53 protein-coding genes (2 of these 53 running past the window's edge) are annotated in these 56,579 nt (G+C 68.2%); 31 read left to right on the top strand and 22 right to left on the bottom strand.

What is annotated here, in order from left to right; all coding sequences use genetic code 11:
- The 5 genes from kdpA to A9Z05_RS11070 all read right to left on the bottom strand — a co-directional run.
- Positions 1-132 carry the 5' end (the start) of a potassium-transporting ATPase subunit KdpA gene (gene kdpA / locus A9Z05_RS11090; RefSeq protein WP_069618133.1) on the bottom strand. Its footprint begins 1,674 nt before the window's first position, so the window shows 132 of its 1,806 coding nt (coding positions 1-132); the start codon lies at positions 130-132; the stop codon falls past the left edge of the window.
- Positions 129-221 (bottom strand): K(+)-transporting ATPase subunit F, encoded by a 93-nt coding sequence (kdpF, locus tag A9Z05_RS11085; protein ID WP_006752209.1) that lies wholly within the window; start codon positions 219-221, stop codon positions 129-131. The genes kdpA and kdpF overlap by 4 nt, the downstream gene beginning before the upstream one ends.
- A 347-nt stretch (positions 222-568) precedes the next feature.
- Positions 569-1,543 (bottom strand): quinone oxidoreductase, encoded by a 975-nt coding sequence (locus A9Z05_RS11080; RefSeq protein ID WP_069618132.1) that lies wholly within the window; start codon positions 1,541-1,543, stop codon positions 569-571.
- Positions 1,544-2,200: 657 nt separating this feature from the next.
- Positions 2,201-2,593 carry a methylglyoxal synthase gene (locus A9Z05_RS11075; RefSeq protein ID WP_069618131.1) on the bottom strand — a complete coding sequence of 131 codons (393 nt, stop codon included), beginning with the start codon at positions 2,591-2,593 and terminating at the stop codon, positions 2,201-2,203.
- A gap of 52 nt (positions 2,594-2,645) precedes the next feature.
- Complete coding sequence (locus tag A9Z05_RS11070) at positions 2,646-3,425, bottom strand: SDR family oxidoreductase (RefSeq protein WP_069618130.1); 780 nt, start codon at positions 3,423-3,425, stop codon at positions 2,646-2,648.
- A gap of 210 nt (positions 3,426-3,635) precedes the next feature.
- Here A9Z05_RS11070 and upp point away from each other — a divergent pair, with 210 nt between their 5' ends.
- From upp to rng, 9 genes are all read left to right on the top strand, one after another.
- Complete coding sequence (gene upp, locus A9Z05_RS11065) at positions 3,636-4,286, top strand: uracil phosphoribosyltransferase (protein WP_006481871.1); 651 nt, start codon at positions 3,636-3,638, stop codon at positions 4,284-4,286.
- Positions 4,287-4,492: 206 nt separating this feature from the next.
- On the top strand, positions 4,493-5,221 hold the full coding sequence (locus A9Z05_RS11060; protein ID WP_006478227.1) for a YebC/PmpR family DNA-binding transcriptional regulator: 729 nt from the start codon (positions 4,493-4,495) through the stop codon (positions 5,219-5,221).
- Positions 5,222-5,325: 104 nt separating this feature from the next.
- Entirely contained in the window at positions 5,326-6,606 is a 1,281-nt protein-coding gene (purD, locus tag A9Z05_RS11055; protein ID WP_069618129.1) for a phosphoribosylamine--glycine ligase, read from the top strand.
- Between the two features lie 118 nt (positions 6,607-6,724).
- Complete coding sequence (gene hemF / locus A9Z05_RS11050) at positions 6,725-7,648, top strand: oxygen-dependent coproporphyrinogen oxidase (protein WP_069618128.1); 924 nt, start codon at positions 6,725-6,727, stop codon at positions 7,646-7,648.
- An 8-nt stretch (positions 7,649-7,656) separates the two neighbouring features.
- Positions 7,657-8,388 (top strand): nicotinate-nucleotide adenylyltransferase, encoded by a 732-nt coding sequence (locus A9Z05_RS11045; RefSeq protein ID WP_069618127.1) that lies wholly within the window; start codon positions 7,657-7,659, stop codon positions 8,386-8,388.
- A 4-nt stretch (positions 8,389-8,392) separates the two neighbouring features.
- The gene (gene rsfS, locus A9Z05_RS11040; protein ID WP_006484266.1) at positions 8,393-8,836 is read left to right on the top strand and encodes a ribosome silencing factor; all 444 of its coding nucleotides are present in this window, start codon (positions 8,393-8,395) and stop codon (positions 8,834-8,836) included.
- Between the two features lie 18 nt (positions 8,837-8,854).
- Positions 8,855-9,325: a 23S rRNA (pseudouridine(1915)-N(3))-methyltransferase RlmH gene (gene rlmH, locus A9Z05_RS11035; RefSeq protein ID WP_006484265.1), complete on the top strand. Its 471-nt coding sequence runs from the start codon at positions 8,855-8,857 to the stop codon at positions 9,323-9,325.
- A 51-nt stretch (positions 9,326-9,376) separates the two neighbouring features.
- Positions 9,377-10,009, top strand: coding sequence for a nucleoside triphosphate pyrophosphatase (locus A9Z05_RS11030; RefSeq protein WP_069618126.1), 633 nt, complete (start codon positions 9,377-9,379; stop codon positions 10,007-10,009).
- 8 nt (positions 10,010-10,017) lie between these two features.
- The gene (gene rng / locus A9Z05_RS11025; protein WP_050016390.1) at positions 10,018-11,487 is read left to right on the top strand and encodes a ribonuclease G; all 1,470 of its coding nucleotides are present in this window, start codon (positions 10,018-10,020) and stop codon (positions 11,485-11,487) included.
- A 79-nt stretch (positions 11,488-11,566) separates the two neighbouring features.
- On the opposite strand, the gene A9Z05_RS11020 is transcribed toward rng, so the two are convergent.
- Positions 11,567-11,947, bottom strand: a complete 381-nt coding sequence (locus A9Z05_RS11020; protein ID WP_069618125.1) for a DUF1493 family protein — start codon at positions 11,945-11,947, stop codon at positions 11,567-11,569.
- Positions 11,940-12,380 carry an STM2901 family protein gene (locus A9Z05_RS11015; RefSeq protein WP_069618189.1) on the bottom strand — a complete coding sequence of 147 codons (441 nt, stop codon included), beginning with the start codon at positions 12,378-12,380 and terminating at the stop codon, positions 11,940-11,942. The genes A9Z05_RS11020 and A9Z05_RS11015 overlap by 8 nt, the downstream gene beginning before the upstream one ends.
- A gap of 270 nt (positions 12,381-12,650) precedes the next feature.
- Between A9Z05_RS11015 and A9Z05_RS11010 the strand changes: the two genes are divergently transcribed.
- From A9Z05_RS11010 to A9Z05_RS10990, 5 genes are all read left to right on the top strand, one after another.
- On the top strand, positions 12,651-12,986 hold the full coding sequence (locus A9Z05_RS11010) for a YggL family protein (protein ID WP_069618124.1): 336 nt from the start codon (positions 12,651-12,653) through the stop codon (positions 12,984-12,986).
- Between the two features lie 111 nt (positions 12,987-13,097).
- Positions 13,098-13,289, top strand: a complete 192-nt coding sequence (locus A9Z05_RS11005; protein ID WP_069618123.1) for a hypothetical protein — start codon at positions 13,098-13,100, stop codon at positions 13,287-13,289.
- Positions 13,290-13,381: 92 nt separating this feature from the next.
- The gene (locus A9Z05_RS11000) at positions 13,382-14,353 is read left to right on the top strand and encodes a PRC-barrel domain-containing protein (RefSeq protein ID WP_069618122.1); all 972 of its coding nucleotides are present in this window, start codon (positions 13,382-13,384) and stop codon (positions 14,351-14,353) included.
- Positions 14,350-15,609: an MFS transporter gene (locus A9Z05_RS10995; protein WP_069618121.1), complete on the top strand. Its 1,260-nt coding sequence runs from the start codon at positions 14,350-14,352 to the stop codon at positions 15,607-15,609. Before A9Z05_RS11000 ends, A9Z05_RS10995 begins: the two co-directional genes overlap by 4 nt.
- 41 nt (positions 15,610-15,650) lie before the next feature.
- Positions 15,651-16,217 (top strand): aromatic acid exporter family protein, encoded by a 567-nt coding sequence (locus A9Z05_RS10990; RefSeq protein WP_069618120.1) that lies wholly within the window; start codon positions 15,651-15,653, stop codon positions 16,215-16,217.
- Positions 16,218-16,287: 70 nt separating this feature from the next.
- Here the strand turns inward: A9Z05_RS10990 and A9Z05_RS10985 are convergent, their stop codons facing one another.
- Both A9Z05_RS10985 and msbA read right to left on the bottom strand, forming a co-directional pair.
- Positions 16,288-16,677 carry an RcnB family protein gene (locus A9Z05_RS10985; protein ID WP_069618119.1) on the bottom strand — a complete coding sequence of 130 codons (390 nt, stop codon included), beginning with the start codon at positions 16,675-16,677 and terminating at the stop codon, positions 16,288-16,290.
- 130 nt (positions 16,678-16,807) lie between these two features.
- The gene (msbA, locus tag A9Z05_RS10980; RefSeq protein WP_069618118.1) at positions 16,808-18,559 is read right to left on the bottom strand and encodes a lipid A export permease/ATP-binding protein MsbA; all 1,752 of its coding nucleotides are present in this window, start codon (positions 18,557-18,559) and stop codon (positions 16,808-16,810) included.
- Between the two features lie 224 nt (positions 18,560-18,783).
- Between msbA and A9Z05_RS10975 the strand changes: the two genes are divergently transcribed.
- The 3 genes from A9Z05_RS10975 to A9Z05_RS10965 all read left to right on the top strand — a co-directional run bounded on the left by A9Z05_RS10975 (position 18,784) and on the right by A9Z05_RS10965 (position 21,912).
- Entirely contained in the window at positions 18,784-19,536 is a 753-nt protein-coding gene (locus A9Z05_RS10975; protein WP_069618117.1) for a glycosyltransferase family 2 protein, read from the top strand.
- 120 nt (positions 19,537-19,656) lie between these two features.
- On the top strand, positions 19,657-20,499 hold the full coding sequence (locus A9Z05_RS10970; RefSeq protein ID WP_069618116.1) for a glycosyltransferase family 2 protein: 843 nt from the start codon (positions 19,657-19,659) through the stop codon (positions 20,497-20,499).
- A gap of 132 nt (positions 20,500-20,631) precedes the next feature.
- A complete protein-coding gene (locus A9Z05_RS10965) occupies positions 20,632-21,912 on the top strand; it encodes an O-antigen ligase (protein WP_069618115.1) in 1,281 nt (426 codons plus the stop codon).
- A 139-nt stretch (positions 21,913-22,051) separates the two neighbouring features.
- Here the strand turns inward: A9Z05_RS10965 and A9Z05_RS10960 are convergent, their stop codons facing one another.
- The 3 genes from A9Z05_RS10960 to dnaE form a co-directional block, all read right to left on the bottom strand.
- Entirely contained in the window at positions 22,052-23,230 is a 1,179-nt protein-coding gene (locus tag A9Z05_RS10960) for a glycosyltransferase family 9 protein (RefSeq protein WP_069618114.1), read from the bottom strand.
- Between the two features lie 150 nt (positions 23,231-23,380).
- The gene (locus A9Z05_RS10955; RefSeq protein WP_069618188.1) at positions 23,381-24,469 is read right to left on the bottom strand and encodes a glycosyltransferase family 9 protein; all 1,089 of its coding nucleotides are present in this window, start codon (positions 24,467-24,469) and stop codon (positions 23,381-23,383) included.
- 303 nt (positions 24,470-24,772) lie between these two features.
- Positions 24,773-28,306, bottom strand: a complete 3,534-nt coding sequence (gene dnaE / locus A9Z05_RS10950; protein WP_069618113.1) for a DNA polymerase III subunit alpha — start codon at positions 28,304-28,306, stop codon at positions 24,773-24,775.
- A 216-nt stretch (positions 28,307-28,522) separates the two neighbouring features.
- Here dnaE and A9Z05_RS10945 point away from each other — a divergent pair, with 216 nt between their 5' ends.
- Together A9Z05_RS10945 and gluQRS are read left to right on the top strand one after the other, a co-directional pair.
- Positions 28,523-29,377 (top strand): sulfurtransferase, encoded by an 855-nt coding sequence (locus tag A9Z05_RS10945; RefSeq protein WP_069618112.1) that lies wholly within the window; start codon positions 28,523-28,525, stop codon positions 29,375-29,377.
- A gap of 25 nt (positions 29,378-29,402) precedes the next feature.
- Positions 29,403-30,299, top strand: a complete 897-nt coding sequence (gluQRS, locus tag A9Z05_RS10940) for a tRNA glutamyl-Q(34) synthetase GluQRS (protein WP_069618111.1) — start codon at positions 29,403-29,405, stop codon at positions 30,297-30,299.
- A gap of 235 nt (positions 30,300-30,534) precedes the next feature.
- Here gluQRS and A9Z05_RS10935 read toward each other — a convergent pair whose 3' ends face one another.
- From A9Z05_RS10935 to purT, 4 genes are all read right to left on the bottom strand, one after another.
- The gene (locus A9Z05_RS10935; protein WP_069618110.1) at positions 30,535-32,094 is read right to left on the bottom strand and encodes a DEAD/DEAH box helicase; all 1,560 of its coding nucleotides are present in this window, start codon (positions 32,092-32,094) and stop codon (positions 30,535-30,537) included.
- Positions 32,095-32,477: 383 nt separating this feature from the next.
- Entirely contained in the window at positions 32,478-32,858 is a 381-nt protein-coding gene (locus A9Z05_RS10930) for an MliC family protein (RefSeq protein ID WP_069618109.1), read from the bottom strand.
- A 95-nt stretch (positions 32,859-32,953) separates the two neighbouring features.
- Positions 32,954-33,139, bottom strand: a complete 186-nt coding sequence (locus tag A9Z05_RS10925) for a DUF6726 family protein (protein WP_069618108.1) — start codon at positions 33,137-33,139, stop codon at positions 32,954-32,956.
- An 18-nt stretch (positions 33,140-33,157) separates the two neighbouring features.
- Positions 33,158-34,372 (bottom strand): formate-dependent phosphoribosylglycinamide formyltransferase, encoded by a 1,215-nt coding sequence (gene purT, locus A9Z05_RS10920; protein WP_069618107.1) that lies wholly within the window; start codon positions 34,370-34,372, stop codon positions 33,158-33,160.
- Between the two features lie 216 nt (positions 34,373-34,588).
- Here purT and A9Z05_RS10915 point away from each other — a divergent pair, with 216 nt between their 5' ends.
- Entirely contained in the window at positions 34,589-35,134 is a 546-nt protein-coding gene (locus A9Z05_RS10915; protein ID WP_069618106.1) for an META domain-containing protein, read from the top strand.
- Positions 35,135-35,311: 177 nt separating this feature from the next.
- Positions 35,312-39,835: a DNA translocase FtsK gene (locus tag A9Z05_RS10910; RefSeq protein WP_069618105.1), complete on the top strand. Its 4,524-nt coding sequence runs from the start codon at positions 35,312-35,314 to the stop codon at positions 39,833-39,835.
- Between the two features lie 118 nt (positions 39,836-39,953).
- Here the strand turns inward: A9Z05_RS10910 and A9Z05_RS10905 are convergent, their stop codons facing one another.
- On the bottom strand, positions 39,954-41,201 hold the full coding sequence (locus tag A9Z05_RS10905; protein ID WP_124503923.1) for a lactonase family protein: 1,248 nt from the start codon (positions 41,199-41,201) through the stop codon (positions 39,954-39,956).
- Between the two features lie 166 nt (positions 41,202-41,367).
- Here A9Z05_RS10905 and A9Z05_RS10900 point away from each other — a divergent pair, with 166 nt between their 5' ends.
- On the top strand, positions 41,368-43,197 hold the full coding sequence (locus tag A9Z05_RS10900; RefSeq protein WP_069618103.1) for a glycoside hydrolase family 15 protein: 1,830 nt from the start codon (positions 41,368-41,370) through the stop codon (positions 43,195-43,197).
- Between the two features lie 212 nt (positions 43,198-43,409).
- The gene (locus A9Z05_RS10895) at positions 43,410-44,900 is read left to right on the top strand and encodes a polyhydroxyalkanoate depolymerase (protein ID WP_069618102.1); all 1,491 of its coding nucleotides are present in this window, start codon (positions 43,410-43,412) and stop codon (positions 44,898-44,900) included.
- 109 nt (positions 44,901-45,009) lie between these two features.
- Here the strand turns inward: A9Z05_RS10895 and A9Z05_RS10890 are convergent, their stop codons facing one another.
- Positions 45,010-45,642, bottom strand: a complete 633-nt coding sequence (locus A9Z05_RS10890; protein WP_006478198.1) for a TetR family transcriptional regulator — start codon at positions 45,640-45,642, stop codon at positions 45,010-45,012.
- 263 nt (positions 45,643-45,905) lie between these two features.
- Here A9Z05_RS10890 and rsxB point away from each other — a divergent pair, with 263 nt between their 5' ends.
- Positions 45,906-46,817, top strand: coding sequence for an electron transport complex subunit RsxB (rsxB, locus tag A9Z05_RS10885; protein ID WP_069618101.1), 912 nt, complete (start codon positions 45,906-45,908; stop codon positions 46,815-46,817).
- Positions 46,814-47,458, top strand: coding sequence for an endonuclease III (gene nth, locus A9Z05_RS10880; RefSeq protein WP_006478196.1), 645 nt, complete (start codon positions 46,814-46,816; stop codon positions 47,456-47,458). The genes rsxB and nth overlap by 4 nt, the downstream gene beginning before the upstream one ends.
- A gap of 66 nt (positions 47,459-47,524) precedes the next feature.
- On the opposite strand, the gene A9Z05_RS10875 is transcribed toward nth, so the two are convergent.
- Positions 47,525-48,454 carry a DMT family transporter gene (locus A9Z05_RS10875; protein WP_069618100.1) on the bottom strand — a complete coding sequence of 310 codons (930 nt, stop codon included), beginning with the start codon at positions 48,452-48,454 and terminating at the stop codon, positions 47,525-47,527.
- Positions 48,455-48,654: 200 nt separating this feature from the next.
- On the opposite strand from A9Z05_RS10875, the gene A9Z05_RS10870 reads away from it, so the two are divergent.
- Positions 48,655-49,122 (top strand): DUF1841 family protein, encoded by a 468-nt coding sequence (locus A9Z05_RS10870; protein ID WP_371090871.1) that lies wholly within the window; start codon positions 48,655-48,657, stop codon positions 49,120-49,122.
- A 108-nt stretch (positions 49,123-49,230) separates the two neighbouring features.
- Here A9Z05_RS10870 and A9Z05_RS10865 read toward each other — a convergent pair whose 3' ends face one another.
- Entirely contained in the window at positions 49,231-49,590 is a 360-nt protein-coding gene (locus A9Z05_RS10865) for a cytochrome c (protein ID WP_006478193.1), read from the bottom strand.
- 40 nt (positions 49,591-49,630) lie between these two features.
- Entirely contained in the window at positions 49,631-49,990 is a 360-nt protein-coding gene (locus A9Z05_RS10860; protein ID WP_006478192.1) for a cytochrome c, read from the bottom strand.
- A gap of 244 nt (positions 49,991-50,234) precedes the next feature.
- Between A9Z05_RS10860 and A9Z05_RS10855 the strand changes: the two genes are divergently transcribed.
- The 5 genes from A9Z05_RS10855 to A9Z05_RS10835 all read left to right on the top strand — a co-directional run bounded on the left by A9Z05_RS10855 (position 50,235) and on the right by A9Z05_RS10835 (position 55,356).
- Positions 50,235-51,077 carry a MoxR family ATPase gene (locus A9Z05_RS10855; RefSeq protein ID WP_069618099.1) on the top strand — a complete coding sequence of 281 codons (843 nt, stop codon included), beginning with the start codon at positions 50,235-50,237 and terminating at the stop codon, positions 51,075-51,077.
- Positions 51,078-51,098: 21 nt separating this feature from the next.
- Positions 51,099-52,274: a VWA domain-containing protein gene (locus A9Z05_RS10850; protein WP_050018108.1), complete on the top strand. Its 1,176-nt coding sequence runs from the start codon at positions 51,099-51,101 to the stop codon at positions 52,272-52,274.
- 55 nt (positions 52,275-52,329) lie between these two features.
- Positions 52,330-53,541, top strand: a complete 1,212-nt coding sequence (locus A9Z05_RS10845) for a benzoate/H(+) symporter BenE family transporter (RefSeq protein ID WP_069618098.1) — start codon at positions 52,330-52,332, stop codon at positions 53,539-53,541.
- 168 nt (positions 53,542-53,709) lie between these two features.
- Complete coding sequence (gene tal, locus A9Z05_RS10840) at positions 53,710-54,663, top strand: transaldolase (protein ID WP_069618187.1); 954 nt, start codon at positions 53,710-53,712, stop codon at positions 54,661-54,663.
- 237 nt (positions 54,664-54,900) lie between these two features.
- Positions 54,901-55,356 carry a VOC family protein gene (locus A9Z05_RS10835; RefSeq protein ID WP_069618097.1) on the top strand — a complete coding sequence of 152 codons (456 nt, stop codon included), beginning with the start codon at positions 54,901-54,903 and terminating at the stop codon, positions 55,354-55,356.
- A 90-nt stretch (positions 55,357-55,446) separates the two neighbouring features.
- Here A9Z05_RS10835 and mctP read toward each other — a convergent pair whose 3' ends face one another.
- Positions 55,447-56,579 carry the 3' portion of a monocarboxylate uptake permease MctP gene (gene mctP / locus A9Z05_RS10830; RefSeq protein ID WP_069618096.1) on the bottom strand. Its footprint extends 418 nt past the window's final position, so only the last 1,133 of its 1,551 coding nucleotides appear in the window; its start codon lies off the right edge, out of view — the gene reads right to left on this strand; its stop codon occupies positions 55,447-55,449.

Below are 56,579 nucleotides of genomic sequence, written 5' to 3'. Positions count from 1 at the left end.
GAGCGGCCCGAACACGCGCACGACGCGCGAGCTGCCGTCCATTACCGCGCTCAGGTAGCGCGCGACCGGCACGGCCGCCGCGAGCAGCACGACGATGAACAGCAGCGTCTGCAACAGGTTGTTCGCGTTCATTCGATGTCCTCCGCGCGCAGCAGCGCAAAGACGAGATACGCGAACAGCAGGGCCGTCGAAGCGCCCGCCAGCCAAAGCATCCAGGTCATGCGCGCCCCCCGCGACCGTATTGCACGAGCTTGTCGCAACCGGCAAGCAAACCGAGGATCAGCGCGGTGAAGAGCACCAGTGCGCCGATGAAAACCCCATCCATTTTTTGTTCTCCGTCGTCGAAATCGGACGACTAGAACCTTATGGGAACGCGTGTAAAGGGCGGGTCAAAGCTATCGGGGCGGGTGTAAAAAACGCGTAAACGCGTGCGGCAGGGAACGACGGACCGAACGTGCGGCGGGACTTCGGGCGGGTCGGGAGAGCGGTCGGGAGACAAGACGGGCGGCACGCCGGCGCCCGTCCGCGACGGGACGTGCCGGCGTGGCGCCGGCACGAACGGGATGCGTCAGGGAACGAGGATCGTCGAGCCAGTGGTCTTGCGCGCCTCGAGGTCGGCATGCGCGCGGCCGACTTCCGCGAGCGGGTAGCGCTGGTTGATGCTCGTCTTCACCTTGCCCGACAGGATCACGTCGAACAGCTCGGTGGCCGCGACGTCGAGATCGGCGCGCTTCGCGATGTACGAGAACAGCGTCGGGCGCGTGAAGAACAGCGAGCCGCGCGACGAGAATTCCTTCGAGTCGATCGGCGGCAGCGGGCCCGACGCGTTGCCGAAGCTGACGAAGTAGCCGAGCGGCGCGAGGCTGTCGAGCGAACCGACGTAGGTGTCCTTGCCGATCGAATCGTAGACGACCGGCACGCCCGCGCCGTTCGTGATCTCCTTCACGCGCTGCGTGAAGTTCTCGCGCGTGTAGACGATCGGATGATCGCAGCCGTGCGCCTTCGCGAGCTCGGCCTTCTCGTCGGAGCCGACCGTCCCAATCACGGTCGCACCGAGCGCCTTCGCCCACTGGCACACGAGCAGCCCGACGCCGCCGGCCGCCGCGTGGATCAGGATCGTGTCGCCGGCCTTCACCGGGTACGTGCGGCGCAGCAGGTAGTGCGCGGTCAGCCCCTGCAGCATCACCGACGCCGCATCGTCGTAGCTGATCCCGTCCGGCAGCTTCACGACGCGCTCGGCCGGCATCACGCGCTCCTGCGCATAGGCGCCGGGCGGCTGCCCGACGTACGCGACGCGGTCGCCGACCTTGAACGCGGTCACGCCGTCGCCGACGGCCGTCACCTCGCCCGCCGCCTCCATCCCGAGGCCGCCGGGCAGCGGCTGCGGATACAGGCCCGTGCGGAAATACACGTCGATGTAGTTGAGCCCGACCGCGTGTTGCCGGATACGGACTTCGCCCGCCTTCGGCGCGCCGACCTCGACATCGACCCACTTCATCACGTCCGGGCCGCCCGGTTGGTCGTATCGGATTGCTTTCGGCATCGTTTTGCTCCTCTTCTGTCTGGAATCTGGAAATCCGGTTCGGCGAGTGCATCGACATTGCCGCTGCGGCGATGCGTGTGAACACGGGTCGTAGCGGAGGATTCTCGCGCGTCGTGCGCGCTCACGCAGCGCGTCGTTGCAATCCCTTCACATTGGTAGGGTTTTCGCGGGAAAGGGATTGCATGGGCCGCCGTCACACTTGGTCACGTTCCTATCAGGGCCTTTGGGTCGTATGAATTTCCGCTCGGTTCGCATTGACTGAGGCCGGCCGCACCGGGGTTTGAACTCACGTTACGAATGCTCGATCGAGGGGCAATCGTAGGAGACTGGCGCTTTCAGCCAATCCTTCCCGATGGAGCATGCGTCACGGGGCATTGCGGGCTGGATCAGTCCATCTTGCCCGAACTGCTACAAGGAATCGAATCCCTTCTATCGTTCAGCGGAACGAGCCATTCACCGTAATCGAGGCCCTCGCGCGCGGAGGGACGTGCCTGGGTCTACGCCGTAGTCGGCCACCGACGGCTTCGCCGAATGCGCAAGCGCGCTCGACAGCGAAGCATTCGGCACGATCCGTCCGACACTCCGCGGCCGATCGCATACGGCAACTTCTTGAACGAAGCCCCCGCCCGCTAAAGCGCGGCGCTCTTCAACAGCTGCCTAGCAAACATTCTGCATGTTCCGCGCCAGATCGTCGAGCAGCATCCGCGCGGTCGCGACGTTGGTCGCGACCGGCACGTCGTGCACGTCGCACGCGCGCACCAGCGCGGTGATGTCGGGGTCGTGCGGCTGCGCGGTCATCGGGTCGCGCAGGAACACGACGATGTCGACGCGGCCGTCGGCCAATTCCGCGCCGATCTGCAGGTCACCGCCGAGCGGCCCGGACAGCTTGCGCTCGACCTCGAGCCCGTGCGCGGCGGCGATCCGGCCGCCCGTCGTGCCGGTCGCCACCAGCCGGCATTGCGCGAGCGTCTCGCGATACTGGCCCGCGAGCGCGACGATCTCGTCCTTCTTCGCATCGTGCGCAATCAGTGCGATGCGGGGTTTGCTCATCTCCGTCTCCTTCGTCGTTCGGTTGTTGTCATCGTGAATCGAAAAGCGCGGGTCAGAACGTACCCGGATACGCGCCGCCGTCGAGCAGCCAGTTCTGCCCGGTGATGTAGCCGGCGTGCACGCTGCACAGGAACGCGCAGGCCGCGCCGAATTCGGCGCGCGTGCCGAGCCGCCCGGCCGGGATGTCCTTCGTGCGCCGCGCGCGCATCTCGTCGACCGTCACGCCCTGCGCCTTCGCCGACGCGGCGAGCGTCGTCGCGATCCGGTCGGTGTCGAACAGCCCCGGCAGCAGGTTGTTGATCGTCACGCCCTGCCCCGCGACCTTGCGCGACAACCCCGCGACGAAGCCGGTCAGCCCCGAGCGCGCGCCGTTCGACAGCGCGAGCACGTCGATCGGCGCCTTCACGGCCGAACTCGTGATGTTGACGATCCGGCCGAAGCCGCGGCCGATCATCCCGTCGACGGTCGCGCGGATCAGCTCGATCGGCGTCAGCATGTTCGCCTCGAGCGCGCGGATCCAGTCGTCGTGGGAGAAATCGCGGAAGTCGCCGGGCGGCGGCCCGCCGGCATTCGTCACGAGAATGTCCGGCCGCGGGCACGCGGCGAGCGCGGCCGCGCGGCCGTCCGGCGTCGTGATGTCGCACGCGACCGCCGTGACCGACACGTTCGCGCCGGCGCGGATCTCTTCCGCGGTTTCCTCCAGCGTGTCGCGCGTGCGCGCGACGATCACGAGGTTCACGCCCTCGGCGGCCAGCGCTTCCGCGCAGCCGCGCCCGAGACCCTTGCTGGCCGCGCACACGAGCGCGGTCTTTCCTTCGATACCGAGATCCATCGTCGCTTCCCTGGTGGCGCGCGTGCCGGCGCGACCCCGCGTGGCCGCCGGCGAGGCGGACAAACGGGCGTGCGCGGCACGCGGATTGTCGTGAGACGTCGATAATATCCGGATCGCGCGGCGCGCCTTGGTAAAATTGCGGCCATGAGCGACGGCCGGCCCGTACCCGCCGCCGCCCCCGATCCCCTTTTGCCGCCAAGGCACCCCGTCATGAAACAGGACAGCCGTTTCCCGAACCTCTTCATCACCGATCACCCGCTGATCCAGCACAAGCTCACGCACATGCGCGACAAGGACACGTCCACGCGCACGTTCCGCGAACTGCTGCGCGAGATCACGCTGCTGATGGGCTACGAGATCACCCGCAACCTGCCGATCACGACCAAGCGGGTCGAAACCCCGCTGGTCGCGGTCGACGCGCCGGTGATCGCCGGCAAGAAGCTCGCGATCGTGCCCGTGCTGCGCGCGGGCATCGGGATGTCGGACGGCCTGCTCGACCTGGTGCCGTCCGCGCGCGTCGGCCACATCGGCGTGTACCGCGCCGACGACCACCGCCCGGTCGAATACCTGGTGCGCCTGCCGGACCTGGAAGACCGCATCTTCATCCTGTGCGACCCGATGGTCGCGACCGGCTATTCGGCCGTGCACGCGGTCGACGTGCTCAAGCGCCGCAACGTGCCGGCCGCGAACATCATGTTCGTCGCGCTGGTCGCCGCGCCCGAGGGCGTGCAGGTGTTCCAGGACGCGCACCCGGACGTGAAGCTGTTCGTCGCGTCGCTCGACTCGCACCTGAACGAGCACGCGTACATCGTGCCGGGCCTGGGCGACGCCGGCGACCGCCTGTTCGGCACCAAGAACTGACCGCACCGAGCGGCCCGGCACGCCGCGACGGCCGCCCTGGCCGTTCGGCCATGCGCGGCGGCCCCGAACCGGCGGTCGCCGCGTGATAAAATCACGATCCACTCGACACGCGCGGCCCCGCGGCTTCATGCCCGCCGACACGGCCGCCGATTCAACGACACATTGCAACAATCGCCCGCGCTGCGCGCCCGGGCACGGAGAAAGGTATGGCTGGTCATTCGAAATGGGCCAACATCAAGCATAAGAAGGCTGCGGCCGACGCGAAGCGCGGCAAGATCTGGACCCGCCTGATCAAGGAAATCCAGGTGGCGGCGCGCCTCGGCGGCGGCGACGTCAACTCGAACCCGCGCCTGCGTCTCGCGGTCGACAAGGCAGCCGACGCGAACATGCCGAAGGACAACGTCAAGCGCGCGATCGATCGCGGCGTCGGCGGTGCGGACGGCGCGAACTACGAAGAGATCCGTTACGAGGGCTACGGCATCAGCGGCGCGGCGATCATCGTCGACACGCTGACCGACAACCGCACCCGCACGGTCGCGGAAGTGCGCCACGCGTTCTCGAAGTTCGGCGGCAACATGGGCACCGACGGCTCGGTCGCGTTCATGTTCGATCACGTCGGCCAGTTCCTGTTCGCGCCCGGCACGTCGGAAGACGCGCTGATGGAAGCCGCGCTCGAAGCCGGCGCGAACGACGTGAACACGAACGACGACGGCTCGATCGAAGTGCTGTGCGACTGGCAGGCATTCTCGGCGGTGAAGGACGCGCTCGAAGCCGCGGGCTTCAAGGCCGAACTCGCCGAAGTGACGATGAAGCCGCAGAACGAAGTCGAATTCACCGGCGACGACGCGGCGAAGATGCAGAAGCTGCTGGACGCGCTCGAGAACCTCGACGACGTGCAGGACGTGTATACGAACGCCGTCATCGTCGAGGAATGAGATGCCGGCCGCCGCGCAGCTGTCGCGGCGGCGGCCCGACCGATTTCGCGGCCGGCGCGCCTGAGCGTGCCGGCCGCCCTGTTTTCTAGTCTGCGGGGAATCCCATGAAACTACTCGTCGTCGGTTCCGGCGGCCGCGAACATGCGCTGGCGTGGAAGCTCGCGCAGTCGCCGCGCGTCCAGATGGTCTACGTCGCGCCCGGCAATGGCGGCACGGCGCAGGACGAGCGTCTGAAGAACGTCGACATCACGGCGCTCGACGAACTCGCCGATTTCGCGGAACGCGAAGGCGTCGCGTTCACGCTCGTCGGGCCGGAAGCCCCGCTCGCGGCCGGCATCGTCAACCTGTTCCGCGCACGCGGCCTGAAGGTGTTCGGCCCGACCCGCGAAGCCGCGCAGCTCGAAAGCTCGAAGGATTTCGCGAAGGCGTTCATGAAGCGCCACAACATTCCGACGGCCGACTACGAGACCTTCGCCGATGCGGCCGCCGCGCACGCGTACATCGACGCGAAGGGTGCGCCGATCGTCGTGAAGGCCGACGGCCTCGCGGCCGGCAAGGGCGTCGTCGTCGCGATGACGCTCGAAGAGGCCCATGCGGCCGTCGACATGATGCTGTCGGGCAACAAGCTCGGCGATGCCGGCGCGCGCGTCGTGATCGAGGAATTCCTCGACGGCGAGGAAGCCAGCTTCATCGTGATGGTCGACGGCAAGCATGCGCTGGCGCTGGCTTCCAGCCAGGACCACAAGCGCCTGCTCGACGAAGATCGCGGCCCGAACACCGGCGGCATGGGCGCGTATTCGCCCGCGCCGATCGTCACGCCGCAGATGCACGCCCGCGTGATGCGCGAAATCATCATGCCGACCGTGCGCGGGATGGAGAAGGACGGCATCCGCTTCACCGGCTTCCTGTACGCGGGCCTAATGATCGACAAGGACGGCAATCCGCGCACGCTCGAATTCAACTGCCGGATGGGCGACCCGGAAACGCAGCCGATCATGGCGCGCCTGAAGAGCGATTTCTCGAAGGTCGTCGAGCAGGCGATCGCGGGCACGCTCGACACCGTCGAGCTCGACTGGGATCGCCGCACCGCGCTGGGCGTCGTGCTCGCCGCGCACGGCTACCCGGACGCGCCGCGCAAGGGTGACCGCATCAACGGGATCCCGGCCGAGACCGAACAGGCCGTGACGTTCCATGCGGGCACGACGCTCGCCGACGGCGACAAGCTCGTGACATCGGGCGGACGCGTACTGTGCGTGGTCGGCCTCGCCGATTCGGTGCGCGAAGCGCAGCAGCATGCGTACGACACGATCAACCAGATCAATTTCGAAGGCATGCAGTACCGCCGCGACATCGGCTTTCGCGCGCTCAATCGCAAGAGCGCGTGACGTCGCCCTCGCCGTCCCGCGCGCTCGCGGCGGCGGCCCGTCTGCCGGGGTTCGATAGAATGCCCGGCAGACGCTTTTTTTACGGCCCCCGCCCAGAGTGGGGGCAGCCAGTCCAGACATGACCGATTCGACCTACGACGTGACGCGCGTGCGCACGTACCTCCAGGGCCTGCAGACACGCATCGCCGACGCGCTCGGCGCACTCGACGGCACGCCGCTCGCGACCGACACGTGGCAGCGCGGGCCGGCCGAACGCCTGCGCGGCGGCGGCTGCACGCGGATTCTCGAAGGCGGCCGCGTGTTCGAACGCGCGGGAATCGGCTTTTCCGACGTCGCGGGCGACGCGCTGCCGCCGTCGGCGAGCGCGGCGCGCCCGCAGCTCGCGGGCCGCGGCTTCGAGGCGCTCGGCGTGTCGCTCGTGCTGCACCCGCGCAATCCGTACTGCCCGACCGTGCACATGAACGTGCGGATGCTGATCGCGACGAAACCGGGTGAAGACCCCGTGTTCTGGTTCGGCGGCGGCATGGATCTGACACCGGTTTACGGCTTCGAGGACGACGCGCGGCATTTCCACCAGACCTGCAAGGATGCGCTGGACCCGTTCGGCGCCGAGCTCTACCCGCGCTTCAAGCAATGGTGCGACGAATATTTCTTCCTGAAGCACCGCAACGAAACACGCGGTATCGGCGGGATCTTCTTCGACGATTTCTCGGAGCCCGGTTTCGAACGCGCGTTTGACATGATGCAAAGCGTAGGGGACGCGTTCCTGCGCGCTTACCTGCCGATCGTCGAGCGCCGCGCCGGGTTGCCGTACGGCGAGCGCGAGCGCGACTTCCAGGCCTACCGCCGCGGCCGTTACGTCGAATTCAACCTCGTGTTCGACCGCGGCACGCTGTTCGGCCTGCAAAGCGGCGGCCGGACCGAGTCGATCCTGATGTCGATGCCGCCGGTCGCGAACTGGCGCTATAACTGGCAACCCGAGCCGGGTTCGCCGGAAGCGCGCCTGTATAGCGACTTCCTCGTGCCGCGCGACTGGGTCTGAGCCCGGGCGTGCCGCTGCCCCAACGAAAGGACGCGTTTCTGGACACCACCGCCCGCCCCGCCCCGCTGCCGCGTCGTATCGGCTTGCTGGGCGGTACCTTCGACCCGATCCACGACGGCCACCTCGCGCTCGCGCGCCGGTTCGCCGCGCTGCTCGACCTGACCGAACTCGTGCTGCTGCCGGCCGGGCAGCCGTACCAGAAGCGCGACGTGTCGGCCGCCGAGCACCGGCTCGCGATGACGCGCGCGGCCGCCGGCACGCTGTCCGTGCCGGGCGTGACCGTGACCGTCGCCACCGACGAGATCGAGCACAGCGGCCCGACCTACACGGTCGAGACGCTCGCGCGCTGGCGCGAGCGGATCGGCCCGGATGCGTCGCTGTCGCTGCTGATCGGCGCCGACCAGCTCGTGCGCCTCGATACGTGGCGCGACTGGCGCACGCTGTTCGACTACGCGCACATCGGCGTGTCGACGCGCCCGGGCTTCGAGCTCGGCGCGGCACCGCCGGACGTCGCACGGGAAATCGCCGCGCGGCAGGCCGGCGCCGACGTGCTGAAGGCCACGCCGGCGGGCCGCCTGCTGATCGATACGACCCTTTCGTTCGACATCGCCGCGACCGACATCCGCGCGCACCTGCGCGAATGCATCGCACGCCATGCGCAAATGCCCGACGCGTCGGCAGAACATGTGCCGGCCGCCGTATGGGCCTATATTCTTCAACATCGCCTCTACCATTCCTGAATCCATGGATATTCGCAAACTGCAGCGCGTGATCGTCGACGCCCTCGAAGACGTCAAGGCGCAAGACATCAAGGTGTTCAACACCAGCCACCTGACCGAACTGTTCGACCGCGTGGTCGTCGCCTCGGGCACCTCCAACCGCCAGACCAAGGCGCTCGCGTCGAACGTGCGCGACAAGGTCAAGGAAGCCGGCGGCGACGTCGTCAGCTCCGAAGGCGAGGACACCGGCGAATGGGTGCTGGTCGACTGCGGCGACGCGGTCGTGCACATCCTGCAACCGGCGCTGCGCCAGTACTACAACCTCGAGGAAATCTGGGGCGACAAGCCCGTGCGGATGAAGCTCGGCGGCGGCAAGGGCAACGGCTTCGCGACGGCGAGCGAAGACGACGAGGAAGAGGAAGAAGCGCCCGCACGCCCGGCGCGCAAGACGGCCGCCCGCCGCCGTTAAGCCGTCACGCATGCCCCGATGAAGCTTTTCATCCTCGCGGTCGGCCACAAGATGCCGGGCTGGATCGCATCCGGCTTCGACGAATACACGAAGCGGATGCCGCCCGAACTGCGCATCGAGTTGCGCGAAATCAAGCCTGAATTGCGTTCGGGCGGCCGCAGCGCCGAAAGCGTGATGGCGGCCGAGCGGCAGAAGATCGAGGCCGCGCTGCCGAAGGGCGCGCGCCTCGTCGCGCTCGACGAGCGCGGCCGCGACTGGACCACGATGCAGCTCGCGCAGGCGCTGCCCGGCTGGCAGCAGGACGGCCGCGACGTCGCGTTCGTGATCGGCGGCGCCGACGGGCTCGATCCGGAACTGAAAGCGCGCGCCGACGTACTGCTGCGCATCTCCAGCATGACGCTGCCGCACGGCATGGTGCGCGTGCTGCTCGCCGAACAGCTTTACCGGGCGTGGAGCATCACGCAGAATCACCCCTACCACCGCGCATGACGTGTCGTCCTCGAGACGCGCGCCGCGCGCGCTCAACGAGATAACGACACCATGCCGTCCAGCACGTCCCCCGCGTTTTTCCCGATCCTTTACCTCGCCTCGCAAAGCCCGCGCCGCCAGGAGTTGCTGCAGCAGATCGGCGTACGCTTCGAACTGCTGCTGCCGCGCCCCGACGAGGACGCCGAGGCGCTCGAAGCCGAACTGCCCGGCGAAGCCGCCGACGCGTACGTGCGGCGCGTGACCGTCGCGAAGGCCGAGGCCGCGCGTGCGCGCCTCGTCGCGAGCGGCAAGCCGGCCGCGCCGGTGCTCGTTGCGGACACCACGGTGACCATCGACGGCGCGATCCTCGGCAAGCCGGCCGACGCCGACGATGCGCTCGCGATGCTCGCCCGCCTCGCGGGCCGCGAACACGAGGTGCTGACGGCCGTCGCCGTAATCGGCGCCGACGGCGAACTGCTGCCGCCCGCGCTGTCGCGCTCGTCGGTGCGCTTTTCAAACGCACCGAGCGACGCGTTCGCGCGCTACGTCGAAACCGGCGAGCCGTTCGGCAAGGCCGGCGCGTACGCGATCCAGGGCCGCGCGGCCGAATTCATCGAGCGAATCGACGGATCCCATTCAGGTATCATGGGTCTGCCCCTTTTTGAGACTGCCGCGCTGCTGCGTACCGCACGCGTCGCCTTCTGAACCGCACCATGAACGAAGAAATCCTGATCAACCTCACGCCGCAGGAAACGCGCGTCGCACTCGTCCAGCAAGGTGCGGTGCAGGAGCTTCACGTCGAGCGGACGCTGTCGCGCGGACGGGTCGGCAACATCTATCTCGGCAAGGTCGTGCGCGTGCTGCCCGGCATGCAGTCGGCATTCATCGACATCGGCCTCGAGCGCGCGGCGTTCCTGCACGTCGCCGACATCTGGCATCCGCGCCTCGCGGGCGAGCCGCAGTCGGGCGCGCCGCACCAGCCGATCGAGAAGATTGTGTTCGAAGGCCAGACGCTGATGGTGCAGGTGATCAAGGATCCGATCGGCACGAAAGGCGCGCGGCTGTCGACGCAGGTCAGCATCGCGGGCCGCACGCTCGTCTACCTGCCGCAGGAGCCGCATATCGGCATCTCGCAGAAGATCGAGAGCGAGGCCGAACGCGAGGCCGTGCGCGCGCGCCTGACCGCCGTGATCCCGCCGGACGAGAAAGGCGGCTACATCGTGCGCACGATCGCCGAGGATGCGACGTCCGACGAACTGGCCGGTGACGTCGCGTACCTGCGCAAGACCTGGGCGACGATCGTCGCGCAAGCGCAGCGGCTGCCGGCGACGAGCCTGCTGTACCAGGATCTCGATCTCGCGCAGCGCGTGCTGCGCGATTTCGCGAACGACGACACGACGCGCATCCAGGTCGATTCGCGCGAGACCTACCAGCGCCTGTCGGAATTCGCGGGCGAGTTCACGCCGGCCGTGAGCCCGAAGCTGCATCACTACACGGGCGAGCGGCCGCTGTTCGACCTGTACAACATCGAGACGGAGATCCAGCGCGCGCTGTCGCGCCGCGTCGACCTGAAGTCGGGCGGTTACCTGATGATCGACCAGACCGAGGCGATGACGACGATCGATGTGAACACGGGCGGCTATGTCGGCGCGCGCAACTTCGACGACACGATCTTCAAGACCAACCTCGAGGCCGCGCACACGATCGCGCGGCAGCTACGGCTGCGCAACCTCGGCGGGATCATCATCATCGACTTCATCGACATGGAGAACGCCGAGCATCGCGACGCGGTGCTGTCCGAGCTGAAGAAGGCGCTGTCGCGCGACCGCACGCGCGTGACGGTCAACAGCTTCTCGCAGCTCGGACTCGTCGAGATGACGCGCAAGCGCACGCGCGAATCGCTCGCGCACGTGCTGTGCGAGCCGTGCCCGACCTGCCAGGGCAAGGGCCAGGTGAAGACGTCGCGCACCGTGTGCTACGACATCCTGCGCGAGATCCTGCGCGAGTCGCGCCAGTTCAATCCGCGCGAGTTTCGCGTGATCGCCGCGCAGCAGGTGATCGACCTGTTCCTCGACGAAGAATCGCAGCATCTGGCGATGCTGATCGACTTCATCGGCAAACCGGTGTCGCTGCAGGTCGAGTCGAATTTGAGCCAGGAGCAGTACGACATCGTGCTGATGTGACGGCGCGTTCTTTGGCGGTTGCGCGATTTCTGCCCGGCATGGGAGATATTTCGCGCAACCTGCATCCAATGGGGAACGGCTATTCCGCGCGGCCCCCTTCCCGTGCGAAGCGCTCGATCGCTTCGCTATCCCATCGGCCGAGACGCATCGCGTCTTCCAGCATGCCGAGTGTCAGGGGCACAAGTTCCGGGTCACGATATTTCGACGAAAACAGCCCAAGGAACATTCCGACCATATCGAGCGTTTCCGGGCCGATGTATCGCTGATACGGGAAATACTCTACATCGATCCCGAAGGTCCCGCCCCACTTGTCGATAAATTCGATCGCGTCGATTCCCGTGATGCGGAGATCCTCTTCCATCCGGCTTGAACGTGACAGCTTCAGCGGACCGCCAAAGAGCGGACGCCCCAATTCCTCCCGAGCAAATGCTTCGAGCCGATCCCATGCCGTGTCAGCCATATCGGAGCACCCTGTCTTCCGGTTTTGCAGTGCTGTTGTAGACCTGCACCGTATTCCACATGACGACTGCCGCATCCGTGGCGAGCATGACAGTGTCGACAACGGGCACTGCACGCCCGACGAATGCACCGAGGTTACGAGTCGTCGCGATCCGCATACCACCGGCACCGGCTTTCGTGATGGTCGGCATCCGAATTCCGACGTTGAACGGCAGCGCTTTGCGCACCGCAAGCGACGCAACGGAGGTGCCGGCCACTGCGCCGCGCGGCTTGCCGGGAACCGGTACATCGTTCTGCCCCAATAGAACGGCAGCCGCAGCACCAAGGTCGTGAAAGCCAAACCGTTTGCAAACCTGATTCACGGCACCCCAGAAAAACAGATCCCCCGGTGTGAGATCCAGACGCCCCTCGTACGAATAGCGATTGTCCGACACACGGCCCTCGTGGTTGTTCGAACGACCGCAGACCTTAGCCAAGCCGAACACGCTCGCCATCCCTGTATCATTCGGTCAGGCGTGCAATAGGCCGCTTGACCAGGCCGCACGGCGAACAGCGCATCGCGCAATTGTTTAAGAACAGTTTCGAAAACGGTCCCGCGATACGCCCGCTTTCGCCGCCAGCGTCACCCATGCAGCATGTCGACAGGGCGCCCGCGCCATCCGCCGCGCTATCCTTTCTCACCTCTCATTCACTCAGCACACACCATGAGCCAAGGCCACAACCGCCGTCAGCGCAAGAAACTCCACATCGGCGAATTCCAGGAACTCTCGTTCAACGCCACCGCGCATTACCGCAACGACATGACCGACCTCGAGCGCGGCCAGTTGATCGATGCATTCATCGACTTCGTCGAAGCGAACGGGCTGCTGACCGTCGCGTCCGCGGACGAAGGCATCGGTGCGTACGTGATCTCCGGCGCGCCGCGCGGCACGACGACCGACGCCGATCGCGAACTCGTGCGCGGATGGCTGGCCGCCCGTCCGGAACTGAAGGACGTCCAGGTCAGCGAATTCGCCGACGCGTGGTATCCGGACGCCTGATTTCCCGGGTTCACGCTGCTTCAGGTAGCGCCCGCCCCTGCCCGCCACCACGGCGGGCGCGGCGGACGTCGCTTCTTCCGAACGATCATCACGGCCGCTGGCGTTGCGGCGTTGACGTCGCTGTCCGCGTACGACGGCTCGAACTCGCCGCACCAGCACACCGCCGGTAGCGGCGCCGGTGCCCGCATCGTCATCAACCACGCGCCGCCGCCAGGCCTCGGACCGGCCGCCGATCCCTTCCTTTTCCCGACGGTCCGCCTGCGATCCGCCATCGAAATCGGTCCTGAAAGCAAGACACGTTAAACTCTCACCCTCGCGTGGTGCGCCGCCCGCACCCGCCATCCATCGCCAGCCGCGTGCCCTCGGGCCGCCCCCGACCCATGGAGTGAGTGTCAATGAGCGGCGGACTCCCGTTTCCCGCATCCCGCAAGTCGTTGCCGTCCTCGACGGTCTTCCTGATCGTCGCCGTCGCCGCGCTGCTGTCCGGCTGCGGGCTGCTGCCGGTCCAGAACCCGCCCGCGCCGATCAGCGAGGCGCTCGTCGAGCCCGTCGAGGAAACCGCCGGCGAGCCGCTGACGATGCCGCCCGTGCCCGCGCCGACGCAACCGGAGGAACCGGAAGCGCCGAAGAAGCCGCACCGCGAAGTGGCACGGCCTAAGCCCGTGCAGCGCCCCGAATCGCCGACCCCGCCGCCGCCGCCGCCCCCGCCGCTCGTCGCGACGCGCGCGCTCGACCGCACCCAGATCCATGCGCTGCTCGACAGCGAAGTCGCGCGCCGCAACGGCAAGGTGGTCGGCCGCGCGGTCGACATGGTGGTCGATGCGAGCGGCAAGCCGCGCGAGATGATCGTCAACCTGCAGGGCTTCATGGGGATCGGCGACCGCAAGGTCGTCTTCCCATGGAACGTGTTCCGCTTCACGCCGGGCGGCAAACAGGAGCCGATCGTGCTCGACGTGCCGTCGGGCGATCTGCCGCCGGCCGCGCGGCCGAAGGCCGTGCCGCTGTCGGGCTCGGCCGCGGCGTCGCCGGCGACGCGGCTGCCGATGCTCGACAGCGATGTCGAGCGCCCGAACGGCACGAAGATCGGCCGCATCGTCGACGTGCTGATCGACCGCGGCGCGCAGCCGCAGGCCGTCGTGCTCGACCTCGGCGGGCTCGTCAATACCGATCGCCGTTCGATCGCCGCGAGCTGGGGCGCGCTGCGCTTCGTCACGCGCGACAAGGCGCTGCACCCGCAGCTCGACCTGAACGACGCGCAGATCAAGGCATCGCCGCCGTATGCGGCCGACAAGCCGATCGTCGCGGTCTTTCCGCCCGTTGCCCCGGCGGCAGCGGTGCCGGCTTCGTCTGCGAGTGCCACCCGATGACGATCAAGCATTCCGTCAGCGTTCGCAGTCTCCGGGCCCTCGACTGGCTCAACTTTTTCGTTGCAAACGTTCAAACCGGGTTCGGTCCGTTCATCGCGTCCTACCTCGCGTCGCACAAGTGGACGCAGGGCGAGATCGGCATGGTGCTGTCGATCGGCACGATCAGCGCGATGGTCAGCCAGGTGCCGGGCGGCGCGGCCGTCGATGCGCTGAAGAACAAGAAAGGCGCGGCCGCGTGGGCGATCGCGGCCATCATCCTGTCCGCGGTACTGCTCGCGTCGAGCCCGACGATCGTGCCGGTGATCGCCGCCGAGGTGTTCCACGGTTTCGCCAGCTGCATGCTGGTGCCGGCGATGGCCGCGATCTCGTTCTCGCTCGTCGGCCGCGCCGACCTCGGCGACCGGCTGGGCCGCAACGCGCGTTGGGCGTCGATCGGCAGCGCGGTCGCGGCGGGCCTGATGGGGCTCACCGGCGAATACTTCTCCGCGCGCGCGGTGTTCTGGCTGACCGCCGTGCTGGCGCTGCCCGCGCTGTTCGCGCTCGCGATGATCCAGCCGACGCACCAGGTGATTCCGCAGTCATCGAAGCCTGACGACCTCGACGAAGCCGGCGAGCGCGAAACGCTGCTCGAACTGCTGCGCGACCGCCGGATGCTGATCTTCGCGGCCTGCGTCGTGCTGTTCCACCTGTCGAACGCCGCGATGCTGAACCTCGCGGCCGGCGAAGTCACGGCCGGGATGGGCGAGAACGTGCAGCTCGTGATCGCCGCGTGCATCATCGTGCCGCAGGCGATCGTCGCGATGCTGTCGCCGTGGGTCGGCCGTTCCGCGCAGCGCTGGGGGCGCCGGCCGATCCTGCTGCTCGGCTTCTCCGCACTGCCGGTGCGCGCGCTGCTGTTCGCCGGCGTCAGCAGCCCGTACCTGCTCGTGCCGGTCCAGATGCTCGACGGCATCAGCGCGGCCGTGTTCGGCGTGATGCTGCCGCTGATCGCGGCCGACGTCGCGGGCGGCAAGGGCCGCTACAACCTGTGCATCGGGCTGTTCGGGCTCGCGGCCGGGATCGGCGCGACGCTCAGCACGGCCGTGGCCGGCTACGTCGCCGATCACTTCGGCAACGCGGTCAGTTTCTTCGGGCTCGCCGCGGCAGGCGCGCTCGCGGTGCTGCTGGTCTGGCTCGTGATGCCCGAAACGCGCGTCGGGAACGGCGACGCGACGGCCGACGAACCGGCGCCCGCCTCGCCCGAACAGGCGCATTGACGGCGGCGCGCCGCCGCTCCCCGCTTCTTGGCCGACGCACGATGGATACGATCAGGACACTCAACGAAGCCCGCCAGCAGATCCAGCAGTCGATCTTCGATCTGTTCAAGGGGCTGTCATTCGGCGAACGGCTCGCGCAAGGCGGGCTGATGGCGGTGCAGGCCGTCTGCGGCGCGTGCCTCGCGTATGCGATCGGCCGCGCGATGCATAGCGAGCAGGCGGTATGGGCGGCGATCACCGCGATCGCCGTCACGCAGCACAACTACTCGGACACGATGTCGCTGTCGCGCGACCAGTTCATCGGCGCGATGGTCGGCGGCGTCCTGGGCTTCGCCGGTGCGGCGTTGGGCGGCGATCGCCTCGTCGCGTATGCGATCACGGTCGCGGTCGTGATCGTCTGCTGCTGGTGCCTGAACATCGGCAGCGCGGCACGGCTCGGCGGCGTGACCGCGACGATCGTGCTGCTGTTCCCGGGCAACGGCCCGCTGTGGGACGTTCCGCTGATCCGGCTCGGCGAAGTGACGCTCGGCACGGTGTGCGCGCTGGGCGTGTGCTGGGTGATGTCGAGAATCGAGCGGCGCTGGTTCCGCCGCGCGGCGGCAAAGTGACGCGGCGCCGGGCCACGCGCCCGGCAGCCGGATGAACGATCGGAACGCTGCGTGACGATTACGGACCGGGTTACGGACCGACCCGCAGCACGATGCCCGAGCCGATCTGCACGAGCAGGTAGTCGCCGCCGACGCCGACCCAGTGATAGCCGCGCGGCGGCGCACTCAGGTGGTAGCCGCGCCAGTCGTCGACCACATACTGGCGATCGCGGAACTCGTCCGGCAGCCGGTCCCCCTTGTGCCAGTCGCGGCGCGGCCCGTCGGCCCAGCGCGGCGGCACGTCGTCGCGATGCATCGCGTGCCCGGGCGGCACGTGTTTCGGGCCATGGCCGTGCTGCATCCCGTGGCCGCCGCGGTCGTCGCGATTGCCGTGGTTGCCGTGATCCTGCGCCATCGCCGCGGTGGCGGCGCAGCCGGCCGCGATCAGTGCGGCCAGCATCATGCCGTGCATCCTCTTCATTGTCCTTCCCTCCGTGGTGTCACGTCGAACAAGAAACGACCGGGACTGCCCGATGAAGACTAGGGCGTGTTCACGCTAATAACGGGCTTGCGCTGGCCCTAACACGGCATCGCGGCCGCATGACCGCGCGTCACGCCGCCTGCTGCTGGTACTGGATCCGGTGCAGGTGCGCGTAGAGGCCGCCGTGGCGCAGCAGTTCGTCGTGGCTGCCCTCTTCGACGATCTTGCCGGCCTCGAGCACGAGGATGCGGTCCGCGCGCTCGATCGTCGACAGCCGGTGCGCGATCACCAGCGTCGTCCGGCCTTCCATCAGCCGCTCGAGCGCGGCCTGCACGTGGCGCTCCGACTCCGAATCGAGCGCCGACGTCGCTTCGTCGAGGATCAGGATCGGCGCGTCCTTGTAGATCGCGCGCGCAATCGCGAGCCGCTGGCGCTGGCCGCCGGACAACCGCATCCCGTTGCCGCCGACCAGCGTATCGAGCCCGTCGGGCATCGCGGCGACCGCATCGGCGAGGTTCGCGGCCTCGAGCGCGGCCTGCACGCGCGCCCGGTCGGGCGTCTGCCCGTAGGCGACGTTCGCGGCGATCGTGTCGTTGAAGAGCACGACGTCCTGGCTGACCATCGCCATCTGGCTGCGCAGCGCGTGCAGGTCATAGTCGGCAACCGGTACGCCGTCGACCAGGATCGTGCCGCCCGTCGGGTCGAAGAAGCGCGGCAGCAGGTTCACGAGCGTCGTCTTGCCGCTGCCGGACGGGCCGGCCAGCGCGATCATTTCACCCGGCGCGACCTTGAACGAGATGCGGTCGAGCGTCGGCCGTTCGGCCGCGCCGTAATCGAACGACACGGCGCGAAACTCGATCTCGCCGCGCGCGTGCGGCAGCAGCCGCCCGCCGCCCTGCGGCTCGGCCGGCTCGTCGATCAGCCCGAAGATCAGCTCGGCGGCCGTCATTCCGCGCTGCAGCGGCTGGTTGACGTCGATCAGGTGCTTGAGCGGCGAGATCACCAGCAGCATCGACGTGACGAACGCGACGAAGCCGCCGACCGTCGTCTGGTCGTTCGACGACTGCACGACCGCGATCGTGATCACGACCGCGAGCGCGATCGACGCGAGGAACTGCGTGAGCGGCTGCGCGAGGCCGCCCGAGATCGTCATCCGCATCGCATAGCCGCGCAGGCGCTTGCTCATCGTCGTGAAGCGGTCCATCTCGTACGCTTCGCCGTTATGCACCTTGACGACCTTGTAGCCGCCGACCGTCTCCTCGACGATGTACGACAGCTCGTTGGTCAGCGTCTGGTGCTCGCGGTTCAGGCGGCGCAGCCGGCGGTTGATCTTGCTGACGAGCCAGCCGATGCCCGGCAGGATCACCGCGACGATCAGCGTGAGCCGCCAGTTCAGGTAGAACAGGTAGCCGAGCAGGAAGATCACCGTCAGCGAGTCGCGCACGAGCGTGACCATCACGCCCGTCAGCACCGACAGGATCTGGTTGACCTCGAACACGATCGCGTTGATCACCGTGCTCGCGGTTTCGCGCTGGAAGAACGACGCGCCCGTGTGGAGCATCCGCTGGAACATCTCGAGCCGCAGCTGCAGCAGGATGCGGTTCGATACGTAGTTGAGCAGGTAATTCGAGGTGTACTGCGATACGCCGCGCACCAGCGCGAGGCCGATCACCGCGATCGGCACGTACCATTTCGCGCTGTCGCTGCCGTGCGAGCCGAAGCCGTGGTCGAGCAGCGGCTTGAGCAGCGCCGGAATGCCGGCTTCGGTGGCCGCGACGACGCCCATCGTCATCACGGCGAGCACCACGATGCCGACGAGCGGCCGGATGTACGGCCACAGGCGCTTGAGGACCGTGAGCGGCGAGGTGCCGGTGCCGTCCATCGGTTTGCGAAGTGTGTTCTGGGTTTCCAAGGCAATCCTTCTTGAGCCGCGACGCGGCGCCCGGCGCGTGGCCGCCCGGGTGTGCGCCCTGTCGGGCGGGTGCCGGAAAGGGCTCAACATTATAGCCGCACCGCCCCCGCGGGCACGCCCGTCGCGGATGCGGGCCGCGACCGGGCCGAAGGTATACTGCCGCTCACCGTTTTCTCCGCCTTTCCGACGATTTCATGGCTGAACCCTCCCTCGGCGTCGCCCTCATCGCCCTCAACGCATCCGCGCGGCTTGCGCAGTGTCTCGATGCGCTGTCGTTCGCCGACGATGTCGTCGTCGTCGACGGCGGCAGCACCGACGATACCGTCGCGATCGCGCAGGCGCACGGCGCGCGCGTGATCGTCGAGCGCGACTGGCCGGGCTTCGGCCCGCAGAAGAACCGCGCGCTCGACGCGCTCGGCACCGACTGGATCCTGTCGCTCGATACCGACGAAGTCGTCACGCCGGAACTCGCGCAGTCGATCCGCGACGCGATCCGCGCGCCGGCCGCGCAGGTCTACGCGCTCGACCGGCTGTCGAGCTTCTGCGGCCAGTGGATTCATCACAGCGGCTGGTATCCGGACTGGGTGCCGCGGCTGTTCCGGCGCGGCACCGCGCGATTCTCGGACGATCTCGTGCACGAGCGCCTCGTGTTCGATACCGCCGCGCAGCGCCTGACCGGCAAGCTGATGCACTATTCGTACGAGGATTTCGAAACGGTCGTGCGCAAGCTCGACGCGTATTCGACGGCCGGCGCGCGCCAGCGCCGCGCGGCCGGCCAGCGCGGCGGCTTCGGCAAGGCGCTCGGCCGCGGCGCATGGGCGTTCGTACGCACCTACGTGCTGCGGCGCGGGTTCCTCGACGGCCGCGCGGGCTTCATGATCGCGGTGTTCAACGCGGAAACCGTGTACTACCGCTTCCTGAAGCTCGGTCACGAGCCGGCCCGCTAGGCACCCGCCCGGTGCGCGACCGGCCCGGCGTTACAATGCCGGGTTGCGCGCACCGCGCGTGCCCGCCCGGGCGGCTGCACTGCGCGCCGCCCGTCACGACGACCACCGAATCCGACCGCCATGTTCTCCATCATCATTCCGACCTGGAACAACCTGCCGTACCTCAAGCTCGTCGTCGACAGCCTGCGCCGGCATTCCGCGTACGACCACCAGATCATCGTGCACGTGAACGACGGCTCGGACGGCACGCTCGACTGGGTCCGCAACGAAGGGATCGAACACACGGCATCGCCGGCCAACATCGGCATCTGCCATGCGGTCAACCTCGCCGCCGCGCGCGCCACGCGCGACTACGTCGTCTACATGAACGACGACATGTTCTGCTGCCCGGGCTGGGACACGGCGCTCGTGCGCCGCATCGAGCAAATGCCCACCGACCTGTTCATGCTGTCGGGCACGATGGTCGAGCCGGTCGACACGCGCAACCCGTGCGTGGTCGTCAGCAATTTCGGCCGCGACGCCGAGCAGTTCGACGCGGCGGGCCTCGTCGCCGCGACCCCGAAGCTGGCGCGCGCGGACTGGCTCGGCTCGACCTGGCCGCCGACGCTCGTGCACCGCGACTGGTGGAACCGCATCGGCGGCTACAGCAGCGAGCTGTCGCCGGGCATGAGCAGCGACAACGACTTCTCGATGAAATTCTGGGACGCCGGCTGCCGGATCTTCGTCGGCGTCGGCGACAGCCTCGTGTACCACTTCCAGCAGAAGAGCACCGGGAAGATCGTCAAGAACGACGGCCGCCGCCAGTTCCTGAACAAATGGGGCATGACGCAGGCGACGTTCGACCGCTACTACCTGCATCGCGGCGAGCCGGTCGGCACGCAGGTCGCGCTCGATACGCCAGCCGTGGAAGGCCGCCTCAAGCGCGCCCTGCTGCGCTCGCGGATCAAGCGCGCGTTCAGCTGATCCCTCCCCGAAAACCGCACGGAAACCCGCCCTGCTTCGCGTATACTGCGCCGTTCGTCCCGGATCGCTCACCGGGACATGCGACGCGGCGCAGATGCCCGCAAGCCGCATTCGTCCATACGACAGGTTCCGATGCTTTCGTTTTCCGCTCCCGCCACGCGGCGCCTGACCGCCGCCCGCGCATTCGCCGTCGCCGCGCTCTGCATGGTGCCCGTTTCGACCGCGCTGACCAACGTGTTCTGCGGGCTGTTCGCCGCCGCGCTCGTGATCTCCCCCGAATTCTGGCGTGACCTGCGCTCATTCGTCGCCGACCCGGCTTCGCTCGCGGCGCTGCTGATCCTGGCCGCGCTGGCCGTGAGCGTCACCTATACGGTCGCGCCGCATCACAAGGCGTGGAACTGGGTGGCGAAATACGACAAGCTGCTGCTGCTGCCGTTCGCCGTGCTCGCGTTCCGTCATTCGAACTGGGCGCCGATCGTGCGGCGCTGCTGGTTCGGCACGCTGTGCGTGATCCTGCTGCTGTCGACGACCAACTATCTCGGGCTCACCGCGATCGGGCCGGCGTATGCGTCCGCGCTGCCGGTGTCGCGCGCATGGGTGTTCAAGAACCACATCGCGGCCGGCATGTTCGGCGCGCTGCTGTTCTACCAGGCGGCCGATCTCGCGCTGGCGGCCCGCACGGCGCTGTCGCGTGTCGCCTATGCGTTTGTCGCGGCATTGGCGCTCATCAACGTATTCGTGATGCTGCAGGGACGCACCGGGCAGATCGTCTCCGTGTTGCTGATTCTCGTCATCGCGGTGCGTTTCGTGCTGCTGCAGCGCCGACAGTCCGCGCTACGCGCTGCGCTCGCCACAGGTGTGCTCGTCTTGTGCGGCATCGCGCTGATCGTCGCCGCGTGTACGGTTCACAACGGCCGGCTCGCGGAGGTCGCAACGGAAGTGCAGCAATACCGGCAGAACGATGCGGTCACGTCTACCGGGCTGCGCCTCGAGTGGTACAAGAAAGGAGTCGAGCTGTTTCGCCAGCGCCCCGTGCTCGGTTATGGCGCAGGTGGACTCGAGCTCGAGTTCCAGAAACTCTCGGCCGGCAAGACGGCCGCCGAAGGCCAACTCACGTCGAATCCGCACAACGAATACCTGCTGATGGCCGTGCAGCTCGGCGCGATCGGGCTGCTGCTGTTCGTCAACCTGATCGTGCAGATCGCGCGCGGCAGCCGTGCGCTCGATCCGCGCTCGCGGCACTTGCTGCTCGCGTGGCTCGCGATCTTCGCGATCGGCAGTCTCGCGAATTCGCTGCTGCTGGATTTCGCCGAAGGGCACCTGATCGTGCTGCTGGCCGGCATCCTGCTCGGTTGCGGTGAACGCAGCGAAGCGCTGCCGCGCGAAACGTCGGCGATCCGGCGCAGCGTGTAACGCACACCGCCATACGTTCCGCTGCGCCGCCCGGCCCAGGTCGGCGGCAGCGGATATCCACCATCGCTGCGGGCGAGCCGCGTGACTCCCCGCGAAACAAGCCCCGTACGAACGAAGAAAAACGCGCGTTTGCCGCGTGTCAGTCGGAGCCGGCGCGGTGCAGCCGCGATGTGTCGACGATGATGTCAGCCGGGCCCGGCGGATTCAGCCCGAGCATCTCGGCCGCTGCGGCCTTCACGCGCTGCGCGCCGAGATGGACCAGGCAGTCGCTGCGACTGTCGACATGGCGCTCGCAGCCTTCGTGCCGGCACGGCACGCAATCGCCTTCCCCTTGCAGCAGCCACACGTTCCCATGCCGGCCCGAGCCGCGCAGCGACCACGGATTCTCGGTCGCGGGCCAATGCTGCGGCCACGGCCCCCAGCGCACGGGGTCGGACGGCCCGAACAGCGCAATCGTGTCGGTGCCGGTCGCGGCCGCGACGTGCGTCGCGCCGGTGTCGGGCCCGATGAAGAGTCGCGCGCGCCGCACGAGCTCCGCGCTCTCGCCGAACGTCAGGCGGCCGACCAGGTTCAGCACGTCGCCGCCCGCCTCGGCCGCGACCTGCTCCGCATACTCGCGCTCGCGATCGGCCGGGCCGCCCGACAGCGCGACCGCGAAGCCCTGCTCGCGCAACCAGCCGATCATGTCGACCCAGCCGTCGAGCCGCCATTGCTTGTAACGGAACATCGGATACGGATGCAGCACGACCAGCGGCTTGCCGGCGCGGATCGCGGGCGACTCGGCGAGCCACGCGTCGAAACGCGCGCGCCGCGCCGGATCGTCGCCGATGCCGGGCGCGACGACCTCGGACACCGGCTCGATGCCGATCACCGGTGCAAGCGCGAGCGTACTGACGACCGTATGCGCGGATTCATGGTGATTGATCGCGATCCCGTTCAGCATCATCCGCGTGAGCCACGTGACGCGGTTCGGGTCGACGAGGCCGACCCGCTTGCGACCGGCGAACCAGCTGTAGAAACGCGGCCGGTCGGAACTCAGCGCCGCGCATGCGAGATCGTAGCGGCGCCACATCGACAACGCGTCGCGCAACCGCTCGCCGAACCCGGCGCGCTGCGCGACCACGATCACGCGCCGCACGTCCGGATTGTGCTCGAGCACGCCCTCGGTGCCGCGAAACACCAGCATGTCGATGTGCGCGTCCGGCCAACGCGCCTTCAGCGACCGTACGAGCGGTGTCGTCAGCAGCACGTCGCCGATACGGCGCGGCGCGGCAACGAGGATGGTTCTGGGCGGACGGGTGGAAGAAAACAGGGCCACGGTGATCGTCTGGCTGGCTGAACAAGGCTGGCAATGTACAGGATTTTGCAGTAGCCGGCGCGGCGTCGCGCACCCGGCCGCGCAGGCTGGCGCGATGCGGCTCCGCCAGCGGAGCGTCGCGCGGTACGCAGCCGCACGACGCGCACCGCGCTACGATGCGATCGGCGCGATCACGGGCGACGTGGCGACGGCCGGCTGCGCGAGCGCGGTACTGGCCGCGGCTTCGTCGCGACGGCCGGCCTGCGGCAGCAGGTGGCGCACCGCGCGCTCGACCGCATCGACACCGATCGCGTCGACGGTCGGGCCCGCACGCAGGATCACGTGCGGCACGCCGAGCGGATGCCAGCGCAGGTATTTCTCGGGACGGTCCTCGAACAGGGCGGCCACCGGTACGCCGAGCGCCGACGCAATATGCACGGGCGCGCTGTCGGCCGAGACGATCGCGTCGAGCAGGCTCGCGGCCGCCACCAGCTCGGCGACCGAGGAAGGCGCGACATGCCGTGCATTCACGTCGCGCCACATGTCGCCGTCGGCAGCGTGGCCGATGGCCGGATCGCGAAACACGATCACGTCGGCAACCGGTGCGAGGCGCTCGCCGAGGTCGCGCCAGCGATCGGCGGGCCAGCGCCGCTCGACCGCCTTGTTCGACACGAACAGCCCGACGCGCGGCTTCGTGCGCGCGCCGAGCAGCCGATGCCACGTTTCCTGTAGCGAGCGATCGGGATGCACCGAGAGCGCGAGCTGATCGAGATCGGCGCAACCGAGTTCGGGCACGAGCCGGAAGCCCGACAACGCTTCATGGAACATCGGACGCCGCGCGACATGCTCGGGCTTGCGATCGTCGAATTCGGTCTCCGCGTCGTGCCAGCGGCAATCCTTCGCGCGAAGCTGGCGCGCGAACTGCATGCTGCTGCGATGCATGCCGCCGTTCGGCACGATCACCAGGTCGAACCGCAAGCGGCGCAGACGGCGCACGAGTCGCAGCCGGTCGAAGAATGCGCGCATCCGGCCGGGGCGGTCGTTGCGCTCGCACTGGCGGCTGTACACGTAGGTGTGGATCGTGTGCACGTCCGGGTTTCCGGCCAGCGCGGCCGCGTTGTAGCGGTTCGCGACCACATGCAGCTCCGCGCCCGGCCAACGCGTCTTCAGCGCGCCGAGAAACGCCGTCGTGCACAGCATGTCGCCCAGAAAATCAATCCGGATCACGAGGATCCGCTGTGTCGGGTTTCCATTGACCATGGTCATGTGGGGGGACAATCAGTTTTTATCGTCGCGACGGGCCGTTCCACGGCATCCTGGTCCGAGGGCCTACCGTGCCGCACGCGGCACGGATCCGCCCGTGTTACGCGCGCGCTACCGCCGCTGCTTGCCGTGCGAACCGGCGGCAAACGCCGCGTTCGGACGGTTAGCGCGGGATTGTATAGCGTCCGGATGGCCAGCCCAAGCCCCCCGCAACCCTCGCACGTAAAAACGGCCCGCCGCACCGCACGATGGCGATGCGACGGGCCGCCTCTGCGCGACCGCCGCCGAAGCGGGGTGCGGTCAGTACGTGATTTCGACGACGCTACCGTCGAACGCCGCGCGCAGATCCGCCAGCAGCACGTCGCTCGGCTTCACGCGCCACGCGTCGCCCAAACGCATTTCGCCTTGCGCCCGCGCGTTGCTGTAGTGGATCTGGACGGCAAGCCCGTTCGGCAGCGGCGCCTGCGGGCGCCGACCGCCATCGCGGCCGCCGCCGCGCGGCGCGGGCGCTTCGACCACGTTCGCCGCGGCCGGATCGTCCTTCGACACGTGCGGCTCGAGCACGCGGCGCAGCGCGAGCGCGTCGGCGTTGCCGTTCATCGTCAGCCGCACGGCCTGCGCATAGCGGCTGCGGGCACGTTCGAGATCCATCACGGTATCGGCGGTGAAGCGAATGCCGCCAGTGAACGCGTCGTTGCGCGCCTGCCCCTGCACGATCAGCAGCTCGTCTTCCTTGAACAGCGCCTTGTTCGCCTCGAACTGCTCGTTGAAGATCGTGATCTCGCACTGGCCGGAACCGTCGTCGAGCAGCGCGATCAGCATCTTGCCGCGCTGGGTCATCTGCGTGCGCAGCGACGCGATGATGCCGGCGACGAGCTTGTCGCGTCCTTCCTTCAGGTCGCCGACCTTCTGTCGCACGAAGCGGCGCACTTCTTCGCGATACGCGTCGAACAGATGGCCGGACAGATAGAAACCGAGCGCGGCCTTTTCTTCCTGCAGGCGGCGCTTGTCGTCCCACGCGGGTTCGTCGACGAGCGCGTGCGCATGCGGCGACTCGGCGCCCATGTCGAACAGCCCGGCCTGCATCGCGTTCGCTTCGGCCTGGTCGGCCGCTTCCATCGCGAGCGGCACCGACGCGATCAACTGCGCACGGTTCGGGTTCAGCGAATCGAACGCGCCGGCGCGGATCAGGGCCTCGATCGTGCGGCGGTTGACGACGCGCCGGTCGATCCGTTCGCAGAAGTCGAACAGGTCGGTGAACGCCTTTTCCTCGCGCGCACGCAGGATTTCCTCGATCGCGTTCTGGCCGCTGCCCTTCACCGCGCCGAGCCCGTAGCGGATCGTGCGCGAGCGCTTGCCGTCGGCTTCCGCGACCGGCTCGAACCGGTAATGCGACTGGTTGATGTCCGGCGGCAGCACGGCGAGGTTGTTCACGACGCAGTCGTCGAACAGAATCTTCACCTTGTCGGTGTCGTCCATCGCGAGCGTCATGTTGGCCGCCATGAATTCCGCCGGATGGTGCGCCTTCAGCCACGCGGTGTAATACGCGAGCAGCGCATACGCGGCCGCGTGCGACTTGTTGAAGCCGTAGCCCGCGAACTTCTCCATCAAGTCGAAGATCTCGTCGGACTTCTCGCGCGTGAGGCCGTTCTTCGCCGCACCCTCGGCGAAGATCTCGCGATGCTTGGCCATCTCCTCGGGCTTCTTCTTGCCCATCGCGCGACGCAGCAAGTCCGCGCCGCCGAGCGAGTAGCCGCCGATGATCTGCGCCATCTGCATCACCTGCTCCTGATAGACCATGATGCCGTAGGTCTCTTTCAGGACGGGTTCGACGCGCGGATCCGGATAGTCGACCTTCTCGCGCCCGTGCTTCCGTGCGCAGAAGCTCGGGATCAGGTCCATCGGGCCCGGACGGTACAACGACACGAGCGCGATGATGTCCTCGAAGCGGTCGGGCTGCGCATCCTTCAGCATGCCCTGCATCCCGCGGCTTTCCAGCTGGAACACCGCGACCGTGTTGGCCTTCTTCAGGATCTGGAACGACGCCGGATCGTCGAGCGGCACCTGCGCGAGCGACCAGTCGGCCTTCGACGGATCGAGGCGGCGGATGTAGCGCTCGGCCCAGTCGAGGATCGTCAGCGTCGTGAGGCCCAGAAAGTCGAACTTCACGAGGCCGACGGCTTCGACGTCGTCCTTGTCGTACTGGCTGACCACGCCGCCGTCGTCGCCCTGCGTGTACAGCGGGCAGAAATCGGTCAGCTTGCCGGGCGCGATCAGCACGCCGCCCGCGTGCATCCCGACGTTACGCGTCAAGCCCTCGACGCGCTGCGCGAGATCGAGCAGCTGGTGGACTTCGTCCTCGTGGTCGTAGCGCTCCTGCAGCTGCGGCTCTTCCTTCATCGCGTCGGCAATCGTCACGTGCTTGCCGGGTTTGAACGGAATCAGCTTCGCGACGCCGTCGGTGAACATGTAGCCGAGGTCGAGCACGCGGCCGATGTCGCGCACGGCCGCCTTCGCGGCCATCGTGCCGAACGTGGCGATCTGCGACACGGCGTCCGCGCCGTATTTCTCCTTCACGTACTGGATCACGCGATCGCGGCCGTGCTGGCAGAAGTCGATGTCGAAGTCGGGCATCGACACGCGTTCCGGGTTCAGGAAGCGCTCGAACAGCAGGTTGTAGCGCAGCGGATCGAGGTCGGTAATGCCGAGCGCGTACGCGACCAGCGAGCCGGCGCCCGAGCCGCGGCCCGGGCCGACCGGCACGCCGTTGTTCTTCGCCCAGTTGATGAAGTCCGCGACAATCAGGAAGTAGCCGGGGAAGCCCATCTTCGTGATGGTCCCGCACTCGAATTCGAGGCGCTTGTAGTACGTGTCGCGCTGCGCGTCGCGCTCGGCCTCGACCGGATACAACTGCGCGAGGCGCGTCTCGAGCCCTTCCTTCGACAGCTGGACCAGGTAGTCGTCGAGCGACATGCCGTCCGGCGTCGGGAACAGCGGCAGTTTCGGCTTGCCGAGCTCGAGCTTCAGGTTGCAGCGCTTCGCGATCTCGACCGTGTTCGCGATCGCCGACGGCAGGTCGGCGAACAGCGCGACCATGTCGTCCTGCGTGCGGAAATACTGGTCGGTCGTGAAACGCTTCTGGCGCCGCGGGTTCGCGAGGATGTCGCCTTCCGAGATGCACACGCGCGCCTCGTGCGCGGTGAAATCGTCGTCGGTCATGAACTGCGTCGGGTGCGTCGCGACGACCGGCAGCTTCAGCGACGCGGCGAGCGCCGCGGCCTGCTGGATGTAAGCCTCGGCGCCTGGCTGGCCGTAACGCTGCAGCTCGATGTAGAAGCCGCCCGGAAACACCCGCGCCCAGCGCTCGGCGTGGCGGCGCGCGGCTTCTTCGTTGCCCGCGGCCAGCGCGAGCCCGATATCGCCCTGTTGCGCGCCCGACAGCGCGAGCAGCCCCTGCGCGAGCGCGCCGTCGAGCCAGCTCGCGTCGAGTTCCGCGCGGCCGCGGTACTGGTTCGTGAGCCACGCCTTCGACAGCAGCTCGCAGAGATTCAGGTAACCGACCTTGTCCTTGACCAGCAGCAGCAACCGCGACGGCTTGTCGCGGTCGTCGGGATTGGCTATCCAGACGTCGCAGCCGGCGATCGGCTTGATGCCCTTGCCGCGGGCTTCCTGGTAGAAACGGACGAGACCGAATGCGTTGCCGAGATCGGTGAGCGCGAGCGCGCCCTGACCGTCCGCGGCCGCCGCCTTGACGATGTCGTCAATGCGCACGATGCCGTCGGCGATCGAGAATTCGGAGTGAACGCGAAGATGGACGAAGCGAGGATCTGACATGGGCGCTATTGTAGCCGCCTCGCCGCGCAGGCTGCCCAAAAAATGCCCGCTTTGGCCGTTCGGCCGATGCACGCGGCGACACGTCGCGCGGCTGGCCGACCGGCCGGATACCGATGCCCGCGCCGTTTGCGGGATAATACGGTTTTTCGAATCAACGCCCCGGCTTCGCACCCTTTTTTGCGGGCCGCCGTGCGACCGTTTTCCCGTCGGACCATCATGACCATCGTCAACCTCGCCGCCTACCACTTCGTGTCGCTCGACGCGAACGAGCAATGGCGTCCGCTCGTCACCGCCCGCTGCAACGAACTCGGCCTGCGCGGCACGATCCTGCTCGCACCGGAAGGCATCAACCTGTTCATCGCCGGCACGCGCGAAGCCACCGACGCGTTCATCGCGTACATCCGCCACGATCCGCTGTTCGAAGGCAAGTTCGCGACGTTGCAGTTCAAGGAAAGCCTGTCCGACTCGCAGCCGTTCCGCCGCATGCTCGTGCGCCTGAAGCGCGAGATCATCACGATGAAGAAGCCTGCGATCAAGCCGGAACTCGGCCGCGCGCCGTTCGTCGACGCACGCACGCTGAAGTCGTGGCTCGATCGGGGCCACGACGATACCGGCCGCCCTGTCGTGATGCTCGACACGCGCAATGCGTTCGAAGTCGACGTCGGCACGTTCGACAACGCGCTCGACTACCGGATCGACAAGTTCAGCGAATTCCCGGAAGTGATCGACGCGAACCGCGCCGACCTCGAAGGCAAGACGGTCGTGTCGTTCTGCACCGGCGGCATCCGCTGCGAGAAGGCGGCGATCCACATGAAGGAAATCGGCATCGACAACGTGTACCAGCTCGAAGGCGGGATCCTGAAATACTTCGAGGAAGTCGGCGGCGCGCACTATCACGGCGACTGCTTCGTGTTCGACTACCGCACCGCGCTGAATCCGCAACTCCAGCCCACCGAGAACGTCACGTGCTTCGCGTGCCGCGCGGTCGTCACGCCGGAAGCGCAACGATCGCCGAGCTATGTGGCCGGCCAGTCGTGCCCGGCCTGCGCACAGGCAGCCAGCGCCGCGTAACGGCGCGTCGCACCGCGCCCCGCCGATGAATCACGGCTATCGCGGCCGCTTTGCGCCGTCGCCCACCGGCCCGCTGCACTTCGGCTCGCTGGTCGGCGCGCTCGCGAGCTGGCTCGACGCACGCGCGCATGGCGGTACGTGGCTCGTGCGCATCGAGGATCTCGACGGCCCGCGCACGGTGCCCGGCGCGGCCGACGACATCCTCGCGACGCTCGCGCATTTCGGGATGACGCCCGACGCACCGCCCGTCTGGCAGAGTACGCGCGACGCGGCCTACACGGCCGCGCTCGAGCGGCTCGTCGCGGCCGGGCTCGTGTATCCATGCGGCTGCACGCGCAAGGAAATCGCCGATTCGCTGCGCGCCGCCCATGAACGCCATACGACGCTCGCGTATCCGGGCACGTGCCGCACCGGCCTGCACGGCAAGCCCGCGCGCGCATGGCGGCTGCGCGTGCCCGACGGCGATGCAGCGCTCGTCGCGTTCGACGATCGCTGGCAGCACACGCAATCGCAGAACCTCGCGACCGAAGTCGGCGATTTCGTGCTCAAGCGCGCGGACGGCCAATGGGCGTATCAACTGGCGGTCGTCGTCGACGATGCCGACGCCGGCATCACGCACGTCGTGCGCGGCGCCGACCTGCTCGATTCGACCGCGCGCCAGATCTACCTGCAGCGCTGCCTCGGCGTGCCGACTCCCGAATACCTGCACGTGCCCGTCGTCGTCGATGCGAACGGCGAAAAGCTCAGCAAGCAGACGGGCGCGACGGCGCTCGAACGCAACGACCCGCTGCCGGCGCTGCGGGCCGCGGCCGCGCATCTCGGTCTGTCGGACGATGGCGATCTACCGGGCCACACGATCGACGCGTTCTACGCGGCCGCGACCGATGCGTGGGCACGTCGCTTCGGGCCGCGCGCCGGTTGAACCGCCTGCACGACACCGGTCCCGGCATCCGTCGTCGGCGAATCCGATCGCATGAAGGCGTGACGGAAGCCTCGGCGCCGCGTCCGCTGCGACACCGCATCGAAATATCCTGCCCCGCGCGGCAAGCTTTCGCCGCCGCGCGCACGCCCCGCCCCGATCGCGTCGCCCCATGAAAAACGGGCACATGCTCATCGCATGCGCCCGCTTGTCCGGCAGCGCTGACGCGCCGCCCGGGTTACGCCGACGGCTTGCGCGGCATCCCGAAGCCGCCGAGCAGCGCGGCGACCTGGCGCTTCGGCCCTTTCTTCTCCGGCTGCTGCGCGGGCTGCGCGTCGTCGGGCTGCTTCGCCGACGCCGACGGCTCGTACGGCTTCAGGAAGAAGTCGTCGACCGGCGCTTCGTGACGGCGATGATGGCCGCCGCGCTCGGCGCTGCCCGACCGGCGTCCCGATGCACCGCGATGCTCGTCGCGATCGCGACGACCGCCGCGTTCGCCACCGCGTTCGCCACCGCGTTCGCTGTTGCGCTCGCCGCCGCGTTCGTCGTGACGCTGGCGCGCCGGCTTGTCGAGCGTTAGCGTCTGCATTTCGAGCGGGCGCTTGATCAGCTTCTCGATATCGGCGAGCTGCTTGCGCTCGTTCGGGCTGCACAGCGACAGCGCGTCGCCCGTCGCACCCGCGCGGCCGGTACGGCCGATCCGGTGCACGTAGTCTTCCGCGCTGAACGGCAGGTCGAAGTTGATCACGGCCGGCAGTTCGGCGATGTCGAGGCCGCGCGCGGCCACGTCGGTCGCGACCAGCGCCTCGATCTCGCCGCGCTTGAACGCGTCGAGCGCCTGCATCCGCTCGATCTGCGTCTTGTCGCCGTGAATCGCCGACGCGACCACGCCGTCGCGTTCGAGATTGCGCGCGAGACGGCTCGCGCCGATCTTGCTGTTGCAGAACACGATCACCTGCTTGAGGCCGCGATCGCGCAGCAACTGCACGACGGCCGCCTGCTTGTCGCCTTCGGCGACGTCGTAGACGATCTGCGTGACGTTCGCGTTCGTCGAGTTGCTGCGCGCGACCTCGATCGTCTGCGGGTTGCGCAGGTAGGTCGATGCGAGCTTCTTGATTTCGCCCGAGAACGTGGCCGAGAACAGCAGCGTCTGACGCTCCTTCGGCAGCAGGTTCAGGATGCGCTGCAGATCGGGCAGGAAGCCCATGTCGAGCATCCGGTCGGCTTCGTCGAGCACGAGGATCTGCACCTGGCCGAGGTTCGCCGTCTTCTGCTGCACGTGGTCGAGCAGGCGGCCCGGCGTCGCGATCAGGATCTCGACGCCGCGGCGCAGTTCGGCCGATTGCGGATTCATGTCGACGCCGCCGAACACCACCGCGCTGCGCAGCGGCGTGTGCTTCGCATACGCGTGCACGTTCGCGGCAACCTGGTCGGCGAGTTCGCGGGTCGGCGTGAGGATCAGCGCCCGCACCGGGTGGCGCGCCGGGGACGCGCTCGTGTTCGCTTGCGGCAGCAGGCGCTGGATGATCGGCAGCGAGAAACTCGCGGTCTTGCCGGTGCCCGTTTGGGCGGCGCCCATGACGTCGCGGCCGGCGAGCACGACCGGAATGGCCTGCGCCTGGATCGGCGTCGGCGTCGTATAGCCCTGCTCCACAATGGCTTTCAGGATATCGGGGGCAAGGCCGAATTGATCGAAGGTTGCGTCGACGGGCTTGGCGACAGAATCGGACATGGTGGCGTTTCGCTCAAAAGGCGCGGCGGGGACATCGTGCGTCAGGCCGGCCGGGCCTGCGCTCATCACAATTCGGAAATAGACGGAGCCGCGGCGCGCCGCGCGGCGCCGCTCTGGCGCTTGGGACCGGTTCAATGCGAACGCTGGACGCCAGGCCGTGCGAACTCCGTTCGGCGCGAATGCCGGCGGAAAGGGCCGTATTGTAGCACCGTGCGGGAATCTGTCCGTGACAACGCCGCGAACGGCCGCGACGGCGATTCGCGCGGCGGGTCTGCCCGAGCCTGCGGGGGCGAGCGGCTGGCCGATCGGGGTAGCCGTATCGGCCGATGAACAATATCAGGGGCAAGATCGCGCAATCTCGCATCGGCATGCCCGCCGTCAGCCGCGCGTACCGGGCCTTCAGCCCGGCACAACCGGTCACCCGGGCGAACAGGCTCCACGCGCGCCGCTCAGCCCTTCTTCTTTTTCTTCTCGACCTGCACGCAGTCGCCCAGCAGCGGCGGCGACTTCGGGTCGGCGATCTCGTCGCGCAGCGTCGCTTCCTTGCCCTTCGTCCACCACGTATAGCGGCCGGCCTGGTAGCGCGCGCCCGACCCCGACACGGTGTCGACGAACAGCATCTGCTTGCCGTCGACCGGCACGAGCGCGAAGCTCTGGCCGTTGCCCGCGAGCCAGTACGACACGCGCACCGGAGCCTTGTGGTTCGCGCACTGGTAGACGGTTGGCTGACGCGCGTCCGCGTCGATCTCTTCGACGGTCAGTTGCGCGGCATGCGCGACGGAAACGGCGCTGCCGGCGAGAGCAAGCACGGCGAGGGTTAAGCGAATCATGCAGGTCCTCTCACGAGACGGGTGGAAGCGCGCCATCGGCGGGCGCGCGGTTATATGTTTATGAGGCTGGCCGGAAATCGCGCCGGCCGTCGGAATCAGGGATCGATCACGTCCGCGCACGCATTGGTCGGCGCCGCGGCGACATGACCGACGAGCGGTACGATCTTGAGCCCGGCCGACGCCACCCGGCACGGCGCGGCCGCGAGGCCGCAGCGCGCGAGCCCCGCGACGAGCGCCAGCGCAGCGCCCAGCTTTCCGATACGCAACCACCTCGACGCCATCGTCGTCTCCTCGTTCCGTCAGCGCGCCGACACGGGCCGCACGGCCGCGGCCGCGCGCTTCGCGCGTTCGCGGGCTTCGTCGACGGTCGCGCCGGTCGCGAGCGCGACGCCCATGCGCCGCTTCGCAAAACTTTCCGGCTTGCCGAACAGACGCAGGTCCGCGCCCGGCACCGCGAGCGCGTCGCGCACGCCTTCGAACGCGATCCCGCGCTCGTCGAGCCCGCCGTAGATCACCGCCGACGCGGCCGGCGTGCCGAGCGCCGGATCGACCGGCAGCCCGAGAATCGCCCGCGCGTGCAGCTCGAACTCCGACTGGCGCTGCGACGCGAGCGTGACGAGGCCCGTATCGTGCGGCCGCGGGCTCACCTCGGAGAACCATACGTCGTCGCCACGCACGAACAGCTCGACGCCGAACAGCCCGCGCCCGCCGAGCGCCTCGGTCACCTTGTGCGCGATCTCGCGCGACTTCCCGAGCGCCGTCGCGCTCATCGGCTGCGGCTGCCACGATTCGACGTAGTCGCCCGCCACTTGCACGTGGCCGACCGGCTCGCAGAAATAGGTGCGCGTGTCGAGCGTCGCGGGGTCGATCGCGCGCACGGTCAGTTGCGTGATCTCGTAGTCGAAATCGACGAAGCCCTCGACGATCACGCGGCCGTGATTCACGCGCCCGCCCGCCATCGCGTAGTCCCACGCGGCTTTCACGTCGGCGTCGGTCTTCACGACCGACTGCCCCTTGCCGGACGACGACATCACGGGCTTCACGACGCACGGCATGCCGATCTTCGCGACGGCCGCGCTGAAGGCGTCGAACGAATCCGCGAACGCATACGGGGAAGTCGGCAGGCCGAGCTCCTCGGCCGCGAGCCGGCGGATCCCTTCGCGATTCATCGTGAGCTGCGTCGCACGCGCGGTCGGGATCACCTCGGCGAAACCGGCCGCCTCGATCGCCGCGAGCGCGTCGGTGGCGATCGCCTCGATCTCGGGAACGATCAGGTGCGGGCGCTCGGCCTCGACGATGGCCCGCAGCGCGGCCGGGTCCGTCATGTCGATCACGTGCGCGCGATGCGCGACCTGGTGACCCGGCGCGTCCGGATAGCGATCGACCGCAATGACTTCGACGCCGAGACGCTGCAACGCGATGATGACTTCCTTGCCGAGCTCGCCCGCGCCGAGCAGCATGACGCGTGTGGCCGAGGGTGAAAGCGGCGTACCGAGCCGCTGACCGATCTGCATGTGATTTCCCGCTGGTTCTGTTGGAGGACGAAAACGGCTTCGATGTTAACACGGGCATCCGGGCCGGTTTGGGCGGTTTGGCCGCACCCGCGCCGAGTCGCACGAGGTCCGTGGGCGGCCCGCGAACGTTTTCGCACGCGAAGTGTCGGCTCGCCTGCCGCGGGGCGGGTGCGTTACTCTTACGCCTTGATCAGAATCCGAAGAGGAACGAGGCTCATGTCCCACCTGTCTGCCGCCGCACGCGCACGCACCGGCCTGCTTCGCCCGTTGCGCACGCCGCTCTGCGCGTTGACGCTTGCCACGCTTCTCGCCGCCTGCGCGATGCCGACCCATCCCGATTCCGCCGCCCCCGCACCCGACCCGTACAACCCGGCCGCCGTCCAGCTGCTCGACGACACGAGCTGGGAACTCACCAGCTGGGTGAACGCCGACGGCACGCAACGCGCGATCCCGCACGGCGACAACGGCGAGCCGATCAAGCTCGCGCTGTCGACCGACTCGGGCATCCGGCGCGCAAGCGGGTTCTCGGGCTGCAACCGCTACATGGGCACCTACGCGGTCAAGAACGGCCTGCTGAGCTTCGGCCCGCTCGCCGGCACGCGGATGGCCTGCCCGAACACGCTCGGCGGCCAACTCGAATCCGCGTACCTCGACGCGCTCGCCCACATCGAGAAGACCGGCGTGCAGATGCGCGCGCCCCAGCAATTGCAGATCGTGACCCAGGCCGGCGCAACACTGACGTTCACGCACCGGAGTCCCTGATGCAGGGCGCGCGCGAAGGCCGACCGACCGTCTTCGCGTGGCGCGCCACGCGCATGTGCCATCCACGTGCGTCGCGCGGCGTGAATCGGAATCACGCCGCGTCAGAGTCTTGTTCGCCGGCCGGTTAAACTCGGCGGGTCGCGCCCCGCGCGCTCCGCCCCACTCCTGTTTCAAAGCATGCACACGGTTGTCTTCGGCTGGTTCGGCATCTCCGCCGTCTGGTTCCTCCTTCTCTTCTGGCGTCTCGTGCAGGCGATGCTGCCCGGCGGCGGCGGGCTCGCCGGCCGCGGCTCGATCCGCCTGTGGCTCGGCTTCGCCGCGGTATTCGTCGCCAGCTGCACGCTGACGAGCCCGCTGTCAGGCCCCGACACGAACGCGCTCGGCCATGCGTGCTCGGCCGGCTTCGCCCACGTGCTCGGCCCGATCGGCACGCCGGTCGCGATGGTCGTGCTGTTCCTCGCCGGCTTGCCCTGGCTGACCGGCATCGGCTGGCGGCAGTTCGCCGCGTGGGTCGACACGTCGTTCGGCGTCAAGCTGTCGCGCGACGGCGGCGACGACGACGCACGCGGAATCGCCGACCTGCCGCGCAGCGCGCTGCATCGCGACGACGATGTCGTACAGCCGACCACCGCACATACCGTCAATTCGATGGCGCCGCGCCAGAACGGCCGGTATTCGCGCCCGACCGTATGGAAGCCCGATCCGCAGGCCCGACCGAAGCCGCGCAGCAAGACGCCGCCGCGCCCCCTTGCGGAGCCCGTCGCGCCGTCGGGCTGGCTGAAGCCGACCGCGCCGCAGCGCACGCCTGCGCCGCCCGCGCCGATCCCGGCCGGCGCGATGCCGCCGCCGACCACCGGCAGCACCGCCAGCCTCGCGCGCGCCGCGGCGAACGCGCAAGTGCCGCGCCCCGCGCCGGCTCCGCTTCCGGCCGGATTCGAACCCGTCCGGCCGCGTCCGACCGCCGCGCGGCCGGCCACCGCCGCGCTGACGCAAACGGCGCCGCGCGCCACGGTCACGCCACGACCGGCCGCTACGCAGCCGCAGCGCCCGCCGGTGCGCCCGGTCGCGGGCACGACGGCAGCCGGCCTGTCGCCGGACGCGGCCCGACGCCGCCCGGCGCCGCCCGCGCCGGCGCGCGCGCCGCTCTATGCGTGGAACGAGAAGCCCGCCACGCCGATTACACCGGCGCCGAGCGTTCACGACACGCTGCGCTCGATCGAAGCCAGCACCGCGCAGTGGGCGACGCTGGGTGGCGCGGAGTCGACCGATGCGACGCACGCGGCGACCGCAGCCGCTGCCGTGGCCGGCGTAGCCGCGGCAGCAGCCAGCGTCGCCGCGCCGGCATCGGCGGCCGCGTCGAGCGCGTTCGTCTCCACAGCGCATGGCGTCGCAGCCCAGGAGGTCAATGTTCCGGCCGAATCCGCTGCCTCGCCTGCGTACGACGACGCACCGATCGTGCTCGACGCCTTCATGCCGGCGGAATCCGGCATCGCGCAGGCTTCGGTCGGCGATTTGCCCGCCCCTGCAATCGATCGAACTGAACCGAACGCGCGCACGAATCCCGGCATCGACGATGCCGCGATCCCGCATCGTGCCGACGACGAGATCCGTCACGTCGACGAAGCGTCCGCCGCGCCGTCGATCGATGCACCCATCGACCTCGCGCCTTGGGAAGACGTCGTCAGCCCGTCGGTTTCCGCACTCGACGTGTCGACCGCAAGCCCGATCGCCGAGTCGCTGGCGCACGACGCGAAATCGGAGCCCGCTCATTCAGCCTTCGCGCCGGCACGCGATGCAGCCGCTCGCGATCTCGGCATCGGCAAGCCGACCGGGTCCGTCGATATCGACGACAAGGACGACGCACAACCGGCGCCTGCAAACGATCGCGCTGCACCGGCCTACTTGCGTCAAGGGGTTGCCGATGCGCATGCCGACGTGAAGCCGGCCGACAGCATCGTTCCGTTCGCTGCCCTCCCCTCTTCGTCGATGGCGGGAACGTCGGCGCGCGCACTTTCGGAATCCGCGTCGATTGCGGCAACGTCCGCGCCGGACCTCTCGCAGCCCGCACCGGAAGCTGCCAAGCCGGTCGAGACGGAACCCGCGGCACCGTTGTCGGCCGTCGCTCAGCGCGCGACGTCCGCTACATATTGGACTGCGCCGACGACGCAGCCTGCCGCGACACAGACAACCGTCGCGGCGGAATTGCCGAAAGCGCCGGCGGTCCAGCCGTTTGCCGCAGCATCGACGGCTGCGGCTGTCGCCGCATCGCCGCAGGTCGGCACGGCGCCTGATTCGACTGCCTCCGCATCGGGCATCGCGCCCGTCGCCGCCGCCGTTTCGCCGGTCGGCGCGACCGGCACGGCGTCCGCTTCGCCGTCGCAACCGGCCGCATCGGCACCGCCCGTTACTTCCGCCGCGTCGGCGTCGCCTGCCGATGTCATGGGCGTTACCTACGATTCGCTGTCCGGCGCTTCGACGCCCGAATCGACCGATGCGCCCGCCGTGACGCCGTCGACGACCGGCGCGTCGGGTTCGACGCTCGGTTCCACTGCGCAGGCGCCCGCAACGCCGGCGCCCGCCACCTCGACACTCGCGACTTTCACGTCCGCGCCCATCGCTGCGCCGTCTTCCGCGCCGGCATCGACGCTTCCCACCGAAACGGCGACCACGTCGACCGGTACGACGACCTTCGCTCCATCCGGCTCATCGGGCGAAGTCGCTCCGCAGCCGGCAATCGGCCTGCCTGTGTCGCCAGCCGCGTCCGCGCCGACGTCACCGTCCTTCAGCGCGATCGCGCCGACGACCACGGCCGCCGCGACGCAGGCTTACCCGATCGCAGGCGCGCCTGCCGCTGCAGCCGGATCGCTGACGTCCATCGGTGCGGCCGCCGCGACGCAGGCGCCATCGATTACGGCCGTCCCGGCCGCGGTCGCAACCCAGACGCCCGCGACACAGCCCGCGCCTGCCGCCTCGTCGGCGAGCTGGTCCGTGTCACATGACCTGACCGCAACACCGACCGCCACACCGCCCGCTGCAATCGTTCCCGGCGCGGACGTCCCGGCCAGCCCGGCAACCATCATTTCCGCGCCGCCTCCCCTCGCGATCCCGCCCATCGGCGCACCGGCCACCGACGCAATCGAGGCGCCCGAACCGGCCCCGGCCGCTCCCGCCGCCCGCCCGCCGCGCCCGAACGCGTTCGAATTCCACGCGCCCGCGTCGTTCAACGTCGAACTGCCGACGCTCGACCTGCTCGAGCCCGCGTCCGACGACGTCGAAACGATCACCGAGGAGCACCTCGCGCAAACCGCGCAGGTGATCGAACAGCGGCTGCAGGAATTCAAGGTGCCGGTGACGGTGGTCGGCGCATCGGCCGGCCCCGTGATCACGCGCTTCGAGATCGAACCCGCGCTCGGCGTGCGCGGCAGCCAGATCGTCGGGCTGATGAAGGACCTGTCGCGCGGGCTCGGCCTTACGTCGATCCGCGTCGTCGAGACGATCCCCGGCAAGACCTGCATGGGCCTCGAACTGCCGAACGCGAAGCGCCAGATGATCCGCCTGTCGGAGATCCTCGAGTCGCGGCAGTACCAGCATTCGCCGTCGCAACTGACGATCGCGATGGGCAAGGACATCACCGGCCACCCGGTCGTCACCGATCTCGCGAAGGCGCCGCACATGCTCGTGGCCGGCACGACGGGTTCGGGCAAGTCGGTCGCGATCAACGCGATGATCCTGTCGCTGCTGTACAAGGCGACGCCGGAAGACGTGCGGCTCATCATGATCGACCCGAAGATGCTGGAGCTGTCGGTCTACGAAGGCATCCCGCACCTGCTCGCGCCGGTCGTCACCGACATGAAGCTCGCGGCGAACGCGCTGAACTGGTGCGTCGGCGAAATGGAGAAACGCTACCGGCTGATGTCGGCCGTCGGCGTGCGCAACCTCGCGGGCTTCAACCAGAAGATCCGCGACGCGCAAGCGAAGGAAAAGAAGATCGGCAACCCGTTCTCGCTGACGCCCGACGATCCGGAGCCGCTGTCGACGCTGCCGCTGATCGTCGTCGTGATCGACGAGCTGGCCGACCTGATGATGGTCGCCGGCAAGAAGATCGAGGAGCTGATCGCCCGCCTCGCGCAGAAGGCGCGCGCGGCCGGCATCCACCTGATCCTCGCGACGCAGCGGCCGTCCGTCGACGTGATCACGGGCCTCATCAAGGCGAACATCCCGACGCGCGTCGCATTCCAGGTATCGTCGAAGATCGACTCGCGCACGATCCTCGACCAGATGGGCGCCGAGTCGCTGCTCGGGATGGGCGACATGCTGTTCCTGCCGCCGGGCACCGGTTATCCGCAGCGCGTGCACGGCGCGTTCGTCGCCGACGAGGAAGTGCACCGGATCGTCGAGTACCTGAAGCAGTTCGGCGAGCCGCAGTACGAGGAAGGGATTCTCGACGGGCCGGCCGCCGACGGCGCGACGCAGGACCTGTTCGGCGATGCGCCGGATGCGGAAGCCGATCCGCTGTACGACGAAGCCGTCGCGTTCGTCGTGCGCACGCGGCGCGCGTCGATCTCGTCGGTGCAGCGGCAGTTGCGCATCGGCTACAACCGCGCGGCGCGGCTCGTCGAGCAGATGGAAGCCGCGGGCCTCGTGTCGGCGATGGGCATCAACGGCAGCCGCGAGGTGCTCGTGCCGGCCGCGGCCGACTGAGCATGCCGGCCGCACGGCCGCCGGCATCGATACGGGGCGCCGCGCAAGCGGCTGCACGACATACGAAGGGCGCTGCATCGGCAGCGCCCTTCTTGCATCGACCGGGAATCGGCCGCGATTACTGCGCGACCGGCACCAGCTTGAAGTCGACCGGCTTGCCGACCGCGATCTTCTGCGGATTCGCGCCGAGCTGCCCCGTTTCGACATCGCGACTGAACACGTAGAACGTGTCGCTGTCCTGGTTGCCGACGATCAGCCACTTGCCGGTCGGATCGATCAGGAATTCGCGCGGCGTCTTGCCCAGGCTCGACTGGCGGCCGACGTGCTTCAGCCGGCCGTTGGCCTGGTTCACCGCGTAGATCACCAGGTCGTTCGCGTCACCGCGGTTGCTCGCGTACAGGAAGCGGCCGTCCGGCGACAGGTGGATCGCGCCGCCGCCGACCTTGCCCTTGAAGCCAGGCGCCGTCATCGGCACCGTCTCGACCGGCGTCAGCTTGCCGTCGTGATAGCCGAACACCTCGACCGCCGCGTTGAGCTCGCTCGTCACGTACGCGAAGCGGCCGTCCGCGCCGAACACCATGTGACGCGGGCCCGAGCCGGCCTTCACCGGCGTGTAGCGCGTGTCGGTCGGGCTGATCAGCCCGCGGCTGCCGTCCACCGTGTAGCGGTAGCCGTAGATCTTGTCCGCGCCGAGATCCTGCACGAACAGATAGCGGCCGTCCGGCGAAAACACCGTCGAATGCACGTGCGCGCCGTCCTGGCGCCCCTTCACGGGCCCGGTGCCTTCGTGGTGGACCGCCAGCACGGCCGGGCTGGCCGCGCCGTCGTCGCGCAGCGGAAACACCGCGAAGCTGCCGCCCGGGTCTGCCGCGACCGAGTAGTTGGCGGTCACGAGGTACTTGCCGTCCGGCGACAGCGCGAGATAGCAAGGGTCGTTCCCTTCCGACGATACGCGCTCGATGAAGCTCAGCGCGCCCGTCTTCGCGTCGAAGCGGAACGCGCTGACGCCGCCGCGCTGCGTCGCGGGGCCGTCGTCGCCGGGCAGCTCGTTGACCGCATAGACGGTGCGACCGTCGCGGCTCGGCAACAGATACGACGGATTCACGGTCTTCGCCGACGATACCGGCGCGACGCTGCCGGTCTTGGTATCGAAGCGGTACACGTAGATCCCGTCGCTGCCGCCGCCCGTATAGGTGCCGACGAGCAGGTTGTAGACGCCGTCGGCCGGGGCGGACGATTGCTGCGCGAATGCGTGGGTCGCGGACAAGGACAGCACGATCGCGAAACCTTTCATCCAGTGAGCGAACCTAAGCGGGAACCCTCGTGTCGAAGCGCGAGCGTCACGCTCCCGTAAACGGTTGGGCATTGAATCCTCCTTGCATCGAGTCGCTTCAAGTGTTGAGATAGGACGAAACGCCGGCCGTTCATGCGCTCCGCCGCCCGGCCGAGTATACGGGGCGCGGCGCCCGGGCGTGAAGTCCGGGCCGCCGACGTCCGCATTGTGAACTCGAATACCCAAGGATCGCCTGCCCATGCCCGCCCTGATCGAAGACTACGCCCTCGTCGGCGACGGCCACACGGCCGCGCTGATCGCAAAAGACGGCTCCGTCGACTGGCTGTGCTGGCCCCGCTTCGATTCGGGCGCCTGCTTCGCGGCGCTGCTCGGCACGCCCGAGCACGGCCGCTGGCTGCTTGCTCCGGCCGCCGACGCCGCGATCACGCACACGACACGCCGCTATCGCGGCGACACGCTGATCCTCGAAACCGATTACGAAAGCGCCGACGGCGCCGTCACCGTGATCGACTTCATGCCGCCCGGCAACGGCTGGTCCGAACTGGTGCGGATCGTCGTCGGCCGCCACGGCACGATGAAGATGCGCATGGAGCTCGTGTTGCGCTTCGACTACGGCTTCTCGATTCCGTGGGTCACGCAACTGACCCGCGAGGACGGCATGAAGGCCATCGCCGGCCCCGATACCGTCGTGCTGCGCACGCCGGTGCCGCTCACCGGCAAGAACCTCCATACGCTCGCCGAATTCACGGTGAGCGCCGACGAGCGCGTGCCGTTCTCGCTCGGCTACGCGGCGTCGCACATGCGGCTGCCGCCGGCGCGCGACCCGCTGTCGATGCTCGCGCGCACCGAGAACTACTGGCTCGAATGGTCGGGCCGCTGCCAGGTGCAGGGCCGCTACGCGGCTGCCGTGCGGCGCTCGCTGATCACGCTGAAGGCGCTCGCGTACGAGCCGACAGGCGGCATCGTCGCGGCGCCGACCACGTCGCTGCCCGAGAAGATCGGCGGCAACCGCAACTGGGACTACCGCTACTGCTGGCTGCGCGACGCGACGATCACGCTGCTCGCGCTGATGCGCGGCGGCTACTACGACGAGGCGCGCGCGTGGCGCACGTGGCTCGGCCGCGTGATGGCCGGCTCGCCCGAGCAAATCCAGATCATGTACGGGATCGCCGGCGAGCGCCGGCTGCCGGAAATGGAGCTCGACTGGCTGCCCGGCTACCAGGATTCGCTGCCGGTGCGCGTCGGCAACGGCGCCGCGAACCAGCTCCAGCTTGACGTGTTCGGCGAGGTGATGGCCGCGCTGCACCTCGCGCGCGTGGGCGGCCTGCAGGCCGACGACACGGTCTGGTCGGTGCAGTGCGCGCTGCTCGACCATCTGGAGAAGATCTGGCAGGAACCCGACGAAGGGATCTGGGAAACGCGCGGCGGCCGCCGCCATTTCACGTTCTCCAAGGTGATGGCGTGGGTCGCGTTCGACCGCGCGATCAAGTCGGCGGAAATGTTCCGGCTGCCCGGCTCGCTCGACCGCTGGCGCGTGCTGCGCGAGCGGATCCATGCGGACGTCTGCGCGAACGCGTGGCACGAAGGCAAGCAGGCGTTCGCGCAAAGCTACGGCAGCGACGAGCTCGACGCGAGCGTGCTGCTGCTGCCGCAGCTCGGCTTCCTGCCGCCGGAAGACCCGCGCATCGTCGGCACGGTCGACGCGATCGAACGGGAATTGCTGCACGACGGGCTCGTGATGCGCTACCGCACGACCGAATACGACGACGGCCTGCCGCCGGGCGAAGGCACGTTTCTCGCGTGCAGCTTCTGGCTGGTCGACAGCTATGCGCTGCTCGGCCGGATCGACGACGCGCACCGGCTTTTCAGCCGGCTGCTCGCGCTGTCGAACGACCTGGGCCTGCTCGCGGAGGAATACGACCCGGTGGCCGGGCGGCTCGTCGGCAACTTCCCGCAGGCGTTCTCGCACGTGGCGCTCGTGCATACCGCGATGAACCTGATGCACCATGAAGACGCGATGGCGCGCGCGGCCGGCCAGCCCGCCCCGGCCGTGGCCACTGGCCGCTGAGCGGCGGCGCGGGCCCTTGTTCATAGATCGTCAAATCGCAAAAATTTGATGAAAAATCCGGGAAATGTTGCATTGCACCACCGATCGTTGTCCGATATGATCGACGAGATTGTCCGGCTGCAATGCAACATGGCCGGCCGCTGACCCACACGGCACGCCGCGACGCCTCACGCCGCCCTTGCGCACCGTCCCCCCACGCGGGAGTAGCCTGCATGCTTTACCAACTGCACGAATTCCAGCGGGCAATGCTGAGCCCGCTCACGGCCTGGGCCCAGGCCGCGTCGAAGTCGTTCGCGAATCCGTCCAGCCCGTTCTCGCTGATGCCCGGCGCGCCGCGGATGGCGGCCGCCTATGAGCTGATGTATCGGCTCGGCAAGGATTACGAAAAGCCGGAATTCAACCTTCATCAGATCGTCAAGGACGGCCACAACATCCCGATCGTCGAGCAGACGATCATCGAGAAGCCGTTCTGCCGGCTGCTGCGCTTCAAGCGCTATTCGGACGACGCCGACGCCGTCACGCAACTGAAGGACGAGCCCGTCGTGCTGGTGTGTGCGCCGCTGTCGGGCCACCACTCGACGCTGCTGCGCGACACGGTGCGCACGCTGCTGCAGGATCACAAGGTCTACATCACGGACTGGATCGACGCGCGGATGGTGCCGGTCGAGGTCGGCCCGTTCCACCTGCACGACTACATCGCGTACATCCAGGAATTCATCCGTCACATCGGCGCGCGCAACCTGCACGTGATCTCGGTATGCCAGCCGACGGTGCCGGTGCTCGCGGCGATTTCGCTGATGGCGAGCCGCGGCGAGGACACGCCGCTCACGATGACGATGATGGGCGGCCCGATCGACGCGCGCCGCAGCCCGACGTCGGTGAACTCGTTGGCCACGCAACACTCGACCGCGTGGTTCGAGAACAACGTGATCCACACGGTGCCCGCGAACTATCCGGGCGAAGGCCGCCAGGTGTATCCGGGCTTCCTGCAGCACACGGGCTTCGTCGCGATGAATCCGGAGCGGCACGCGCAATCGCACTGGGACTTCTACCAGAGCCTGCTGCGCGGTGACGAGGACGACGCCGAAGCGCACCGCCGCTTCTACGACGAGTACAACGCGGTGCTCGACATGGCCGCCGAGTATTACCTCGAGACGATCCGCGTCGTGTTCCAGGAATTCCGCCTCGCGGAAGGCACGTGGGACGTCGAGGGCGAGCGCGTGCGGCCGCAGGACATCAAGCACACCGCGCTGATGACGATCGAGGGCGAACTCGACGACATCTCGGGCAGCGGCCAGACGCACGTCGCGCACGAGTTGTGCACGGGCATCCCGCAGGACGATCGCCGCAGCCTGACCGCCGAGAAGTGCGGCCACTACGGAATCTTCTCGGGCCGCCGCTGGCGCACGATCATCTATCCGCAGCTGCGCGACTTCATCCGCGAGCATGCGCCGGAGCCGAAGCACGGCGCGACGAAGTTGCCGGTCGATGCGCAGGATGCGACCACGATCGGCGTCGTGCCGGCCGCGAAGCCGGAGCCGGAAACGGCGGTGCGCGTCACCGCCGCGAAACGCACGCGCGCGAAGGCGCCGGCCGTGACGGTCGCGCCCGCCAGGACGCCCGCCGCGAAGGCCGCGCCCGCGGCGAAACGCACGGCAGGCAGCCCGCGCGCCAAAACCGTGCGGGCCCGCAAGGCCGCCTGACGCGCCGCGGTCCGACGCAAAAACGCCGCCGTTGCCTGGCGCAACGGCGGCGTTTTTTATCCGGCCGCGGCCGCGAGCGGGCAGCTCGTCGGCTCCTGCGTTCGTCGCGTCAGCGCCGCAGCAGATAGGCGAGCAGCACCTCGGTGTTCATCCGGACCATTTCCGCACGCTCGTCGGTGTCGGTGAAGTCGCGGCCGAGCGTCGCGGCAAGCGTGAAGCGGTTCGACACGATGTAGTAGCCAAGCCCCGACAGCGTCACGTAGAAGCGCAGCGGATCGACGTCGCCACGGAACAGCCCGGCCTTCTGGCCGCGCATCAGCACGTTGCCGAGCTTCGCGACGATCGGCGACATCATTTCGCGAATCCGCGTCGACTTGTGCAGATAGCGCGCTTCGTGCAGGTTCTCGTTGTTGATGAGCCGGAGCAGCTCCGGATGGTCGCGGTAGTAGTCCCACACGAAATGCGCGAGCCGCGTGACGGCTTCGACCGGCGCGACGCCGTCGAGATCCAGCACGCGCTCGGCCTCCGTCAGCGCGGAGAACGCGTGTTCGAGCACCGCCGTGAAGAGCTGCTCCTTGCTGCCGAAGTAGTAATAGAGCATGCGCTCGTTCGTTTCGGCCCGGCGCGCGATCTGATCGACGCGCGCGCCGAACAGCCCTCCATTCGCGAACTCTTCGGCTGCCGCCATCAGGATGCGGCGGCGCGTGCCTTCAGGATCTCTTTTGATTTTTGGCTGATTCATGGTGGCGCTTTGCTATGTGAGCCGCTTGATTCGGACCGACACCCCCACCGCCTCGGCGTCGGCCGCCCTGGAACGGGCGCGCCGCGGGCGGCCGCCCTCCTGCTGAGCCCCTGCAAAAAAGCGGTTCGATTATGCGCATAGACGGCGTCCGGCGCAATGCGGGAAATCGGCGATAATCGAGCTTTGGCAAACCTTTCCGGCCGCGCCCGACGCGGTCGAGAGCCATTCGGCGCCGCTGCGCCTGTTGTCAGCCTGTCGTCACCGTGACCGATTCCAAAACACTCGCGGATCGCATCGAAGATCTGCTTCCCCAGACGCAATGCACGAAGTGCGGCTATAACGGCTGCCGTCCGTACGCCGAGGCGATCGCCGCCGGCAACGCGAACTACAACCAGTGCCCGCCCGGCGGCGCCGAAGGCATCGCGCGCCTCGCGAACCTGCTCGGCAAGCCGGTCATTCCGCTGAACCCCGTCAACGGCAGCGAGCATCCGCGCGCGCTCGCGTTCATCGACGAAAACCTGTGCATCGGCTGCACGCTGTGCATGCAGGCGTGCCCGGTCGACGCGATCGTCGGCGCGCCGAAGCAGATGCACACGATCGTCGCGTCGCTGTGCACGGGCTGCGACCTGTGCGTGCCGCCCTGCCCGGTCGACTGCATCGCGATGCTGCCGGTCACCGGCGATCGCACCGGCTGGGACGCGTGGTCGCAGGAACAGGCCGACGCCGCGCGCCAACGCCACGACCTGCGGCTCGCGCGCCAACGCCGCGAGCGCGAGGCCGCCGAAGCGCGCGCCGCCGCCCGCCGCGCGGCCAGCGCCGCGAAGCCGGCCGTGGAACCATCGGCGGCGCAGCCCGGCTCGCAGGGCACGCCGGCCGCCACACCGGCCGACGACGCCGAAGCGAAGAAACGCGCGATCATCGCCGCCGCGCTCGAACGCGCGCGCAAGAAGAAGGAAGAGCTGTCCGGGCAAGGCGCGGGGCCGAAGAACACCGAAGGCGTGAGCCCGGCCGTCCAGGCGCAGATCGACGCGGCCGAGGCCCGCCGCAAGCGGCTCGCCGAACAGCAGGCGCAGCGCGACGCCGAAGCGGCCTCGGGCAGCAACGATCACGACAACGACGCAGGCAACGACGATCCGGACGGCTCGTCCGCGCCGCCCGACCAGAACGCTCCATGAACGCCAGCAAACGACGCGCGATCTACGAAACGCTGCAGAGCCTCAATCCGCATCCGACCACCGAGCTCGAATACTCGACGCCGTTCGAGCTGCTGATCGCCGTGATGCTGTCCGCGCAGGCGACCGACGTGTCGGTCAACAAGGCGATGCGGAAAATGTTCCCGGTCGCGAACACCCCGCGACAAATCGTCGCGCTCGGCGAGGAAGGCGTCACCGAGTACATCAAGACGATCGGCCTCTATCGCACCAAGGCGAAGAACGTGGTCGCGACGTGCCGGATCCTGCTCGAGCGCTACGACGGCGAGGTGCCGGCCGATCGCGAAGCGCTCGAAGGCTTGCCGGGCGTCGGCCGCAAGACCGCGAACGTCGTGCTGAACACCGCGTTCGGCCAGCCGACGATCGCGGTCGACACGCATATCTTCCGCGTCGCGAATCGCACCGGGCTCGCGCCGGGCAAGGACGTGCGGGCCGTCGAGGCCGCGCTCGAGAAGTTCACGCCGAAGGAATTCCTGCAGGACGCGCATCACTGGCTGATCCTGCACGGGCGCTACGTCTGCAAGGCCCGCCGGCCCGAATGCTGGCACTGCGCGATCGAGCCGCTGTGCGAGTTCCGGCCGAAGACGCCGCCCCCCAACGAATGAGCATCAGCCACGGCTGACGTATCCACGCACCGCGCCGGCCCCGTTGCGGTGCCGGCGGCTTGCCGGCTACGCGTTCGACGTCGCCGTCGCGTCGTCGGCGGCCGCGCCGCCCGCGCGCACGAGCGCCAGCACGGCCGCCAGAATCGCGACGCCGCCGCCCCACTGCAGCGGCGACAACGCTTCCCCGAACAGCAGCGCCGCGAGCGCGACCGTCACGACCGGTTCGAGCGTCGACAGCATCGACGTGCGCGCGGCCCCGAGCCGCTCCAGCCCGGCGAAGAACGCGAGCATGGCGGCGACCGTCGACACGAGCGCGATCGCGAGCATCGACGCCCAGCCGCCGGCCGTCGCGGGCCAGCGCGGCGGCGCGCCGAACGCGGCCGTTCGCACGACGGCGATCGCGACGAGCGTCGCGGTGGCCGACAGGCAGATGATCGCGGTGGTCGCGAGCGGATCGACGCCGCGCGTCGCCTTCGTGCCGCCGACGATGTACAGCGAGTAGATCACCGCGGCGGCCAGCGCGAGCGCGATCCCGAGCGGCTCGCCGTGCCCGCCGCCGACCATCAGCGCCGAACCCGCGACACACAGCACCAGCGCGACGGCCTTGGCACGCGTGAGGCGCTCGCCGAGCCACCACGCGGCCAGCAGCGTGACGAACGCCGGATACAGGTACAGCAGCAGCGCGACGAGGCTCGCCTGCGCGTGCTGCAGCGCGCTGAAATAGCAGAACGACTGCCCGACGTAGCCGAGCGCGCCCATCGCGACCAGCGGCGCGAGCGCCCGCCCGCGCGGCCAAGCGACGCGGCGGTGCCGCGCGATCGCGGCGAGCACCGCGCCGCCGATCGCGAAGCGCACGATCAGCAGCCCGAGCACGTCGACGCCGGCCGCATACGCATAGCGGCCGAAAATCGCCATTGCACCGAACGCGGCTGCGGACAATGCGACGTAGAGCGCGCCCTGCAGGGCGGCGGACGATGAGCGGACGGTGGCGGTCATGATGAAAGATGAAAGCGGGCGAGCAACGCGCCGTGACGGGAATCGTCGGAGTGTAGCGGCGCGGCGGCGGCGAGCCTAGCCCGCGCTTACCCGTTGCGTGACGAGCGGCCGCAACGACCCGCGCCGGGCCGCCCGCCGCCCGCCCCCCAGGGGCGCCGCCAGCGCCGTCGGCCGCTCCGGCGTACAATGCGCGACGCGGCATGACGCCGCCCGAATCACGACGTTTCCCCACCATGTTCAATCCAAGCCGCGACGACGTGCGTCGCTTTTTCACCGAGACCTGGCGCAAGCAGCGCGCGGGCGAGATCCTGACGCCGCTGGAAGCGATCGCAGCCGACTGGATCGTCGAGCATCCCGAATACCACGACGAACTGGCCGACGCCGACGGCGCGGCCGCGCGCAACTACACGCCCGAAGAAGGCCGGACCAACCCGTTCCTGCACCTGTCGATGCACCTCGCGATCAGCGAGCAGTTGTCGATCGACCAGCCGCCCGGCATCCGCGCCGCGCACGACAAGCTGGCCGCGAAGCTCGACTCGACCCACGACGCGCAGCACGCGATCATGGAATGCCTCGGCGAGACGATCTGGGAAGCGCAGCGCACGAACACGCCGCCCGATACCGACGCGTACCTGCAGCGCATCCTGCGCCGCGCATCGCGCGACTGAGTGGCGTCCGGGGCCGGCACATCGACCTGCGCCGGGCCGCGGACAAAAAAATACCCCGCCGCGGCGGGGTATTCTTGCTGCGCGAGGCGCCCGTGAGGCCCGTCGCGCTTACTTCTTGAACACGAGGTCGGTTTCCTTCAGCGACTCGATGTAGGACGCGATGTCCTTCATGTCGCTGACCGACAGGTTCTGTACCTGCGCCTGCATGATCGCGTTGTTGCGGCCGATCAGCGGGTTCGTCAGCCCCATCTGGTACTGGCGCATCGCCCACACGAGGTAGTCGGCGTGCTGGCCGGCGAGGCGCGGGTACTCCGCGTTGATCGGCTTGTTCAGCTGCGCGCCGTGGCAGGCCGCGCAGTTGTGCGATTCGACCAGTTCCTTGCCCTTCGAGATGTCCGCGGCGTGCGCGGTACCGATCGCGAGGCCGGCCGCCAGTGCAACCGCCGCCGTCTTGAATGCGTTGTTCATGAATGCTCCTGTCCCGCCGGAGAGATCGGCGGCGCGCGCTTTACTTGTAGGGGTTGTCCTTCGTGTCGGCCTTCTGGGCGGCGTAGTACGCCGACAGATCCGCGATGTCCTGGTCGGTCAGCGAGCCGGCGATCGCGTTCATCGACGGGAAGTGACGATCCTTCTTGCGGTAGGCCTTCAGCGCGTTCTCGAGGTATTGCTGGTTCTGGCCGCCGAGGACAGGCACCCGGTAGACCTCCGGGTACGCCGCGCGGTAGTCCTGGATGCCGTGGCAACCGATGCACATGGCGGCCTTGCTCGCCCCGTCCTTCGGGTTGCCGACCACACCGGCCGCCTGCGCGCTGCCCGCGAGCGCCACGAGCGCTGCGACAACGACGTGTTTGCCGACGAATTTGTTCATAGCTCTTGTAACCTAGCTTGAGGGGAAACTGGCGCCGAAGCGGCAACGGCCCGCGCCGTTTTGCTTGTCGGTCGCCACGCAGGCCAAAAAAAACGGCCAGATTGTACCGCGTCGGCGGGGAATGCGTCCATACGGCGCCCCGGCGGGCCCCGCCACAGCCCCGCAACGATACGCGGGCGCGGCCCGCCCGGACAGCCCTTCTGACTTATACTGGGTTTTTTTCCCGTTGAAGAAGAGCGCCGCCATGCGTTTCGAAGGGTCCTCGCAGTACGTCGCCACCGACGATCTGAAGCTCGCGGTCAATGCCGCGCTGACGCTGCAACGCCCGCTGCTGATCAAGGGCGAGCCCGGCACCGGCAAAACCATGCTCGCCGAGGAAGTGGCCGCCGCGCTCGGCATGCCGCTGCTGCAGTGGCACATCAAGTCGACCACCAAGGCGCAGCAGGGCCTGTACGAATACGACGCCGTGTCGCGGCTGCGCGATTCGCAGCTCGGCGACGCGCGCGTGAAGGACATCGCGAACTACATCGTCAAGGGCGTGCTGTGGCAGGCGTTCGACGCCGAGCAGCCGAGCGTGCTGCTGATCGACGAGATCGACAAGGCCGACATCGAATTCCCGAACGACCTGCTGCGCGAGCTCGACCGGATGGAGTTCCACGTGTACGAGACGCGCGAGACCATTCGCGCGAAGCACCGTCCGCTCGTCATCATCACGTCCAACAACGAGAAGGAACTGCCCGACGCGTTCCTGCGCCGCTGCTTCTTCCACTACATCCAGTTTCCCGATCCGTCGACGATGCAGAAGATCGTCGCGGTGCATTTCCCGAACATCCGCGAGGAACTGCTGCGCGCGGCGCTCGAGAGCTTCTTCGAATTGCGCGGCGTGTCGGGCCTGAAGAAGAAGCCGTCGACGTCCGAACTGCTCGACTGGCTGAAGCTGCTGCTCGCCGAAAACATCCCAGCCGACGCGCTGCGCGGCGCGGACGCGAAGCAGATCGTGCCGCCGCTCGCCGGCGCGCTGCTGAAGAACGAGCAGGACCTGAGCCTGCTCGAACGGCTCGTCTACATGAACCGGCACAACCGGTAACCCACCCGCGAAGGCCCGGCCATGCTGCTCAATTTCTTCTACGCGCTGCGCGCAGCCAAGCTGCCCGTCTCGGTGAAGGAATACCTGACGCTGCTCGAATCGCTGAAGGCCGGGCTGATCTCGCCGTCGATCGATGCGTTCTACTTCCTCGCGAGGATGACGCTCGTCAAGGACGAGCAGTACTTCGACAAGTTCGACCAGGCGTTCGGCGCGTATTTCCACGGCGTGTCCGCGCTGCCGTCCGAGGCGTTCGACATCCCGCTCGACTGGCTCGAGAAGCGCCTCGAGCGCGAGCTGTCGCCCGAGGAGAAGGCGCAGATCGAAGCGATGGGCGGGCTCGACAAGCTGATGGAACGTTTGAAGGCGCTGCTCGACGAGCAGAAGGAACGCCACGAAGGCGGCAACAAGTGGATCGGCACCGGCGGCACGTCGCCGTTCGGGCACGGCGGCTACAACCCCGAAGGCGTGCGCATCGGCGGCCCGTCGAACGGCAACCGCACCGCGGTAAAGGTGTGGGAAGCGCGCGCGTACCGCGACTACGACGATTCGGTCGAAATCGGCACGCGCAACATCAAGGTCGCGCTGCGGCGGCTGCGCCGCTTCGCGCGCGAAGGCGCGGCCGAGGAGCTCGACCTGCCCGGCACGATCCGCAGCACGGCCGCGAACGCCGGCTGGCTCGACCTGCGGATGGTGCCGGAGCGCCACAACAACGTGAAGGTGCTGATGCTGCTCGACGTCGGCGGCTCGATGGACGACCACATCAAGCGCACCGAAGAGCTGTTCTCGGCCGCGAAGGCCGAATTCAAGCACCTCGAATTCTTCTACTTCCACAACTGCGTGTACGACCACCTGTGGAAGAACAACCGCCGCCGCCACTCGGAGCGCACCGCGACGTGGGACGTGCTGCACAAGTTCACGCCCGACTACAAGCTGATCTTCGTCGGCGACGCGACGATGAGCCCGTACGAAGTGCTGCAGCCCGGCGGCTCGGTCGAATACAACAACCCGGAAGCCGGCGCCGTGTGGCTGCGCCGCCTCGCCGACCAGTTCCCCCACCATGCGTGGCTGAACCCCGAGCCCGAGCGGCTATGGGAATACCGGCAGTCGGTCGCGATCATTCGCGACGTGCTCGGCCAGCGCATGTATCCGCTCACGCTCGCGGGCCTCGAAACCGCGATGCGCGCACTCAGCAAGTAACGACACCCACCTGCAGATACCCCGGCCGCGTCCGAGCGGCCACCCCGGAGAGAGCATGAACCCTTCGCCCACCGCGAGCGCCAGCCGCGCCGGCGGCCGCCGCTTTTTTGCCGATACGTCCGTGTCCACGCTCGTCGCCGGCTTCGTCGCGATGATGACCGGCTACACGAGCTCGCTCGTGCTGATGTTCCAGGCCGGCCGCGCCGCCCACCTCACCGATGCGCAGATCTCGTCGTGGATCTGGGCGCTGTCGATCGGCATGGCGCTGACGACCATCGGCCTGTCGCTGCGCTTTCGCGCGCCGGTGGTCGTCGCGTGGTCGACGCCCGGCGCCGCGCTGCTGGTCGCGTCGCTGCCCGGCGTGCCCTACCCGGAGGCGATCGGTGCGTTCGTCGTATGCGCGCTGCTGCTGACGGCCGTCGGCGTGAGCGGGCTGTTCGACACGCTGATGAAGCGCATTCCGGCCGGCATCGCGGCCGCGCTGCTCGCGGGCATCCTGTTCGAGATCGGCATCGAGATCTTCCGCGCCGCGCAGTTCCGGACCGCGCTCGTGCTCGCGATGTTCTTCACCTACCTGATCGTCAAGCGGCTCGCGCCGCGCTATGCGATTCCGACGACGCTGATCGTCGGCACGGCGGCGGCCGGCGGCCTCGGGCTGCTCGACTTCAGCCATTTCCACATCGCGCTCGCGCAGCCCGTGCTCACGATGCCCGCATTCTCGATCGCATCGATCGTCAGCATCGGCATTCCGCTGTTCGTCGTCGCGATGGCGTCGCAGAACGTGCCGGGCATCGCGGTGCTGCGCGCGGACGGCTATCAGACGCCTTCTTCGCCGCTGATCGCGACGACCGGCCTCGCGTCGCTGCTGCTCGCGCCGTTCGGCTCGCATGGCGTGAACCTCGCGGCGATCACGGCCGCGATCTGCACGGGCCCCGAAGCGCACGAGGATCGCGCGAAGCGCTACACGGCCGCCGTGTGGTGCGGCACGTTCTACCTGATTGCCGGCATCTTCGGCGCGACGATCGCCGCGCTGTTCGCGGCGCTGCCGAAGGCGCTCGGCGTGTCGGTCGCCGCGCTCGCGCTGTTCGGCTCGATCATGAGCGGGCTCGCGAACGCGATGCAGGACGTGAAGCAGCGCGAAGCGGCGCTCGTCACGTTCATGGTCACGGCTTCGGGCCTTACGCTGCTGTCGATCGGCCCGGCGTTCTGGGGGCTCGTCGCGGGCGTCGTCACGCAGGTGATCCTGAACGCGCGGCGCCCCGCGTGACGCGGCGCGCCGCCCGCCGCGGCGCGCGCCCGATGCGCCAAAACGTGCGCGACACGAATCGGGCCTAAAATGATGGATCGGAAGCGGCGCCCGGCGCCGCTTCGCTTCGCCGCCGCGCTCGCGCGGCCCGTGAGAACCCGGCGCCCCGCGCTCTTCTTCCGAATCGCCATGACTACCGCACTCGACCAGCTGAAGCAGTACACGACCGTCGTCGCCGACACGGGCGACTTCCAGCAGCTTGCGCAATACAAGCCGCAGGACGCGACCACGAACCCGTCGCTGATCCTGAAGGCCGTCCAGAAGGATGCGTACAAGCCGATCCTCGAGAAAACCGTCCGCGATCATCGCAACGAAAGCACCGATTTCATCATCGACCGCCTGCTGATCGCCTTCGGCACCGAAATCCTGAAGCTGATCCCGGGCCGCGTGTCGACCGAGGTCGACGCCCGCCTGTCGTTCGACACGCAGCGCTCGATCGACAAGGGCCGCGAGCTCATCAAGCTGTACGAAGCGGCCGGCGTCGGCCGCGAGCGCATCCTGATCAAGCTCGCGTCGACGTGGGAAGGCATTCGCGCGGCCGAGGTGCTGCAGAAGGAAGAGATCAAGTGCAACATGACCCTGCTTTTCTCGCTCGTGCAGGCCGCCGCATGCGCGGAAGCCGGCGCACAGCTGATCTCGCCGTTCGTCGGCCGCATCTACGACTGGTACAAGAAGCAGGCCGGCGCGGATTGGGACGAAGCGCGGGACGGCGGCGCGAACGATCCGGGCGTGCAATCGGTGCGCCGCATCTACACGTACTACAAGACGTTCGGCTACAAGACCGAAGTGATGGGCGCGAGCTTCCGCACCACCAGCCAGATCATCGAGCTCGCCGGCTGCGACCTGCTGACGATCAGTCCCGATTTGCTGCAGAAGCTGCAGGAGAGCAACGACACGGTCGCACGCAAGCTGTCGCCGGACACGCTGCAGGACAAGCCGGCCGAGCGCGTCGCGATCGACGAGGCATCGTTCCGCTTCCAGCTGAACGATGAAGCGATGGCGACCGAAAAGCTCGCCGAAGGCATCCGCGTATTCGCCGCCGACGCGGTGAAGCTCGAGAAGCTGATCGACGCACTGCGCTGAACCTGCGCGTCAGCGGCTGTCAGCAAGACTGACAACAGGCGTCAGCACACGCGCCGAAAACGGCTGCGAACTTCGCGTTCGCAGCCGTTTTATTTTTCATTCCATCGTCAAGCGCGCGCACTACAATCCACGTCACGGGTGCGACGGCCGCCTCCCGATGCGCCCTTTCCCCAGTCAGTCTTGCACGACGCCACGCCAGCGCCGACGCGCCGGCATGGCACATCCCAGGAGACAACAATGCAAGTTCAACCGTACCTGACGTTCTACGGTCGTGCCGACGAAGCCCTTCAGTTCTACGAAAAGGCGCTCGGTGCGAAGACGATGTTCAAGATGCACTTCAAGGACGCCCCGCCGAATCCCGATTACCCGATGTCGCCCGAGATGGCCGACAAGGTGATGCACGCGAGTTTCACGATCGGCGAGTCGATGATCATGTGCTCGGACGGGGACTGCAGCCAGCCGGCAGGCGCCGCGCACGCCGGCTATTCGCTGTCGCTGAACCCGGCGACGGTCGACGAAGGCCAGAAGCTGTTCAATGCGCTCGCCGACGGCGGCGAAGTGACGATGCCGTTCGGCAAGACGTTCTGGGCGCTCGGCTTCGGGATGGCGAAGGATCGTTTCGGCGTGCACTGGATGGTCAACGTCGAGGATCTGTCGCAGCGCGACGAACTCGCGAAACGCGCGCAGGGCTGACGCAAGAACGAACGCCCGCCACCTTGCGGTGGCGGGCGTTTTTCGTTGCCGCGTGGCGCGTGCGCGGCACACCGCCGCGCACGGCCCGTATCAGCCCTCGACGACGTCGAGATAATCCTCCGGCCGCGTGCGATCCTCCGCATGCGTCATCCCCATCGCGCGCACCAGCACGCTCACTACCACCGACACCACCAGGTTCACGACCAGCGACCACACGGCCGCGTAGCCGGGAATCGCGAGGCCGAACAGGTGGATCGTGAAGATCGAACTCGCCAGCTTCAGCGAGACCGCCATCCACGTGCCGCACACGATGCCTGCCGCCCAGCCGGCCAGCAGGCCGCGATGGTCGAGCACGCGCGTGTACAGGCCGAGCACGATCGCGGGCAGCGTCTGGATGATCCAGATCCCGCCGAGCAGTTGCAGCTGGATCGCGTAGGTCAGCGGCAACCCGAGGATGAACGCCACCGCGCCGACCTTCACGATCAGCGACACGAGCTTCGCGACGTGCGTTTCCTGGTCGTGCGACATGTTGCGGTTCACGAACTCGCGATGGATGTTGCGCGTGTACAGGTTCGCGGCCGCGATCGACATGATCGCCGCCGGCACCAGTGCGCCGATGCCGATCGCCGCGAACGCGACGCCGACGAACCACGACGGGAAGTACTCGAGGAACAGCGCGGGCACCGCGAAGTTCGGGCCGAACGCCTTGAAGTACGGCGCGTACTGCGGCATGTCCTTCACGCCGGAGGCGAGCGCCATGTAGCCGAGCAGCGCCAGCAGGCCGAGCACGAACGAATACGCGGGCAGCATCGCCATGTTGCGGCGGATCGAGTTGCCCGAGGACGACGACAGGATCGCCGTGACCGAGTGCGGATACAGGAACAGCGCGAGCGCCGAGCCGATCGCGAGCGTCGCGTACGCGCTGTAGCCGTTCAGGCTCGCCGCGTCGGGCGCCTTCAGCAGCAGCTTCGCGGGCGGCACCGCGGAGAAGATGTGCCCGAAGCCGCCGAGCTTCGCGGGGATCACGATGACCGCGGCGGCGATCGTGACGTAGATCAGCACGTCCTTCACGATCGCGATCATCGCGGGCGCACGCAGCCCGGACGTGTACGTGTAAGCGGCGAGGATCGCGAACGCGATGATGAGCGGCAGGTCGCCGACGAAGCCGGTCGTGTCGAAGCCGAGCGCGCCGATCACCACCTCGATGCCGACGAGCTGCAGCG

The sequence above is a fragment of the Burkholderia sp. A2 genome, assembly GCF_001729305.1.
Lineage (GTDB): Bacteria > Pseudomonadota > Gammaproteobacteria > Burkholderiales > Burkholderiaceae > Burkholderia > Burkholderia sola.
The sequence above is the reverse complement of the archived record's forward strand: the minus strand, read 5'-3'. Positions and strand labels throughout refer to the sequence as shown.

Excerpts from the sequence above, each read along its gene's own strand:
- A9Z05_RS10900 (WP_069618103.1), top strand. The coding sequence starts at position 41,368 with ATGCCCGCCCTGATCGAAGACTACGCCCTCGTCGGCGACGGCCACACG.
- A9Z05_RS11010 (WP_069618124.1), top strand. The coding sequence starts at position 12,651 with ATGAGCCAAGGCCACAACCGCCGTCAGCGCAAGAAACTCCACATCGGC.
- A9Z05_RS10835 (WP_069618097.1), top strand. The coding sequence starts at position 54,901 with ATGCAAGTTCAACCGTACCTGACGTTCTACGGTCGTGCCGACGAAGCC.
- A9Z05_RS10875 (WP_069618100.1), bottom strand. The coding sequence starts at position 48,454 with ATGACCGCCACCGTCCGCTCATCGTCCGCCGCCCTGCAGGGCGCGCTC.
- A9Z05_RS11060 (WP_006478227.1), top strand. The coding sequence starts at position 4,493 with ATGGCTGGTCATTCGAAATGGGCCAACATCAAGCATAAGAAGGCTGCG.
- A9Z05_RS10850 (WP_050018108.1), top strand. The coding sequence starts at position 51,099 with ATGCTGCTCAATTTCTTCTACGCGCTGCGCGCAGCCAAGCTGCCCGTC.
- A9Z05_RS11000 (WP_069618122.1), top strand. The coding sequence starts at position 13,382 with ATGAGCGGCGGACTCCCGTTTCCCGCATCCCGCAAGTCGTTGCCGTCC.
- hemF (WP_069618128.1), top strand. The coding sequence starts at position 6,725 with ATGACCGATTCGACCTACGACGTGACGCGCGTGCGCACGTACCTCCAG.
- A9Z05_RS10970 (WP_069618116.1), top strand. The coding sequence starts at position 19,657 with ATGTTCTCCATCATCATTCCGACCTGGAACAACCTGCCGTACCTCAAG.
- A9Z05_RS10985 (WP_069618119.1), bottom strand. The coding sequence starts at position 16,677 with ATGAAGAGGATGCACGGCATGATGCTGGCCGCACTGATCGCGGCCGGC.
- A9Z05_RS10910 (WP_069618105.1), top strand. The coding sequence starts at position 35,312 with ATGCACACGGTTGTCTTCGGCTGGTTCGGCATCTCCGCCGTCTGGTTC.
- A9Z05_RS10865 (WP_006478193.1), bottom strand. The coding sequence starts at position 49,590 with ATGAACAACGCATTCAAGACGGCGGCGGTTGCACTGGCGGCCGGCCTC.
- purD (WP_069618129.1), top strand. The coding sequence starts at position 5,326 with ATGAAACTACTCGTCGTCGGTTCCGGCGGCCGCGAACATGCGCTGGCG.
- A9Z05_RS10905 (WP_124503923.1), bottom strand. The coding sequence starts at position 41,201 with ATGCCCAACCGTTTACGGGAGCGTGACGCTCGCGCTTCGACACGAGGG.
- A9Z05_RS10955 (WP_069618188.1), bottom strand. The coding sequence starts at position 24,469 with ATGGTCAATGGAAACCCGACACAGCGGATCCTCGTGATCCGGATTGAT.
- nth (WP_006478196.1), top strand. The coding sequence starts at position 46,814 with ATGAACGCCAGCAAACGACGCGCGATCTACGAAACGCTGCAGAGCCTC.
- A9Z05_RS10845 (WP_069618098.1), top strand. The coding sequence starts at position 52,330 with ATGAACCCTTCGCCCACCGCGAGCGCCAGCCGCGCCGGCGGCCGCCGC.
- purT (WP_069618107.1), bottom strand. The coding sequence starts at position 34,372 with ATGCAGATCGGTCAGCGGCTCGGTACGCCGCTTTCACCCTCGGCCACA.
- A9Z05_RS10925 (WP_069618108.1), bottom strand. The coding sequence starts at position 33,139 with ATGGCGTCGAGGTGGTTGCGTATCGGAAAGCTGGGCGCTGCGCTGGCG.
- A9Z05_RS10930 (WP_069618109.1), bottom strand. The coding sequence starts at position 32,858 with ATGATTCGCTTAACCCTCGCCGTGCTTGCTCTCGCCGGCAGCGCCGTT.
- A9Z05_RS10915 (WP_069618106.1), top strand. The coding sequence starts at position 34,589 with ATGTCCCACCTGTCTGCCGCCGCACGCGCACGCACCGGCCTGCTTCGC.
- A9Z05_RS10890 (WP_006478198.1), bottom strand. The coding sequence starts at position 45,642 with ATGAATCAGCCAAAAATCAAAAGAGATCCTGAAGGCACGCGCCGCCGC.
- upp (WP_006481871.1), top strand. The coding sequence starts at position 3,636 with ATGAAACAGGACAGCCGTTTCCCGAACCTCTTCATCACCGATCACCCG.
- A9Z05_RS11030 (WP_069618126.1), top strand. The coding sequence starts at position 9,377 with ATGCCGTCCAGCACGTCCCCCGCGTTTTTCCCGATCCTTTACCTCGCC.
- gluQRS (WP_069618111.1), top strand. The coding sequence starts at position 29,403 with ATGAATCACGGCTATCGCGGCCGCTTTGCGCCGTCGCCCACCGGCCCG.
- kdpF (WP_006752209.1), bottom strand. The coding sequence starts at position 221 with ATGACCTGGATGCTTTGGCTGGCGGGCGCTTCGACGGCCCTGCTGTTC.
- A9Z05_RS10935 (WP_069618110.1), bottom strand. The coding sequence starts at position 32,094 with ATGAGCGCAGGCCCGGCCGGCCTGACGCACGATGTCCCCGCCGCGCCT.
- rlmH (WP_006484265.1), top strand. The coding sequence starts at position 8,855 with ATGAAGCTTTTCATCCTCGCGGTCGGCCACAAGATGCCGGGCTGGATC.
- dnaE (WP_069618113.1), bottom strand. The coding sequence starts at position 28,306 with ATGTCAGATCCTCGCTTCGTCCATCTTCGCGTTCACTCCGAATTCTCG.
- A9Z05_RS11070 (WP_069618130.1), bottom strand. The coding sequence starts at position 3,425 with ATGGATCTCGGTATCGAAGGAAAGACCGCGCTCGTGTGCGCGGCCAGC.
- A9Z05_RS11075 (WP_069618131.1), bottom strand. The coding sequence starts at position 2,593 with ATGAGCAAACCCCGCATCGCACTGATTGCGCACGATGCGAAGAAGGAC.
- rng (WP_050016390.1), top strand. The coding sequence starts at position 10,018 with ATGAACGAAGAAATCCTGATCAACCTCACGCCGCAGGAAACGCGCGTC.
- A9Z05_RS11080 (WP_069618132.1), bottom strand. The coding sequence starts at position 1,543 with ATGCCGAAAGCAATCCGATACGACCAACCGGGCGGCCCGGACGTGATG.
- A9Z05_RS10990 (WP_069618120.1), top strand. The coding sequence starts at position 15,651 with ATGGATACGATCAGGACACTCAACGAAGCCCGCCAGCAGATCCAGCAG.
- msbA (WP_069618118.1), bottom strand. The coding sequence starts at position 18,559 with ATGGACGGCACCGGCACCTCGCCGCTCACGGTCCTCAAGCGCCTGTGG.
- tal (WP_069618187.1), top strand. The coding sequence starts at position 53,710 with ATGACTACCGCACTCGACCAGCTGAAGCAGTACACGACCGTCGTCGCC.
- A9Z05_RS10860 (WP_006478192.1), bottom strand. The coding sequence starts at position 49,990 with ATGAACAAATTCGTCGGCAAACACGTCGTTGTCGCAGCGCTCGTGGCG.
- A9Z05_RS11020 (WP_069618125.1), bottom strand. The coding sequence starts at position 11,947 with ATGGCTGACACGGCATGGGATCGGCTCGAAGCATTTGCTCGGGAGGAA.
- A9Z05_RS10965 (WP_069618115.1), top strand. The coding sequence starts at position 20,632 with ATGCTTTCGTTTTCCGCTCCCGCCACGCGGCGCCTGACCGCCGCCCGC.
- rsfS (WP_006484266.1), top strand. The coding sequence starts at position 8,393 with ATGGATATTCGCAAACTGCAGCGCGTGATCGTCGACGCCCTCGAAGAC.
- A9Z05_RS10855 (WP_069618099.1), top strand. The coding sequence starts at position 50,235 with ATGCGTTTCGAAGGGTCCTCGCAGTACGTCGCCACCGACGATCTGAAG.
- A9Z05_RS10975 (WP_069618117.1), top strand. The coding sequence starts at position 18,784 with ATGGCTGAACCCTCCCTCGGCGTCGCCCTCATCGCCCTCAACGCATCC.
- A9Z05_RS10945 (WP_069618112.1), top strand. The coding sequence starts at position 28,523 with ATGACCATCGTCAACCTCGCCGCCTACCACTTCGTGTCGCTCGACGCG.
- A9Z05_RS10995 (WP_069618121.1), top strand. The coding sequence starts at position 14,350 with ATGACGATCAAGCATTCCGTCAGCGTTCGCAGTCTCCGGGCCCTCGAC.
- A9Z05_RS10870 (WP_371090871.1), top strand. The coding sequence starts at position 48,655 with ATGACGCCGCCCGAATCACGACGTTTCCCCACCATGTTCAATCCAAGC.
- A9Z05_RS10895 (WP_069618102.1), top strand. The coding sequence starts at position 43,410 with ATGCTTTACCAACTGCACGAATTCCAGCGGGCAATGCTGAGCCCGCTC.